Source organism: Spiroplasma endosymbiont of Andrena trimmerana, from assembly GCF_964019575.1.
Classification (GTDB): Bacteria; Bacillota_I; Bacilli_A; order Mycoplasmatales; family VBWQ01; genus Spiroplasma_E.
The window spans coordinates 1,384,115-1,441,785 of record NZ_OZ026455.1 but is presented as its reverse complement, the minus strand read 5'-3'; the positions used below and the strand labels follow the sequence as shown (position 1 = coordinate 1,441,785).

The following is a 57,671-nucleotide window of genomic DNA, read 5'->3' as shown; positions in this document are numbered from 1 at the left end:
CTGACATTTTTATTAATAACTTTAGTAGTTCTGTTTTTAACTAATATTGCTAAAGTAAATCGTGATACTCTTTCAACTAAAGTTATTAAACATGATTTGCTTTTACCTCGTGATGATACTATAGTATCTCCTTCTCAATGACCAAGTGTTATACGATCATTAACATTTATATCTCGTTCTTTAATTGATTTACCATTAAACTTGCCACGATTTTCTTTAGATTTTCGTTTTTTACCTTTTCTTCTTAAATTTTTACTAGTAACTTTATCAAGCATTCCAAAATAAATTCAAGTATAAATTGTTTTAAAACTAATAACTCATTCTTTATGAAAATTTTTAATTCTGCCATAAATTTGTTCAGGTGATCAACCTAATAGTAATTTTTGTTGTACATATTTTACTAAATTCTTATTTTTAAACTTATGAAAACTAATATGTGATTGTTTTCGATTTTCAGCTTTATTTTGTGCAATTAATGAAAAATAATGATTATTATCTTTATTTCTATTAATTTCTCGAATAATAGTACTAATACTTCGATTAAGATTTTTAGCTATTTCACTAATTTTAAATTTAAATTTCAATTGATTCTCAATATAAATTCTTTCATCTATGCCAAGATGTTTATAACTCATATAAAAACTCCTTACTTTTTTCTAAACTAAATTTAGCATTATGAAATTTTTATATGAGAATTTTTTGCAATTTTATTTACTTGCACTTACAAGTATAACTCAGCATATTAATTCATTAAGACTAATTTTTTCATTATTAGCACGAGATGATTTTGCTCAAAATTTTAATTTTTTTAAATTAAACATTCAATTAGTAATTCCTTTCAAAAAATAAATTATTTTTAATTATAACTTAAAAAAAATATTTTTATTTTTTAATTATCAAAATTTTATGATATTAGAACAAAAGTAGTTTTAAAGTGATTAGCAAATTGAACAATAAAATATAACAAATTATAATAATATAATTTGTTATATAAATAATTACTAATTATTTTAGTTTTAATTTTCCCTAAATAATGAGTAAAAAAACTTAATTTCTTTTTATTTAAATTTTGATATTTTTTATAATAATTATCAAAAAAACATTAAACTTTACGAACTGGACTTTTTACTCAATAAGTTCAATTACCAGTAAAAACATTTGAAAAATCACCTTCATTTAAATATTTTAATCCGTGATTATTTGTTCCTCAAACTTCATCTATCTTACCATTACTATCACGATTTAGTGATCATATTCTAATGTTTGCTAATTTATTTGTTTGTGCTCAATTATATAAATCTTTAGCATCTTCTAAAATAAAATAGTTATTATTTACATCATTAATACCAATCATTGGTGTAATACCTAGTTTTTGATAAACATCAGTAAGTAATAAATTAGACTTTGGAAAATATTGTTTTATTAATTCAAAATATTGGTTAGCAGTACTTTTAATTGCTTGTTTAGCAATATCAAAAAAAGTTAAACCTTTATCAATTACTTCTTGTCCAACAATTTCACCATAATCCATAGCCATAATGTTAATTGTAAATAAATCTTCAACTTTTAAATCTGCTTTTTGATATATTTCTAAAGCTATTTTAATAACATTCTCAATATCTCTACCAACTAGCCCCGTTGGCATTACTGGTAATGTAACACTAAAGTTTCAATTTTGATTATTTCTTTTCATTTTTGTTAATGTAGTAAATAAAACCTTCATTCCATTAATATGATCACTATCAAAGTTTATACCTTCAATATCTAAGTCTAAATTTAACGGCATATCTTTAGTTTCAAAACCTGCAAATTTAGTAATTCGTTCTTGATACTCAATCAAAGCTGGTTGTAACATTGCTACTGCTTTATTAATATCTTTATTAGATAGCCCATATGCAACATCTCATGGATTATATCCAACCGCTGAAGCAGCTCCACCATATGCAACAACAATATTATTAAAGCCATCATTCTTTACTAAAGGTTTAAGCACTTCTGGTTTTAATTTATTTTCTACTCAATAATCATATCCAGCGCCCAAAGACTGTCCAGCAATAGTTAATTCTAACTTATCTTTAATTGCAATTGCTTGCTGAACAAAAGACAAAGTAATAGATTTTAAATCTTTTATTTTATTAAAAACTTTTTTACCATCATGTAATATAATTTCTTTACCATTAATTAAGTCTCTAGGAGTTGTTCCTATTCATAATCCTCCATCATAATAAGGTTGGAATAAATAGTTAGCATGTTGTTTAACTTTATTAGTAACTGATTGACCATCACGATTGGGGTTAACTTCAATTTAATTACGAATTAAACCTTTTCACGCTTCTAAATTTATTTTTATCATAATTACTTTTTTCCTTTCATTAAAATAATAAGATTTATTAAAATAATAAGATTTATTAAAATATTAATTTTTCTAAAGTTATTTCAAAATAAAAAATAATTGGCAATTTAGCACCAATTTTAAAATGTTATTAGGAAAATTAAATTAAAATAAATCTTAATTCTAATTTTATACTTAAAAATGTCCAAAAAATAGACATTTTTAATAAAAATAAATTTATACAAATTTTTTAATAGCAATATGATTAGAACTAATAATTCTAATACCACCATGATTTTTATGAAAAGCAACTTGAATTTTATCACCAATTAATTTAGTAATAATACCTTTTCCAAAAATTTCATGAATAATTATATCTCCAACATTTCAATTATTAGTTATTTCAACCTTATCTTTATTATCAGCTTTATAGTAATTAAATTTAGAATGATTACGATTTTGATAAGTTGCTGCCATTTCTTGGTGTTCGTTATTAATGATTTTTAAATATTTAAGATCTAAATCTTTTAAGAAACGAGATGGTTGTTTCATACGATCCAAGATATATGAATATCCACTGGCACTAGATAAAAATAATCATTTTTTTGCCCTAGTAATTGAAACATAAAAAAGTCGTCGTTCTTCTTCAATTTTATCTAAGTTTTCTATACTAAATTTACCTATTCCAGGTAAAATACCTTCATTAATGCCAACTATAAAAACAACATCAAATTCTAGACCTTTAGCACTGTGAATTGTCATTAAGTTAACGGCTTTATTAGTACTATTTTCATCTAAATCAGTATATAAACTTACTTCTTGTAAAAATGACGTTAATAATTCTTCGCCTTGTAATTCATTATTACTACTATCATATTCAAGCAATTGTTCTAATAATTGTTGAACATTTTCAATTCTTTCTTTTTCAAGATTATCTTCTAGTTTTTTTAAATAATTAGTTTTATTTAATAAATTTTCAACCATGTTATGTAAAGAGGTAACATCTTTGATATTAGTTTGCATCTCATTAATTAAATTAATTAAAGGTTGTAAATGTTGACGATAATTTTTTGGTAATCCATACTGAAATTTAAATAAGTATTCATTTAAAGTTAGTAATTGTTCATTAGCAAGTAATAATAAGTTATCAATAGTTTTTGGTCCAATTTTAGGTGTTGCATTTAAAATTCTAATCATTGATATATTATCATTTCAAACAATAATTTTTAAATATGCCAAAATGTCTTTAATCTCTTTACGTTCAAAAAATTTATAACCACCAAAAATTTTATAATTTATATTATTATTAATCAAAGCTTGTTCTAAATCTTTTGATAAATAATTATTACGATAAAGAATAGCAATTTTATTCAAATCTAAATGATATTTTAAATGAATTTTTTTAACAGTTGTTGCAACTCAATGTGCTTCTTGATCACTACTACTAGCATGATACATAACAATATCATTACCAAGATCATTTTTAGTAAACAGTTCTTTTTCAATACGTTGAACATTATTTTTAATTAAACTATTAGCTGTATTTAAAATCTTAGTTGTTGAACGATAATTTTGATTTAAAATAAATGTTTGTGTATTAGGAAATTGTTTAGTAAAATTCAATATTAAATTAATATTTGCTCCTCTTCAACTATAAATAGTTTGATCAGGATCACCAACTACAGTAATATTTTTATGATTTTTAGCAAGTGATAATAAAATATTATATTGAATATCATTAGTGTCTTGAAATTCATCAACTAAAATAAAATCAAATTTCTTTTCTCATTTTGTTAAAATATGTGGAAATTCTTTAAATAGACGTTCAACTAATAATAATAAATCATCAAAATCTAAACATGAATTAATAAATTGATATTTTTTATACGATTCAAAAACTTTGATACGTAAAATTCACTCATCTTGATTTTGATAATCAGCTAATAATTGATCTTGAGAAAGATAATTATTTTTTCAGTTAGAAATATTAGAACTTAATAATCTTAACTCCTGCAATTCAGCTTTATGTGAAAATTCTTTTTGAAAAATATCTTTTAATATTTTTCGTTGATCTTCTTGATCAATAATATTAAAATTATTATTAATATTTAAATGATGAATATCTCTTCTTAATATTTTGGCACATAATGCATGATAAGTAACAATATTAACATTAATGTTAGTATCATTTAAAAGTTGCATTATTCGTTCTTTCATTTCACGTGCTGCTTTATTAGTAAAAGTTAATGCCAATATTTTTTCACTAGCAATTTTAATTACATTAATTAAGTAAGCAATCTTATATGTTATAACCCGCGTCTTTCCAACTCCAGCCCCCGCAATAATACGACATGGGCCATCAACATTAATAATTGCTTGTAGTTGTTGTTCATTTAGATTTTCTAAAAGTTTTGTTTTATCCATGTTATTTATCCTTAAGTTAGTAAGAGTATATACTATTAAAGACTATTTATATTTTCTAATTCGTCATCATTAATATTTCCTGGTTGAGAATAAACTAAATGAATATGTGGATCATTAACGTTAGTTGATATCTTCCTTTTATTAGTTGCAAGTGGTTTCTTGTTAATGACAAAAGTTTTATGATAACGATCAAAGAATAGCTGATGATATTTATCAATTTTAGTGACGATCATAATCCCACAATACCAAGCAAAATCAAAACTAACTACAGAACGAATAAGAATATTTAATCAAGAATTTAAAGTACTATTACTATTAATAGTAGCAATGTTTTCATTAAAAGTCAATTTCATAAAAAGAATTATTGAAGTGGTTAATAATAGAGGAATAAAAACTAAAAATAGTTCACGATAAAAAAAATGTTTTAACTTTAAATCTTGATTTTTTTCATTTACTAATCTTATTTGAAAAATTAATTTTCCCAAAGTTTGACCCTTACATTTTCATGGGATAATAACAAAATATATAATGACAACAATTATATTAATAATAAAAATAATTATTAATTGTCATGATTCTTGATTACCTTTATTATCTAAATAATGGATTGCTAATCCAATTATTAATGGGATTAAACTAACAAAAATCACGTCAAAAATACGTGCAATAATACGTTTTCATGTTTTAGCTATTATATATGTTTCGGTTGTATCTAATTTTTTAATATTCATTTTTTTACTCTCAATATTTTGAATCATCTCTAATATTATTATCTTTAAAATATTTCTTAAAATAAGTACTTAGATCAGGAGCATAAGTGGTAAATTTATCATTTGGATTAATAGTATTAAAATAAGAATTTTTTTTAAAATTTTTAAATTTAAATTCAATAATTTCTTTGACACGATTATATGTTTTTTCAATTAATGCAGGTTTTTTAGAAATACTAATAAATCTTAAAAGAGTATATAGATAGTATCTAACAAAAGCATATTCCAACTCTTCATATAAAACTTTTTTAATTTTATAATTATTATAATAGTTTAAAATATGTATTCATTGATGCATTAGTTCAAAAATATTATCATTTTCCAATGTGTTATTTTTAGACGTTAATAATGTTTCATTAATTGCATAATATGTTTTACAATGTGCTAAAAATGAGTATAAAAATAAACTATCAAATTGGATTTCTTTACGAAATTGTAAATTATATTCATTAATAATACTAACTTTCATGATTTTTGTTGTTAAAACTGGTGTTGTTAAAGCAAAGACTATTTTTCCTTGTGTTGTATTTAAATTATATATTTTATTAACTTCAGTTCTAATTGTTGAATGAAAAACATTATTTATATCAAATTCATAACGAACACAATATTCAATACAATCTAAATCCTTATTATTATCTAAAATTTTATTAACTGTTTCAACAAAATTAACGCTAAGAATTTCAGTTGGATTTAAAATAACTACATATTGTCCGGAAATATATTTAAGGCCAAGATTACGACTAATGGCAATACCTGATACTTGATAATTAGTAATCATTTTTAAATTTTGTGGATATAATTTAAAATATTTACTAAATATCTCCAAATTTTCATTGTTAATGCCATCATCAACAACAACAACTTCAAAATTAGTTTTTTTATTTACAAAAATCTTTGCTAAAAAAGAATCTAAGTGCTCGGATTCAAATGAAGTTGTATATAAAATAAAACTTAGTAGCATAATAAATATTTCCTCTCTTTTATAAATAATTATAACACTTCTTTAACAATTTTAAGTGAAGGTTTATCAACATTTATTTTTTATTTTTTTGATTACTATTTTTAAGTTTATTTTTAGATACTAAAGTAGATTTTTCTATATTATCTGTTTCTTTAATAACTTTAACAGTCATATTTTTATGATCAAAAATAGTTTTTAAATTACCTTCAATAATAACAGTTTCAGTATTATTAGGTTTAATAACGTTTCGTTTTGCGGGCTTGCTAACTTTTTTCTTTTTTTGTCCTTTTAATATTTCTGCTCTTAATAAAGCACGTGTTTTTCTAATTTCAAATTTTTCAAATTTAAAAAGAAATGATTTAATAAACTTTTTATACGAATTAACAAAATATCGAAGTCTTTTCTTGCTTCGAGCATGATTATCATATTTTAATAAAATACAAACATAGTTTAATTCATTTCTTGCTTCTGATTCAATTAATGAATTAAAAAAACTGTGATAATTATGACTTAAGTTATATGGTTGACCAGATATTGGGCTTTTATAAGGAGTAAAACCTAGATTACCAGTAGTTTTATAATACTTAAAATCAGCAACTCGTGTTGTCATTTGTCCCTTAGGATGCTCTGGTGATTTAATTTCTGATATTTTAAAAATATTATTTGTATCAAATTCTAAAAAATAGCAATATACCTTATGAACAAAGTTACCTGCAGTTTTAAAAGCAATATATAAATCTACTTTTGCTTCATAATTTAAATTATCAAAAATACTAACGTATGGTTGATAAAAATCATATTTTTTATCAATAATTTCTCATCCTTGTTTTTTAATAGTAAGTTCAATCTCATCAGCACAAATATTTGGATTTAAAATAATTTTCTTCATTTTCTACTCCTAACTCTAATATTTTCTAAGTCTATTTTATCAAATTATATATAAAGTGTGGTCTAAGAAAATTTTTCACTTTGATTAATAATTAAAGTACTTTTATTTTTACTATTAAACAACTAACAATACATCATAAAATTATCTTTAAACTATATGAATATATCATATATTTCTACACATATTAAAGTTATTCTTTTTTAAAAACTTTTAGCAAAAATTATATTAAACTTTATTTATTACTTTTTCTAAAATAATATAGAAATGATGAATATATTATTAATAAATAAAATACTAGAAAACTATATATTAATTAAAAAAGAATACTAATATTAATGTTAGTATTCTTTTTTAATTAATAATTTTTGGCAGTTGTCAAAAATCCGGAATAAATTAAATCGTTGTAGTCTTATTATAAATTTAGACAAGAAATAATTTGGATTTTTATGAAATTGTAATTTTATCTTACTACTAATTTAAAAATATTACAATTAAAATACTCAATTTTATAAATTATAAAAACATTTTAATAATTTAATTAACATAAATATATAACAAAAATTCTTATTAACTTTTAATTTAATAAGTTTTTTTAATTTTTTATTTTAAAATAAGTAAAATTATGTTTTTAAATTTATTTGATTACATTTAAAAATAACCATTTTTATATAAATAAAAATACTATATGTTCTATTAACAATCATTTCTTTTAAAACATGTCAAATATTTGTTTCAGTAAAACAACCAATATTTCATTTTGCACCTTGATTAACAATACCTTTTTTATTATTTTTAAAATATTGTTTTTTTAACTTTTTATGATTATCTAATTCTTTATATAAATAATCAATTAATTGTTCATATTGACCATTATTAATGAAATCTTTACAATTATTATATTCACTTCAATATTTTCCTTTATTTCCCGCCATTATACCAAGATATAATGTTCTAATTAAATGGAATTTATCTAAAACAAACTCAGCACCAAGATAATCTGCTACATCTTTAATTCATCCAGCACTATCTCCACAAATAATTATTTTTGCTTGTTCAACATTTTCATAAAATTTTTGACAATGTTCTTTAACAAATTCAGCAGTTTTTTTAACTCCAATTGCTGTTCTTGTTGGTCTAATAATTGCTTTTACTCTTTTATTTTGTACTTTATGATTAATATTATCTGTATATGTTGTTATTAATCTCATAGAGTGTTTTATACCTTTACGTTTAAAATCTCAAAACTTTCGATGTCCATCATCAATTGCTACAAAAATAGGTTGATTTTTTTCTAATTTTACTTTTACTGGATTTGCTTCAATTACTTCTAAATTTTTAAAAACTCTATGAACAGTACTAACACTAATACCTGCTTTTTTACAAATAGCACAAATATCATGATATCTTTTTCCATCAGCAAAATATTCAATAATAGTTTGTTCAACATCTTCACCAATTCTTTTATATTTAGGTAATTCTAGTCATTCATCAACTAAACAAACACGAACTCATTTTTGTAATTTTTCATCAAAATATTCATAAATTCTTCTTTTATAAGTTACTAATCCATACATTATTTTTCTTGTTCGATATTGATAATCAACAATTTTATATTTCTTTTTATCTCTTGTATTTTTTATTCTTCAATCTCATTTTTCTCATTTTTTTGTTATATGTTCTAAAACTAATTTATCAATTTTTGCACTTTGTTCTCTAAAATTTCATTTATAATTAAAATTCATATTTACTTCTCCTAACTATTTTAAAAAAATCTAAATTTATTGTAAATATATTTAAAAAATTAATTTACTTAATTATTATATAAATATATAAGTGTAATTTTAAATAAAATAAAAATTATTTAAAAAACCACTTTCATATTTAAAATATAACAAACAATTTCAATATAATTAATAGTATAGGTATCATAAAATAAACGCCTTTAATTTAAGCGTTATTTTGCGTTTAAAAGCATACTTGTAAAAATAATCAAAAATAGTACAATTTAAAAGTAAAATCAAGGAAAAAAGGAGAATTAAAATGCAAGATAGCAAAGAAATAATAAAAAACGTAGAAAATAAAAATGAACCAAAAAGAAAAGAAATAAATAATTTAAAAAAATGAATTAAAACAAATTATAAAAAAATAATATTATGAACTGCTGTTATAACTGCATTATTATTAAGTATAATGTCGTACTATAAAACTTATAATTATAAATCATATTTAGGACATGACTATACAGTCTACTGGGGGGGTGGAACAACAATATGGTCAGAAAAAACAAATGACCAACATAAAATAAATTTATATTTTGGAATTAAGCCAATAGATAGTACTGATATAAAATGGGACGGTATTTATCCTAATGGATATTTTGATAATTAAATTTCTAGATTTATATAAGAAATATTTTCATTATATTTATCAAATAAATTAATATTATTTAATTCTATTTCTTGTTTATTAGTAATTAAAATTAAATCATAATTACCAGCACCAAATATTCCACTGATTTCAATCCGATTTAAATTATTAATCGGATTTTCAGTCTGTAATTCAAATTCATTAATATTATCAATTTGCGAAATTTCTTTATAAAATTCAAATTTAGAAAATAATTGTGATTTATTAGAACCATATAAATTTAAAGCATTTTCAATTTTACTTTTATCCATAATTGCTCTTGTAAAATACTTACCATATTCACCATTACCTAATGTTCAATCTGCTGGAATTAATGAAGGAATATTATTACTTTCTAATTCATTAGTTATAGATAATCAATTAAATTGATTATCATCTAATTTAAATAATTCATTTTGACTAATATCATTATTTTTTAACTTAATGTTATTAACATCAGTAAAATCAAAATATTCAGATTTTAATATAACTTTTGCATCTTTATATTCCCAAATTTTATTTTCATTAGGATGTATTGGACTTGATTTTAGTTCGAAATAATAAGGTAACAATATTTTATTATCATCATTTAAACCTTTATTAATTGATAACATTGAATAAATATATTCTGATAACATGATAAATATTTGTTTGAAAATTTTTACTTGTTTTAAATTAATATAGTTTGGGTAATCTAATTTTCATTGTTTAAATAAATTAGTAATAACATCTTCGGGCTTTTGTCCCTCAAATTTTACACGTAATTTTGCAATATCATTTTTTGGTTTACCATTTTTATCTTCATATGTAGCACCTTCAAAATTTATATTGTAGTTATATATATAACTTAACATATCTAATAATAGTTTCTGTAAACTATCATTAGTTGGTGCATCTTTTATTTCAATTTCAATATCATCAAATCTATTATTAGTTGCAACATATTGATAAAATTGACTTTCACCTACAAAATCTCAAACTTCTTTATCTTTTAATTCTTTTTGACTTTTTAGTGGTCATTTACCACCTAAAACATTACTAAATTCATATCCTAATCAAGCGTGTGTAACTCTTGCATTTTTAATTATTTCTTTTCTTGTTTCTTTACCACCACCAATAGCAATTAAATCTAAAACCGATTTTTCTTCTCCTATAAATTGTTTTGCTAAGTTTCAAGGTAATATTTGTTCACTAAATCATTGTTGTAATATTCTAACTTTTGGTTGAGTTTCAATAGGCATTGATAACAGCGGAAATGCTATCTTATCCTTGATAAATAACTTTGGGTATACTTCCATATTGTCAACTTCACCAAGTACCTTTATATTGCCGAAAATCATGCTTCTAGGTGCTTTAATTTTTAAACCAATAACTTTTGTATCTTTATCTAATGGTTTTTGTAATTTAATAATAATTGGATAACCATCTCTTGTTTTAAAATCTTTAATTTTAATAATAGTAATACTTTTAGTACTTCTTGTTTTTGGATTTTGATAAGGTTGTGAATAATTATTAATGATATATAAATTATCAATATTATTTTCAATTAATGGTTCATTTATACTAACTGCATATAATTTAAATTGATTTAATAAATTTATTTCTTGAAAAATTAAATTTTTAATATCAGTCATACTATATTCAATTGTATTATCATTAATATTTGTGCTAGCTCTTTGATTTAATTGCATAGTAAAGTCTGATGTTTCAACAGCAATAGTTTTTAATACTTTATCAATATCAATAAAACCAATTTTAATAGTATTTGCTGAAAATCTTAAACTATTATTTTCATTATTTTTAAATAAACGTTCAATTTCATAAATATAAATTGTTCTTTTTTTAAATTCATCGTATGCTCTATTAATATCTGGGTCACTAGTAGCACCCATCATATTAGTAAAATCATAAGGAATATTATCAATTAAATAATCATTTTCTACTTCTGCTTGATTAAGTTTAGTTTGCTTCTGTTTCTGTGGAAACTTTGTTTGTGGTTTGTTGTTGTCTTCCATTGTTATCTCCTATTAATTGGTTATTTTCTGGATTAAATAATTTTAATTTAACTGTTAAATTATTAATTTCTTGTTCATCATTAATATTAAATGTTTTACTATTTAATAAATCTTTATCTATACTTACTAATATTTGAATAAATTTAAGAATATCAATATTAAATTGTCATAATTTTTGTTCAATATAATTAATAGTTGAAATATTTACTGCTGTACTTTCAGGTACTGATTGTTGTGCAGATTTCTTTTGACTTGGTATATGAATACCACAACGTTTAAATATTTCATTAACATTTCAATCATATATATCAGTTAAATTTTTACCTGCTGAGTTATACTTGTAAGTGCAAGTAAATAAAATTGCAAAAAATTCTCATATAAAAATTTCATAATGCTAAATTTAGTTTAGAAAAAAGTAAGGAGTTTTTATATGAGTTATAAACATCTTGGCATAGATGAAAGAATTTATATTGAGAATCAATTGAAATTTAAATTTAAAATTAGTGAAATAGCTAAAAATCTTAATCGAAGTATTAGTACTATTATTCGAGAAATTAATAGAAATAAAGATAATAATCATTATTTTTCATTAATTGCACAAAATAAAGCTGAAAATCGAAAACAATCACATATTAGTTTTCATAAGTTTAAAAATAAGAATTTAGTAAAATATGTACAACAAAAATTACTATTAGGTTGATCACCTGAACAAATTTATGGCAGAATTAAAAATTTTCATAAAGAATGAGTTATTAGTTTTAAAACAATTTATACTTGAATTTATTTTGGAATGCTTGATAAAGTTACTAGTAAAAATTTAAGAAGAAAAGGTAAAAAACGAAAATCTAAAGAAAATCGTGGCAAGTTTAATGGTAAATCAATTAAAGAACGAGATATAAATGTTAATGATCGTATAACACTTGGTCATTGAGAAGGAGATACTATAGTATCATCACGAGGTAAAAGCAAATCATGTTTAATAACTTTAGTTGAAAGAGTATCACGATTTACTTTAGCAATATTAGTTAAAAACAGAACTACTAAAGTTATTAATAAAAATGTCAGTTATTATTTATCAATTCTTCCTAAAAACATTGTTAAAACTATTACTTTTGATCGTGGCAAAGAATTTTCAAATTGACAACAACTTGAAAAAAATTTAGATGTAAAAATTTATTTTGCCAATCCATATTCACCTTGACAAAGAGGTACTAATGAAAATACTAATGGTTTAATTAGAGAAAAATTTCCTAAAAAATTTATTTTTTCAAAAACTAATAAAAATGAAGTTCATAAATTTATATTGTCTTTAAATCAAAAACCGAGAAAAATACTAAATTATCTTTCACCAATCGAATATTTGGATAGAAAAATAATTTAGTTGCACTTACCTTTACAATTTAGCTTTTATTATTTAAAAATTTTACTTTTTCATTTTGATTATCACTAATATTACTTTTATCTTTTCTAAAAAATTTACCTAACATAATATTCACCACCTTTCTTAAAATATTTGATTAATTTTTAATATGATTTTTACAATGATAAATATAATTAAACCTGCTGTTGCTGATGATAAAATTACTCCTATTAAACCTAAAATAATTTTTATAATTTTAAAAAACATAATATTATTCCTGTAATTCTTCTAATTTTCATACATTACCTTTTAAATTACCTTTTCCAGTATAAATAGTAATCCATTTTGCATGTTGAACTGATAAAATTACTATATTAGTACTATCATTAAAGGTTTGTATTTGTACACCAGCAATTTTTTTATCAGTTATAATAAATTCTTGAATAGTATAAACTGGATTATATATACTTCAAGAATAATAAACTCTATAATGTTTATTTTCTTGAAAATCATAAGTAATTTGTCAATTATCTCATTTATTTTTCTCTCTTGTTCCTACATCTTTTCAATTTGAACTACTTGGACTTGGTGTTGGAGGAATATCTTTTAATTCAATATCTCAATTATTTTCTTCTATTTCATTAGTTTCTAAACTTTTTGAATTAATTTTTATAGGTTTATTTATATTAATTACACTTGGTGAAGTAATATCTAATGTATTACTTTTAATTCTATAAATTTTATTATTTGTCTTAGGCTTATATATTTTAGTTCCTAGTTTATTTCCATCTAGATTAGTTACTATTCAAGAATTACCATCAAAATATGATAGTATTAATTCATCATTTTCGGGTTGGACACTTAAATGAGCTTTAATTTCATTAGTAGAATTTGAATAATAACCTGCTGAATCAATAGCTACATTATGGGCTGTTGGTACTGCACCATAAAAGAAAAATACTCCTTTATGTCCTTGACTGTTTGACATATTAGGTGACCAAAAAATTTGATAATATGTATTTCTTGTTAAAATCATTGATTTTTGTTCTTCTCATTGTGGATTATTTAAAAAATCTTGTGGTGTTACTAAATAAGAACTTACAGATATTACATTATCTTCTGTAATATTAATGCCATGACCAGTACTTAATTTATTTTGTTTAGTATTAGTTAAAGCTGTAATATTTTTTTGTTGTTTAGCAGAAAAATCACAAGTTGGAGCATGTGTATAATCACCAATTTGTGGATTATTTTGTAATGCTTCTGGTGGTAATGTTCCAATTTCATCAGGTCAATCTAAAATCATTGTTTCAGTTTCTTTATCGTAATCTGTTGTAACATAACCTTTATTAATAAATTTACTAACAGGACCTCTATATATTTCATTTTCATTATCATCAACTAAATCATCATATAATTTAATTTGTTTTAATAATGTAAATTCTTTTTGTTGTTCAATTAATTCATCAACTTGATTTCTAGTATAAAATGCTTTTAAGTCAATTTTTTCAACATCTATTTCATCATCATTATAACTTGAAAATATTTGTTTTAATTCAGTTAATCTTGCTCATATTTTCATTCTACTAGGTGCTAAATCTCAAACATTAATCGTAGGAGTACTATTTGCACTAAATTGACTACCATTATTAAATTGAATAGTAGCATCAACATTAAATTCAATTGGTGTACGATTAAATACTCAATGTTCAACCATAACATAAACCATATCTCTTAATGTTTCTTTAATTAATTCATCTTTAAAACTATCAAAGGGAAATTTAGATAAAATAAAATCAAGATAAGCATTAATATCATTTTGAGCACGAATAGCAAAAGTTTTAAATCAATCATTAACATTAGGTCATGTTTGTATGTATTGCTGTGGAGTTTCTGTAATTTTTCCAGTTAATGGATATCAGTTATTATAATTTTCAAGACTGACACCAGTTCAAAGTTTATTAATCATAATTTATCATTCCTTAAAAAATGCTTGTTTATAATGATGAGTATGTTTTTTTGTTTTTCTATGTGTTATATGTTCAATTTCTTTTTGTATTTTATTTTTGTTTTTTCTTAATTTTTTCTTACTTTTTGCTATAACTTGACTATATGCAAATTTTTCTAAATGATGTAATAATCCTGTACCAAATAAAGTATTAACTGAAAATTTTAAACCAACACTTTTAAATGATTTATTTACATTTTCAATAGGATTATTAATAACATTTACTACTTTATGATAAGTTCTTACTATTCTAAATATTTCTCTATATACTTTAAAACTATCTCTAATTACTTGTTGAACCACTGGTGGAGCAAATGCTATTGCTTTTAATCATTTATTATGATTAACACCATAACCAATGTATCAACCACTATATCAACGATATCAATGGAATGGATGTATTTGAGTAACAAAAGTTTCTGCTTTAAGAATACTATCAACAACTGTAATTGGTTTATATTTAGTATTGCGATGATAAATAGTAATTGCACATTTATCTAATGACAAAGGTTGAATTTTACAACCCATAAATACTGGTGAATTTAATGGAATTAATTGTGCATGTTTAATTGCTCTTTTTTCTGCACTAGTAAATAAATCAGTTGCTTTTTCTTTTAATTTATTAATTTTTTCAAATGCTTGTTTTTCTAACTTTTCAAATTTTTCTTGTAATTTATATATACTTTCTCTTATTTTTTCAAAATATGGTGTATCTTTTCAAAATTTATTTAAACCTTTTTTTAAATAAAATCTAATATCAAAATATTTAAAACTTTGATTTGCTTTTAAAACAAGTTGATGAATAACATTATTTTTAAAATTAAATTTAATAGAATTAGCACGAATTTTTTGTAAATCTAAAATTAAAGTTTTTCCATATCTATTTTCTGAATGTATTGTATGAACTAAATTTAATCAATCATGTTGGTTCATAGATAGTACTTTTTTTAAATCAGTATTATATTTTTTTAAAAAGTTATTTGTTTTTTCAATATCTTTGATTTTAAATTTTAGAGTTAATTGTGGACTTAATTTTATTAATGTATTTTGTAATAATAAATAATCTTTTAATTCTTGTGCTTCTAATTTTTGAAAATTATTTTTATATTGTCTTTCAGCAACATAACCTAAATCTCGTAATACTGTTTCACGATTAGGAGTAAAACTATAATTCATTAAATAACGTTTATTACCAATAATTTTATCTGTTAAAATTTCTTTTCCACTTACTTGACTAATAACTTCTTGTAAATTTTTGGATTCTTTAATACCAACTTGTTCTAATGTTTTAGTTTTTTGTGCTAACTTAATAAATTTATTTGTACGATAACCACGACTAATTTTATTCAGTCCAGCAAATGCAGGTAATATATTAAAAAAAGTATTTAATTTTGTTACATTTCCTTTTAAATAATCATAAACTTGATTAATAGTAAAATCAGTTAAAAATTCTACACCAACAGCACTAATACTAGCAACTAAATCACTTGCACCTAATCCAAGGGCTACACTTTCACTTAATCCACCAGTAAAAGGAGCAAGTGCTACTGCTATAACTTGTACACCAATCATTTCTAAAATTTCTCATCAAAAACTTTTATTTTCTTGTTGGTTACTTGTTCTAGTATGTTTTGGTTTATTTATGTTTAAAAGTATTGCTGTACTAGTTGTACCAATTGGCATGATATTAATTTCCTTTATTTAAGAGTTATTTTAATTGGATTTGTTGAACCTTTATAATTTAAATCATTAACATTTGAAGAAATAACTATGTATAAGTCACCCGCTTTTTGTTTTTGATTACTTACATTAGTTTTTCCTTGTGCATCACTAAAATATTTAATAGTTGGATTTGTTAAATTTGGATTTAATGATTTAAGTTCATTAGTACTTTTTATTTGTGTATTTAATTCACTATTATTGTTATTAACATTTGCAGTAATATCAATTGTTAAACTTGTAATTTTAGTTTTTAAATCAGTTTTTTCTGTTTTAATAACTCCACATAACATTCATCTTGATGTTGTTTCATTATTAGAAATATATGGTATTGCTTCTCCAACAACTTCACCAGCAACTTTATATGCTCTTCCTGCTTTATCATCTTTAATAAAATCTACATAAATAACTGTATTTTCTATCATGTATCTTTTCATTGCTCTTGGTGTTGCTAAAATAAAGGTCATTAATTGTTGTTCATTTTTATCATTAGTAAAAATCATATAGTCATCAAGAACGATTTCACATAATACACCTTTTACATATAAATTATTTCCATTTAAACGTAATTGTTGTGCCAACTGATTATCGGTAATTAAACCTTTATTATCTGCTAAATAAACTAAACTATCATAAAGACCATTAGTAATAAAAAATTTACTATTTGCAATATTTCTAAATTGAAACAAAGTATTTCAAGCAGATAACATTGATTTTAAATAGCCTACTGGTGTTGTATCTTCAATATCAATTTTAGTAGCAAATTTTGCAATTGCTTGTGTATCATCAATTGCCAATTTATCTGCTAAATCATTTGCAACTTCATATTGCATACTATCTAATAAATTTTGTCCATTATTTGCTTTTAAATCTACATCTGCAATAATTTCTCCTGCAAGATATTTTTTAGTTATTTTTTTACTAATTTTATCTGTATCAACATATGGTAATTCATATCTTTTACTTTTATCATCCCAAGCAATAATTTTTACTTCCGGTTTTTTTGGTTTTTTAACAATAAACTCAATATTTACTGAGTCAACAATTTCAGTAGGAAAAAAGTTTGCCCATGGACTATTTGAAATTTTAAAAAACTCTATAAATTCTGGTGCTTCTACTAATCTCTCTGTATTGTCTAAATTTTGATTAAATGGTACTGACATTTTATTTTTTCCTTTCGTTTATAAATAATTTTTCTTTTTATAATTAATTAAAAAATTTTCTTTATCATTTGTTTTATTATTAATAATTATTTGTTTATTACCACCTGTATTAATTGTTTGTTTAAATACTGGTTGCTCTTTAATCATTTTTTTAATAGTTTCTTCAATTTTTGAATTTTCTAAATTATTAGTTTTAAATTTTAAATAATCATAAAATTCATTTTTAACTTGATATTTTTTAAATATATTAATTATTTCTTTTTCTTTAATTTCTTGATTAAGTTTATTTAATTTATTTTTTGCTTCATTAACTTTATTTTCTATTTCTTGTGAAGAAGCATTATTTTCAGTTAAAGGTTCAGTTGTTTGTTGAACATTATTTTCATTTTCTAACATTTAACATTCTCCTAATCTTATCCTAATAATCAATCTTTAACTAATTGTGGCATTTCGCTTATTAATTTTTTATAATCATTAACTGCATTTTCTAATGTATCAATATCAGAAAATTTAAAACAATTATCAATATGTAAATCAAAATCTCTATCAATACTGATATCTTGTTTTCTATATTTTTCATTAAATTCAATTTTTGTCATATTATTTTTCTCCTTTATTAATCTTTTCATTTAACTTTGCTAATTTTTTTTGATGTTTAATAATTTTGTTATTTGCTCTAACATGTTTTGGAGTTGTGATAAATCTTTTTAATAAAACAATAATTTCTCTACAAATTAATGTTCCAACACTTGTTCCAATAATTATTAATTCATGTAAAAATTCTTTCATTTGAATATTTTCCTTTCAACTATTTATTTTGCTGAGTTATACTTGTAAGTGCAAGTAAATAAAATTGCAAAAAATTCTCATATAAAAATTTCATAATGCTAAATTTAGTTTAGAAAAAAGTAAGGAGTTTTTATATGAGTTATAAACATCTTGGCATAGATGAAAGAATTTATATTGAGAATCAATTGAAATTTAAATTTAAAATTAGTGAAATAGCTAAAAATCTTAATCGAAGTATTAGTACTATTATTCGAGAAATTAATAGAAATAAAGATAATAATCATTATTTTTCATTAATTGCACAAAATAAAGCTGAAAATCGAAAACAATCACATATTAGTTTTCATAAGTTTAAAAATAAGAATTTAGTAAAATATGTACAACAAAAATTACTATTAGGTTGATCACCTGAACAAATTTATGGCAGAATTAAAAATTTTCATAAAGAATGAGTTATTAGTTTTAAAACAATTTATACTTGAATTTATTTTGGAATGCTTGATAAAGTTACTAGTAAAAATTTAAGAAAAAAAGGTAAAAAACGAAAATCTAAAGAAAATCGTGGCAAGTTTAATGGTAAATCAATTAAAGAACGAGATATAAATGTTAATGATCGTATAACACTTGGTCATTGAGAAGGAGATACTATAGTATCATCACGAGGTAAAAGCAAATCATGTTTAATAACTTTAGTTGAAAGAGTATCACGATTTACTTTAGCAATATTAGTTAAAAACAGAACTACTAAAGTTATTAATAAAAATGTCAGTTATTATTTATCAATTCTTCCTAAAAACATTGTTAAAACTATTACTTTTGATCGTGGCAAAGAATTTTCAAATTGACAACAACTTGAAAAAAATTTAGATGTAAAAATTTATTTTGCTAATCCATATTCACCTTGACAAAGAGGTACTAATGAAAATACTAATGGTTTAATTAGAGAAAAATTTCCTAAAAAATTTATTTTTTCAAAAACTAATAAAAATGAAGTTCATAAATTTATATTGTCTTTAAATCAAAAACCGAGAAAAATACTAAATTATCTTTCACCAATCGAATATTTGGATAGAAAAATAATTTAGTTGCACTTACCTTTACAATTTAGCTTTTTAATTTTTAATTATTCATCAAATTGACCACCATTAATTCTTTCAATCATCGATTTTGAATTACTTATAATGCTTACTAATAAGGCCATTTCTTTATTTAACTGTTCCATTCTCTCTTTATATGTCTGAATTTCATTATTATAATATTCAATTAATTTTTCTTTATTCATAAATTATTCACCTCCTTTATAAACTCATGTGATTATAATCTCAATTTAATGAAGCATTATCATGATTTAATGGCACTTCGCTCATATTATCACTACCATAATATTGACTTGCAGTTTCACTATTAATAGTAAATCTATTATCATTAATTAATCTTGTAGCTTCATTTGTAAATGGTGTTTCTTGCATTTCTTGATTATGATGTATAGTTTCAATAGGTAATAAATTATGGATTATTTCACTTGCACCAGCAACTATGGTAGGTACTGCATAAGCATTCATAAAATCATTATTTATACCCATAGCAACACCACTTGAAATTAAACAACCACCAGTAGCCATATTACAAATTTTTCTTATTGTTTCAAATTTATTAGGTATTAACTCAGTTAATCCACTAATAAGATTTGATATACCATAAGCATTTAAACTAATATATGTATCTCAATCCATTAATGACTGATTTTCTTGCTTGTTTAATAGTAATCATGGTGGACCTTCTGTTGTAGTTGTAGTAGTTATTGGAATTGGTGTTGTTGGAATAATAGGATTAATATTGTTTTCAGTTCATTTACTATAATTTGCTAATCCAATTGTTCCTAAACCTAAAATAATTTTTTTAGAACTATTAATTAATTTAGTTTTAGTATTTGGTCTTTGATTTAAATTTCATATATCTAAACCTAATTTTTTACCAAATAATAAACTATTAATTGAACCTAATACTGGATTTGCAATTACTTGACCATAATAAGCACTTGTACCAATCATTGCACAAATTGGACTTAATCCAGTTCTAATTAATTTAGTTAAAGTATAATTTGATTGATTTTCTATACTTGGCATTTTATTCTCCTTTAATTTGTTTTAAATCATTTAATAGTTCTATAAATTTTTTCATCTCTTTTGAATGATAATCAATGCTTCAATAATCATCATTTCAATTAAAAATTATATGTGTATCTGAATGTAAAAATTCAACATTATCAATAAAAAATAATTTTTCATCTACATTTCATTTAATTAAAAATTCGCGTTTAGTCATATTTAATCTCCTTTAATTTTCTAATTTTTTAATTGTTACTTTAATTCAACCTTGATAAAAATCATTATCACCAACTATTAATGCAACATTACTTTCTGGGTCAGAAACAATTATGTGTTTGGATTTAACATTTGGGTATTGTCTTAAAATAATTGCTCTAATATCATTACTTGTATGAATTGCTTTTGGAAATGGTGATAATATTTCAATTTCATCTTTATTTTCAAACAAAGTAGGTAATATTATCATTAGTCAAATTCACCTCTTTCAAGTCTTATAATTCAGTTTTCTAACTCATAAAGTTTGGATGAATATTCTATTAATGAATTATTTAATAAATCTATTCTTTCTTTCATAGAAATAATTAATTTTTCTTTATTCATAATTTAACTTTTCTTTTCTAACTCTTTTATTTTGTTTTTGTTTACAAAAGTTATTACATTTATGTGCATAAAATCTACCATAACCACATTTATTATTCTTTATTACTTTTAATAAAATTAGGAATTTTTAATTCATTTTTATTATTACTCATTATCAAATTCTCCATTTCTTATTAATTCAAGTAATTTCATAATTCTTTCTGGTTTATCATTTTCATAAGAATAATCACAACAATCACAATGATGTACATTAATATTTCATTCCTCTTCAATATAATCAATTAATTTTTGTTTAATCATTATTTTTTCTCCTTATTTTTAATTTTATTAGCAATTTCACTTAATATTTTTAATACTTTATATTCATTTTTTAATTCTTTAATAATAAATATTAAAATTATTATTAGTGTTATAGATGTTATTAATATTGGTATTATCAATAAAATTTTTCATAATATCATTTTTTACTCTTTTCATTTTTTAAATCATTTAACATTGATTGAACAAAATGCACGATTTTTAGGAATGTTTAAAGTGTTAAAGATTTGACCAGTTACTAAAATTTCATCATTTTTGTTTAATAAAATACAGCGTCTATAAAGTTTTGGGTTATTAAAAATTAAAGTAACATAATTTAATCCATTTCATTGACCACGAACACTATAATATAATTCCTTATTACCTTTTTCGTAATATTTTGCTTCAATAGTGTTACTCAGTTTTACTTTTAATTTGACATAATTTTCTTTATCTTTCATTTTTAGAATTCCTTAAATAATTATCAAAAATCAATATTTTCTTATGATTTTTTAAATAATATTGAAGATGCTTATAAGCATCTTGTTCATGTTTTGTTAATTTTATATTTCCTTTATAATCTGTTATTTTATTTTTATTTTTTGGGTGATTTTCGAAATAATCTCAGTTAAAAACATCTTGAACTAATACCATTAATGCACCAATAATTTTAGGTGTTGATAATGGATTAGTTAATAATTGTTTTGAACTTAAAAAGAAATTTTCTACAATAACTAATATTTTTTTATCAATAAATTTTTCTTTAATTAATTGCAATTTTTCTTTATACATATTTTTAGTTCATAAAACAGTTAATGTATTAAATGTTTCATTAAAAACAATATTATTAGTTTCACTTGAATATATAACCATTCCATTATTACCAATTCCAGCAGGGTCAATTCCAATAATTAAGTCATATTGCATTAATTAAGTTAACCTCTAATAACCGTTTTAATAATTTTTAAATCACAATTACATCAACAATATTTACATTCTTCAATAAATTCTTTATGACCACAAACTAAATTATCTTTTTTTAAATCATCAATCAGTTTAATTAGCCCTATTTTAAATTCAATATCATCACTGTCTGGTATGCAAATCGTTTCTCTTTTAGTTAAATATTCTTTATCCATATTTATACCTCCTAATTAACTTAATATTTAAAATACAGTCATAACAAATTGCTTTACTATTTTTATCTCTTAAAAAATATTTTCTTGTTTTTATATCATTAGTATTAAAGAATAAATAATCTAATTTATTTTGTTTACATGTTCAACAAAAATACTTTTTCATTATGATTTGAAATTTCCTTATAAGAAGTAACTATATAATTAATTGCTAAATCATTATGCTTATATGGATTATTTATTTTAAAACCTTTTCTGTTTTCTTCTCACGTAATGTTATATTTAAAACAAGGATTAGTAATTTTAGTTTTGTTATCAGTTATTTCACCCATAAATCAACTATTATGCTGTTCATAAAATGTTAATGGTTCAAGTTTTATATCATTAAGATAATATTCTTTTGGAGTAATTGGTTTATTAACAGTTATTTTTTGGTCTTTAATATATGGTTCTAATAATTTTATTAATTCATTACCACTTAATTCTCTTTTAATATTTTCTAAATTAAAAACTCAATATGTGTAACTGTTATCAACAATAAAAGAATTATTTTTAATCATTCATTTTGGAAGTGATAATTTATATTCAACATAATCAATAAGAATAGATTGTGGTTTATCTTTAACAATTTGTTCTTTTTTAAATTCTATTTGCATAATAATCCTTTCCTAATATGTTCTGTTGCTTCTAGCATAAAGAACATATATTTTGATGTTTAGATTATTAATACTACTACTATTCGTTTTATTCATTCCATGAAAACTGGGCTCAAAAATAAATTGTGAAATTTTAAAAAACATTGAGGCATTCGATTCAATATTTATTTAATTTGTGTTAAACAAATTAATATTTTAATTGAACCGGCCCCGCTCAATTTTTTTTACAAGTTTGAAATTTATTTTCTCGCCCAAAAAAATTTTTCAAAAAAAATAAAAAATAAAACCAACACTTGCTCACTGGGGAGTGGCAAGGTTGGTTAAATAAAGAATAGAATTAATACAATGGGTCCCTACAACAGGTCTATATATACTAGTTTCCAATTCGCTCCCACCCCAAGAATTACCATTAATGGTTAGTATATTTTATTAGGTATCACTCCACTTTTTATTTATCCATGCAAGTCCACATGTTCTAGCTACTATTTTTAACAACTGTGTTGTAGTTCACTTTTTTAGTTCCCTAACACGTGTTGATAATAGTGCTAAAGATTGTTATTAAAAATTTTAAAATTTTACAATTACAAAAAAAGACAAGATTATTTCTTGTCTTTTTCCTTGTTGATAATTTTAATTTAACTTACAAAATGTATATTTTATTTTTTTTAAATACGTCGAATATAAAATATAAATTTAATGTTTTAAGAAAAGAGAGTAATTTTGTCTAATTTTCATTATTTTTCAAATAATTCATTTTTGGAAATAAGTTACTAATATGATAATAAATTATTTCGTAACTTTGACAACCGCCCATAATTTTCTTCATCTATAACTTATTTCTTTTATTTTTTTGCAAAAAAATAAAAGAAATAATAAAAATATCTAATTTACTTAATCTGAAAAATAAACACCATTACTACTTCCAATATATATTTTTTTAGTTGCACAATTGAATATTAATTTTTTAATACTAATATTAACTTTAAATTGAAGTTTATCAAAGGTTGATGATCCATAACTTTTTCAAAGATTACCAGTATTATCACCAACATATATACAGTTATCATTATTAATGACAATAGATGTTAAACAATTTGATAATGGATGTAATTGAAATCTAAAAAAAGAATTCTTATTATTATCTTTTTTTCAAACTTGCCCTGACATCTCAGTAGCATAAACATTACCTAAATTATCAAATGTTAAATCAGTAATTTTACTACCAGTAGTAAGAAGTTCCACAAATTTTTGATCACCACTAATAGTTTTATAAATTTGACCATCAGTAGTAGCAGCGTAAATACATTTATCATTGTTATTATCTTTAATTATTGCAGAAATTTTTCCTTTAGTTCCAGGAATAGTTTGCAATCATTCTTGTCCAAATGATTGATAATATGCTTTAACATCATTATCTGTACCCATATAAAGATATTCTTCACCATCATTAGAAGTATAGACTATCATTGATAATAAGTTAAAATCAAATTTTTCAAGTAGTTTAAAATTATTACTATCATTATTTTTTATATAAATTTTTGTTTCATTTTTTGTTTCTTTTATAGCTACATAAACATTACCATTATTAGAAGTTGCTATTGCTTGAATAATACCTTCACTTTTAAATATTGGTTTAATATCTTTATTATTTTCACTAATATAATAAATAATACCTTCATCATTAGCAGCATAAACATTGCCTTTTTGATCACTAGTTATTGATTGAATTACACCACTAGTTCCTTCCAATTTTGAAAATGTTTCATGGTTATTAACCAAACAATTTTTAATTAATTTGTTATTAGAAACATGAGTATTAATTGAAAGCATAGTCCCTGAACTAGCAAAAAATGTTATAGTAAACATTGTTAATAATTTTTTAAAATGCATAAGTTTTTTTCCTCTTTTACTTTTTTATTATTTTTTTTAAATATTTATGTTTTTTATTTTATAAATTAATATCTACAAAAGATATATCTTTTGTAGATATTAATTTAAGTTTATAATTGAAAAAAATAATATACAACATTCTTTTAAATACTCTATTTTTATTAGAAAGTATTAATAAAAAGGACACCTAAAAATATAATGTTTAGTTCTCATCAGTAGTAGTTTTATTTTTTAATGATGAAGAATCATTAACAACTAATTTATTTTTTTTATTTCCAACTTCATTTTTGCATCTTTATGATCATGTCATCAATTAAGTAACAACGATAATGGTACTAAAATAATAATAAATATTAATAAACAACCAATACTTCATAAAATAGTCATTGGATTAGGATTAATAAGAATTTCTCTTAATCCTTTTATTGCATAACTAAATGGTAAAAATTTATACATTACTTGAAAAAACTTGGGTTCTAATTCAACAGGAAAAGTACCACTTGATGAAGAAAGTTGTAGTATTAAAAGAATAACAATTAAAAATCTACCCAAATCATGATTACGAAACATGTGAGCAATTGATTGAACAACCAAATCAAAAATAATTGCTATTAATCACATGTATAAAAACATTTGTCAAAATCGTTGTCATAAATCAATATTATTAAATAATAGTAATAATGAAGTTACTAAAATTGTTGACTGAATTAAACCAAAAATAATCATTCATGCTGATTTAGCTAAATAGTTTGATCAAAATTTAGTTTTTGGAATATCTTTATTTCTAATAAAAGTAAAAGTTAATAATAAAGTACCTACTCACATTCCAATACACATGAAATATGGACCCAAACCAAATCCATAAGGAGATTTATCTTGACCTTCAATATTAATATTAAAATTAATAAAGTTAATAGGTGCCAATAAAGTATGATTCATTCAATAATCATGTTCTAAAACTTTAATATGTTTAATCTCTTCGTTTCTTGTTACACTATCAATATTATCATTAAATTGTTCAGCATGAGGACCTAAACCAGGAACAGCAATTGAAAGAATACCATAAATTTCTTTTAAAATTGGTTGTAAATGGTGATAACCTGAATCAGAAGCATCTTTATCTCAATAATCAAATACTTGATCACTAATAACAACAGGTAAAAACTTACTAAAAATATTATCTTTTAATGCATTTAAAGCAAAATCATTAATTTCACCTAAAATCGGACTAACTTTATATGAAGCTTGTAAACTAATTTTTGGTCTAATAGTAATTTGATTAATAAGATTCCAAATTCTTTCTGGAGTTTTAATATTATCAATAACTACTTTAAAAGCTTGTTTAAAAAAATCATTAAAATCCTTAGTAAAACAACTATCAATAATAATTTCAGTTAAAAAAGTTTTGTCATTTTGATGTTGATAATAACTTTTTCAATCATCATAATAATAAACAGTAAATGTTTTTTTCTCATTGTTAATTTGTAAATCATTAATTTTAAATTCATAAGCACCACTACTATTAGGATTTTCATTATCCAAATTTAAATTATGTCAATTAATAACACGATTAATTCCTACTGCAGAACTATCGTTATTAACTAAAGCAATTGGTAAACGATTAATATTTCCCAATGGATTAAAAAAAGCTCATAAAGCAATAAAAGCATATAAAAATGGAATAAAACATAGTGCAATACTTTTAATAATTGTTCTTTTATTTTTATAAATGTGTTTAGTCCCCACTGCTTTAAAAACCATTTTAAATTCTTGAATAGCAATTTTAAATAAATTTAAAATTTTTAACACTTTGTTACTCCTTAATAGATTATCTTTAATAAATTTAGTTATAATAATATTATAAATACATTTGATAAAAAGGGAGAAAAAAATATTATGTTGCAATTAACAATTAAAGGTAAACCCGTTCATATTAAAAATGAAATAATCAAAGTTGGAGATACTTTATCATTTTCTGCAGTTAATAAAACAATGGATAATATGAATTTAGAACAATTCACTAATAAATTTAAAATTATTTCTAGTGTACCAAGCATTGATACTAAAACTTGTGCTTTACAAACTATACACTTTAATAAAGAGGCTACTAAATTAAAAGATTTAGTTATCATTACTATTTCCAAAGATTTACCATTTGCTCAAAGTCGCTTTTGTGAAAAACTAAAAATGAATAATAATTTTCATATTTGAAGTGATTATCGTAATAATGAAAATAATTTTAGTAATACTACTAATTTATTAATTGATGAAATCCAATTATTAGCACGTACTATTATCATTGTTGATAAAAATAACAAAGTTATATATTTACAAATTGTTAAAGAAGTAACATTAGAACCAAACTATGATGAAGTTCTAAAATTTATTAAAACTTTAACATAAAAAAATTAGGTAATATTTTTAAAATAAGTATTACCTAACTTTTTTTTATTTATCAGTAGACTTTTAAAAAACTATTTATTTTGAAAATCAACTACGACTTTTTGAAGTCTTATTTTGTTTTTCAGATTTTTCTTTTTCTTCTTTATTCATAACTTTATCTCCTTTTTAGATTATAAAGATATTTGTCTCATCTTTCTACTTGGTGACTTTTCTCTAACATCTTCTTTCACAAGATTATCACTTTTTTTATTATTTTTCAAAATTTCTTCTATTTCATTGGTAAAAGCAACAACTTCTTTCTCAAAAATTCTTAAATCGTGTTCATCAGATTGAGGTTTTTGATTTTCTTTTTCAATTACACTTGCCACAAAAGTAATCATTTCTAATTTATTTTGTATTGCTCCATTTTGCTCTGCACTTAAATCTTTTTTTGCTGCTTCTACTTGTTCTTGTAATTCATCTTTTCTTTTATAAATATTTTCCAAATTTTGCTGTTTTAATTCTCTTTTATTTTCTTCAAATCTTTGACTTAATTCATTTTGCATATCCATAAAATTTTTATTTTTATTATTATTTCAAATTTGTTGAAAACTATTCAAAATTCTTTGTTGTTTTGCTTCTGGAGGTAAGCTTAAAAATAATTCTTCTTGTTGTTCTCTTTTTAATAAAAATCTTTGTTCTTGTAGTTTATTTTCTAGATTTATTTCACTTTTTGATTTTCAATTAGGCAAAAAGAATTTTTTTATTTTTTCTTTATACTTTTCTCATCCATCCTGTAACAACTCCACCAACAATAACTCCAGAAATTAAAGCACATATTGACGGTGCATAAAAAGTTGCTACAACAGGAGCTACTAATGGAGTAACCACTAAACTACTTAAAATACCAATACCAGCCCAAGCAACTACAAATATTGTTATTTTTAATACTTGTCATAAAACTTTTCTTACTTTTTTATTTTTTATATCTACTTGTTCTTCTTTTTGTTTCTCATTAAGGTTATTAATGAAATCAAAAAATGGTATTCTAATAATAGTTGTATCCTTATTTTCTTCTAATTTAATAAAACTTTCATCATTTTTTACTTCATTAGAAAATTGTTCATAACTTAAATGTCTAATTTGTTTAATTACTTGATCTGCTTCAAGATAAATTAGTTGTTGTCAAATTTCTTTTTTTTCATCATCATGAATTTCTAATAATAAAACTGGTTTATTATTAATTTCTATTATTTCATCATAAACAAAATACTCTTTACCTCCCTCTACTATAGAAGTTTCAAATTGAAGATATTTTAGTTCATTATCTTCACCTGATTGATTTTCAAACATAAACGTTTCACCATTATGTCAATTTTCATTATTTTTCTTGAATTTATTAGTGAACTCACTTTCTGCAGTTTTGAATTGTTCTGCAAGAATTGTTTTTATTGGTAAAGCCATTTTGGTATCTCCTTTTAATTAAAAAACCCATTTACTTTAAAATAAAGCAATGGGTAAAAAACTTATATGTTTAATATTTACATTTTATCAAATATTATATAATTTACAATATTTTATTTAAATTTGTCATTATTTAGTGATAATTTCCTATTAGTTATCGAGTGAAAATTTCCCAAAAGTAAAGTTAAATATACTTGGTGATAAATATGGAAAGAAGCATGACTATGAAAGAAAAATATAAGTTTAATATTATAAATGACATTATTATTAATAAATTATCTAAACATCAAGCTAAGAATAAACTTAACCTAACTATTAGAAGAATTAACCAATTAATTCAAATTTTCAATAGAGAAGGTAAAGTTGGTTTTATTCATAAATCCCGAAATAAAATTTCTAATAAAACAACAAATTTTGAAATCAAAATTAAGATTATAAATTTATATAAAACCAAATATTATAATTTTAATTTTCAACATTTCCATGAGAAATTAAACAATGAAGAAAAAATTAAAATTTCATATAGTACACTTTATACTATATTAATTAAAGAAAAAATTACTTCACCAAAAAGACATAAAAATAAGAAAAATAACTTGCATCCTACAAGAAACCGAAGAACAAATTTTGGTGAATTAATTCAAATGGATGCAAGTAATCATCATTGATTTGGTAAGGATAAACCAAAAGCTTTTTTACATGCTGCAATTGATGATGCTACAGGAAATATTGTCGGACTATGATTTGATCATCAAGAAACATTAGATGGTTATTATAATGTTTTTTATCAAATTTTAACTAAATATGGCATACCAAAAACATTTTATACTGATAATAGAACAGTTTTTGGATATAAAAAACAAATCGATGCTGGCAAAATAAACACGGAAAATGATACTTATACTCAATTCCAAAAGTCTTGTAATGATTTAGGTGTTGAAATTATTAGAACTTCCATTCCACAAGCTAAGGGTAGAATCGAACGCTTATTTGGAACACTTCAAAGTCGCTTAATTAGTGAACTTAGACTTAATAAAATTAAAAATTTAGAAGAAGCTAATCAATTTCTTAAAATATATATAAGTATTTTTAATAAGCAATTTGCCTTACCTATTGATAATAATAAATCTGCTATGATTAAAGCTCCAAACCAAGAAGAAATAAATATTTATCTTTCAAGATTTTCTAAAAGAAAAACGGATAGTGGTTCAACTATAACATATTATGGTAAAAAGTATTTTCCTTATAAAAATAGCAAAGTTCAATACATACAACCTAGAACTGATGTAATTGTACTTAAATCGTTTATTAATGAGTTATATCTTAGTTATAATCATCAAATATATGAATTAAAAGAAATAGCACCAAAACCAATTATCAAAGAAGAGTTGATAAAAACTAAAAAGGTTTATATACCAAATAAAAACCATCCTTGAAGATATGGATACTAATAATACCAAATTAAAATTAGATAAAATTCTTTTTATAAAAGATTATTTTTGTGAATACTTAACTATATAAAATTTTAAATCGTTTGTCGAGCAGCAAATTTGATGCCTTAAAATTGATTTTAAAGATATAAAAAATAAAATTATACACCACCAATAGCACAAGCACCAGAAGCCATTGTTGTAATACCACCAACAACATTACCAATTATGGGAATAGTATTTAAAGCACCATTAACAATAGTTAATGTGTTTTCACAATTTAAATTTGATTTATTTTCTAGATTTAGAAGTCTGTTGTCAAGTTCATTAACTTGTTTTTTTAAAGTTTCAAAATCTGCTTTGATTCCTTGAATATTTTTGTTTAATTCATGTTCAATTAAAGTTGAAATATAACTTCAATCTCTTATATAACCTTTTATTATTTCTTTTTCTTGTCTTTTTCAATTATATAATGCTTGAGGATTAAATGTTTTAGAATTATTGATTGCTTGTGGTAAAGTAGAATTTCATTCATTTATATGTGCAAATCATTGTTTAACTTTTGAATCATTTGCTATAATATTTGAAATTTCATTAAATTTATCTTGTGTTACATAGGTAAAAGTTGGTTTTGTCAAACCATAAGAATAGGGACTAAAAGTACCAACAATTATTTTTTTTCAAAATAGCCAATAAAGTGTGAGTAATTAGATTTATCCAATAAATAAACTTCTGATAATTTAAAATTATGATATTTTTTCTTTATGGCACTTTTAATTTCGTTATCAACGTTATGATTAATTTTTCCTAAATTAATTTTTATATCTTTATTTCAATCTGGAAAATCATTTTCTAAATTATCAAGACGATTATTTGGATAATATTTCTCATCTTCTGTTATTATTCTTACTGATTCAAAATCAAATCAATTAAATGGTTTTTCATAAAGTACAATTTCTATACGTTCTTTTCTAGAACTATCTGTATATACTTTTTCAATTTTTGAAAAATTATCTCAAATTGTTTTACCTACTTGTTGTATTTCTTTTCATGTTCATGGAAAAATTGCAGTAATTGAAATATCATTAGAATTATATCGTTGCATCATATCCTCTTTAAATTTTTCGCCAAGTTCTCATGCAGGATTATCTTTTCAATAATGATAATCAGCTATTATTCCTTCAAAAGTTTTTGGTGTAAATGAACAAGTTACTTTACCTCAACTACCCCTTATTTCGTTTTTACCATTTAATGTTCTTTTTAATCGATTTCTGTGTTTTTCATGACGATGTTTATTCATATTTATTTTGCTATTTGTTGTTGGGTTGTTAATAATAAAATCTGTTTGATTATTACTTGCAAAATTTAATTGTTGATTTACTAAATCTAAACTAGTCGTATTTTTTCTAACTCAATTTTTAATATTTGAATTATCAATTGACTTACCATTAATACCTTGTATTTTATTATTTAAAAGTGGAGCAGTTAATACTCACAATTTAAATCAATAACTTGGACTAAAATATTTCATAATTTTGTTCTCCTTTGAAAGTAAATATAAAAATATTTACTTTCAAAACAAAGCAACTTTTATTTGTTAAATTTTACTTCTTTTTTATTTTTTTTGATAAATATTTTTGGGAAATTTTCACTCGATATTGACATATTTTATTTAAATTAATATTTATTTAATTTATGAAAAATATCTATTGTCAGTAAGTATATTAACATAGTAACTAAGCTTTTAATTATTTTAATTTATGGATATTTTTTGAATTTATAAATGTTATTTAATTTTTCTGAATAACCTTTAATTTCAATATATTTATTTTTAAAATAAAAAAAATAATAAATTTAAAATTGTATTAAAACTATATAAAATTACAATTTTATTACATGAGTTTTTATCTAAAATTAAATAATGAAATTTAAATTTTCGGATTTCTTGATTTATGTTTGTTTATTTGTTTTTCTTCTTCAATTTTTTTTAATGTCTCTTCTTGTTTTTTAGCTTTTGCAAGTAATAAATCAAGTTTTCTACTTTCTTGTTCTACATCATGTAATAATTTTGCTGCTTTTTCTTTTTCATTCATAATATTTTTTCTCCCTTTCTTTTAAATATTTATTTTTAAAAATATCCAAAATACAGTATAAAATTTTTCATAAAAATTAAAAGATGCTGAGTTATACTTGTAAGTGCAAGTAAATAAAATTGCAAAAAATTCTCATATAAAAATTTCATAATGCTAAATTTAGTTTAGAAAAAAGTAAGGAGTTTTTATATGAGTTATAAACATCTTGGCATAGATGAAAGAATTTATATTGAGAATCAATTGAAATTTAAATTTAAAATTAGTGAAATAGCTAAAAATCTTAATCGAAGTATTAGTACTATTATTCGAGAAATTAATAGAAATAAAGATAATAATCATTATTTTTCATTAATTGCACAAAATAAAGCTGAAAATCGAAAACAATCACATATTAGTTTTCATAAGTTTAAAAATAAGAATTTAGTAAAATATGTACAACAAAAATTACTATTAGGTTGATCACCTGAACAAATTTATGGCAGAATTAAAAATTTTCATAAAGAATGAGTTATTAGTTTTAAAACAATTTATACTTGAATTTATTTTGGAATGCTTGATAAAGTTACTAGTAAAAATTTAAGAAGAAAAGGTAAAAAACGAAAATCTAAAGAAAATCGTGGCAAGTTTAATGGTAAATCAATTAAAGAACGAGATATAAATGTTAATGATCGTATAACACTTGGTCATTGAGAAGGAGATACTATAGTATCATCACGAGGTAAAAGCAAATCATGTTTAATAACTTTAGTTGAAAGAGTATCACGATTTACTTTAGCAATATTAGTTAAAAACAGAACTACTAAAGTTATTAATAAAAATGTCAGTTATTATTTATCAATTCTTCCTAAAAACATTGTTAAAACTATTACTTTTGATCGTGGCAAAGAATTTTCAAATTGACAACAACTTGAAAAAAATTTAGATGTAAAAATTTATTTTGCCAATCCATATTCACCTTGACAAAGAGGTACTAATGAAAATACTAATGGTTTAATTAGAGAAAAATTTCCTAAAAAATTTATTTTTTCAAAAACTAATAAAAATGAAGTTCATAAATTTATATTGTCTTTAAATCAAAAACCGAGAAAAATACTAAATTATCTTTCACCAATCGAATATTTGGATAGAAAAATAATTTAGTTGCACTTACCTTTACAATTTAGCAGATAAAATAAATATTTTTAAATAAAATTATGATTTATTAACTCAAAAGTAAGGATGTTATTTTTTTTAATTGTTGTGCTTAAAAATTGAAAATATGTTATACTAACATCATAATAAACTAAATTATTAAAGACCATTAGGTTCGAGTTATTCTTTTTTATTAGATAAGTGGAACCTAATTATTTTTAAATAAAAAAGGATGTGAAAATTATGTCAGCACAACAACAGCAACAACCAAGTAAAGAAATTTTTGATAAATTACAAGGTGAAAAAGATAAAAAAGAAAAAGCAACTTCTTCTGGTGGTGGTAGTAGAAATTGAATTGTAAAATTTGCAAAAGATGTCGCTTATATTTCTTTTTTTCCATACATATGATTAAAAAAACTTTTAGTTTCACTATTTAATAATCGAACTAAAAAGCCTAAACTAAATCAATCAGTTAATATTATTAAAAATAAAGATAATGTTAATCAAAAAAATAATGTTTCTACAAATAGTAATGGACAAGTTAGTTTTAAAGAAGTAGATGCACTAGATCCAGAAAATGAATCAGTAGCAGAAACAACAGCAGAAGCACTAAAATTAAATGGTAATACTACTAATCCATTCCAAAATGTTGCACATAGTTGTAATCGTGAAGAAATTCCAGTAGTTTCAACAACAACTTCTGGAAAAAAATTAACTACTTAAATTATTTAAAATATTTATTAGTTCGTTCTAAATCAATAATATTATCAACATCCCAATGACAATCAAATGATAAAACATAAGGTTTTAATTCAAAATTATGTTTAATACTATTACTAATTAAATATTTACCAACCATTGTTGTTTGCAATACAAGTTCTTGTTGTGGATTTATTAAATCTTCACCAAGAACTTTTGCTCATTTTTTAGTAATATAACTTCATTCTCCCGCCAAGAAACTATCCTTTTTTTTACTTTTAATAATATCAATAATATTACCATTCTTGTTTAATTTATAACTTCAATTTTCTTTGATATTATCATGATCACGCTTAATAGCGGCCATCATATTAGTTGAAAAATTATTTAAAAAAATATTTTTTGTACTAATCATATCACCAGAAATAATAAAAATATCATCTTGACCATTAAAATATGATGATACTAATGTCAAAGCATAACCACTATTATAATCAAGGAAATGTTGATTATTTATTAAGATTAATTTTGAATATTTATGAGTAAGAAAATTAAATTCATCTTTTAAATGACCAGTAATGACAATAATTTTTTTTAAATCATGTATTTCAATTAAATGATTAATTATATGTTCAATTAAAGTTAAACCTTTAAATTTAATTAACGATTTATGAACATTATTTGAGACAGGTTGTAATCTACTGCCAATTCCTGCTGCAAAAATAATAGCAACTTTCATTATTCCTCCTTTACTTAACAACAAAATTAACAATCTTATTTGGTATACAAATTGTCTTAATAATTGTTTTATCTTGCAATCAATGTTTTACTTTTTCTTCATTATTAACTGCTTTTAAAAGTTCTTGATTATTTAAATTTTCTTTTACTACTAAAGTTATTTTTGTTTTACCATTAATCTGAATAGCAATAGTAACTTCACTAGTAATCAAAAATTTTTCATCATAACTTGGAAACTGACTTTTATTAATACTTTCTTTATTACCAAATTGAAATCATAATTCTTCAGCAATATGTGGAGCAAATGGATTTAATAATTTTAAAAAATTAACTAAATATTGTTGATAAATAGTTGGTGCTTTATAACAAGCATTGATAAAAATCATAAGTTGTGCAATAGCAGTATTAAAATTTAAATCATTAATATCATTAGTTACTTTTTTTACAGTTTGATGATAAATTGTATCTAATGATTTATCATTCTTAGTAGTAATTTTTATTTTATACTCATCTTTATTAACAAGACGATAAATACGCATTAAAAACTTATAACAACCAACTAAACCACTATTTAATCACGGTAAAGATGCTGTTAATGGCCCCATAAACATTTCATATATTCGCAAAGTATCAGCACCATATTCATTAATAATATCATCTGGATTAACAACATTACCGCGTGATTTAGACATTTTTTCATTATTTTCACCAAGAATCATACCCTGATTTACCAATTTTAAAAATGGCTCTTTAACATTAACTAACTTTAAATCATATAGCACTAAATGTCAGAAACGAGCATACAATAAATGTAAAACAGCATGTTCTTGACCACCAATATATAAATCAACCGGTAATCAATAGTTAAAACGTTTTTGCGCAATAGCACTATTAAAATCACAATAAGTACCATCATCATTTTTTAAAATATATGCTAAATAATATCAACAACTACCTGCTCATTGTGGCATTGTATTAATTTCTCTTTTTCCTTTTACACCATCTTTTCTAGTTACATGTAATCAGGAATTTGGTGCATTAGTTAAAGGTGCATTCCCCGAATTAGATGGCTTAATATTGGTCATTTTTGGTAATAATACTGGTAATTGTTGTTCATCTACTGTTGAGATTGTACCATCTTCTCAATAAATTATCGGAAAAGGTTCACCTCAATAACGTTGACGAGAAAAAAGTCAATCTCGTAACTTATATGCAGTATGTACTTTTCCTTGTTTTAAAGTTAGTAATTTTTTAACAATTAAATTAGTAGCTGTTTCTAAATCCTTACCATTAATAAAATCAGAGTTAATATATTCACTAGTACCCAAAAATGGTTCATTTTTATTATTAGTTTTCATAATAAAATTGATTGGTAACTTTTTATTTTTAGCAAAAATAAAATCACGACTATCATGTGCAGGAACACCCATAATGGCTCCTGTCCCATAATGATTTAAAACATAATCACCAACTCAAATTGGTAATTTACTTTTAGTAAAAGGATGAATAGCATAACTTCCAGTAAAAACACCAGATTTTAAAGTATCATCTCCTTGACGCATTAAATCTGTTTTAGTTTTAGCAGCTAAACAGTATTGAGTAACTGCTTGCGAATATTCACTAGTTGTTAAATCATGAATTAATGGATGTTCAGGGGCAAGTACTAAAAATGAAACACCAAAAATAGTATCAACCCTTGAAGTAAAAATAGAAACCTTACATTTATTATTTTCAACTATAAAATCAACTAGTGTTCCAACACTTTTACCAATTCAATTACGTTGTAATTCCTTAACACTATTTGGTCAGTCTAAATCATCTAATCCTTTTAATAATTTTTCAGCATACTTAGTAATTTTTAAAACCCACTGACGCATTGGTTTTTTAATAACTGGGAAATTACCACGTTCAGAAACCATATGACCATTAATGTTAATTATTTCTTCATTAGCTAAAACAGTTCCTAACTGTTCACAAAAATTAACTTCAACATCTTTAATTTCAGCTAACCCTTGTTCATAAAGTTTAATGAAAATTCATTGTGTTCACTTATAATATTGAGGATCTGTAGTATTAACTTCTTTATTATAATCAAAACTTAGACCAATACTTTGTAATTGTTTACGAAAATTATTAATGTTTTGTTTAGTAAATGTCTCTGGATTATTACCTGTATTTAAGGCATATTGTTCAGCTGGTAAACCAAAAGCATCTCAACCAATTGGATGCAAAACATTAAAACCATTCATTATTTTAACTCGTGAAATAACATCAGTAGCACAATAACCTTTAGGATGGCCAACATGTAAACCTGATCCTGAAGGATAAGGGAACATATCAAGAATATATGATTTTGGTTTTTTATTATCATCAATGTTTGTTTTAAAAGTTTCATTTTTTAATCAATACTGCTGTCATTTTTTTTCTATTTGTTGGTGATTATAACTCATGTTTTTCTCCTTTAATATGTTCAGGTAAAGTAATCATAAAACCATAATATCATAATCATTTAACAAGTTGCAATGTTTACTTATTGATTAAATTATATTTTAAATATTTTGTTAATTATCAATCAATGTTATTAAACTATTTACTAATATTTATTTTCTACAAAAATGAAATAGTTTTTATTGTATTTCAAATAAAATATACTATATAATTATCGTTAATATTAAATAAATTCAAAGGAGGATTCTATGAACACACAAAAAGTTTTAAATAAGTCTTTAAAACAAAAAACAAAGCAGCAAAAAATAGGCTTAGGAGAACTGGTGTGACTTTGGATTTAATTATACTTGCACAATAGCTTTTCCTATGTCTTTTATAGGAATATATTATTGAAATAATGGTGGAGTTGGATTACATCTAATCTGAATTATGATTTTAGGAGCTATAATGGCTAGTATTAGTGCATGTGCTTTTTTAAAATGTAGTAAAGTTTATGCTGGTAATAATGGTTGGAGCATATATTTATGTTAGGGCAACTTTTGGTCGTTTTTGAGGATGAATAATCGGCTTTATGCAATATATCATTTTACCATCTACTGTTATTGGTGGTATTATTTCAATGTTTAGAATTAACTTAAACCAATTATCATTTTTTTCTTGATTACCTGATAGATGATCTAATTTATTTATTGATAGTTTAGGAATTATAGTTTATTGTTTGGTTACAAGTTGTATCTATTTTGGATTAAGAGGTTTTCGTTGATTTGTTAATATTTCAGGAATCATTAAATGACTGTCAACTTGTTTTTTGATTATTTGTGCCATTATTCTGGTAATCAAAAATGGCACTATAGTTTATCAACAAGCATTTGTTGGTACTAAACATCTTCATTTTACAATTAATATTTTTAATAATGCTTTTAGCAATTTTTTCTACTTTTTCCTTGGTTTTGAGACCTTTACTGTTATTGGAAAAAATGTTAAAAATCCTAATAAAAATTTAGGTAGGGGAACAATTATTGTCTTATTTTTGACAACTATTTTTTATTTAATTATTACAATTTTAATTATTGGTGCCATCAGTTCACAGGGACCTAATGGTAATAACGGATGAGCAAATGGTGATAATAATTATAATCCAAATAATGTTATTGTTGGGATTGCTGGTACAACAGGTATCATTTTACTAGTTATTTGTACTTTATCAATTAAATTGAATGGTGTAATACAAGTAGCGCTATATTCTGGAGCTATGCTACAACCATTAGCGAAAGAAGGATACATTAGTGAAAAAATAGCCAAATTAAATAAAGAAAATATTGCAATGTATGGTAATACTATTAATTTTATAATTACAATTATAGTTTGTATTATTATGCTAATAATTCCGGATTTAATTGGAATTAGTTTTAATTACAACCAAATGTTGGGATTTACAACTAATATAACAATCTTTGTTTATCTTTTTGTTATAACAGCAACTTGTGTTATGGGTTATTATAAAAAAATAAAAATAAAAGTTATCGAATGAATTATGTTTATTATCTGTTTATTATTTTTAATTAGTCAATTCATTATTTTTAATTATAATATGATTCATGATTTAGTAAGCAACAGAGGAATCATATTAATTGCAATTACAATTAAGTTTTTAATGTTTTGAGTATTTATTATAATTGCTACTATTATTTATTTTACTTATTATAAACCAAAACTAAAACAAAGATTAATAACAAATCCAGAATATCAAAATCAATTAGATAAAGAATTTATTTTTAATTCTCATCTAGTAGTTAATTAAATTATTTAAAAATTATATTATCTTATTATCGTCAAAAATAAACTAAATGAGTTGCTGGTTTTTTACAAAAACAAGTACCAGTAGTAGTTGTACTTTTTAATTTAGCATATGCTTGAAAATGTTCAGATCAACCAATATCAATTGTATGTTGAGCATGTTTTCCTAATTCAATTGCTGCTAATACAACCTTTTTCTCATTTAATGCTTTATTCATTAATTTAATATTACCATCCATAATAATAATATCTTCTTTGATTATTTCATCATTTTTCATTATAATCACCCTTTCTATCAATTAATATTATAACGCTATTTAAAAAAAAGAAATAGTAATTGGAATTACTATTCTAACGATATCTTTCTACATAGTGACTAACTAAACCACGATAAATAAAAGGTATTGTTAATTGCATAATTGGATAAGTAAACAAAAAAATATGAATAAAATTGTAAACTAATGAGTAAAAAAGAGGATTAAATCCTGATCAAATATTTTTACTTCCATCAGCATTAGTAATTTGTGATCAAATAAAATATCCTGCTATTGTTTGTCAAAAATAAATAATTAAACAAACTAAAAAACAATGTAAAAAATAATTAATATAAGTAAAAATTGATTTATCAGATTTTAAATTAAAACGTAATAATGAAATAATAGCGGGTGTTGTCATTGGCAAAAAATAATCTAATAAATAACTTCAAGCACTAATAACATAACCACCACTAATAAATAATAATGACATTAAAGCACTAATCATACCCGTTAATCATCCACCTGCAAAGCCAATAATATAACTAATAACCATTAAAGGTATATATTTAATAGCAATACCGCCGCCGTATGGCATTTTTGGTAATAAATTTTGTTCAATAAAAGCACAAGCAATAGTTACACCAGTAAATAAACCAATAATTGTATAATCAATAACTAATCATCGTTTAATACCAAATGCAAATTTAAAATTAGTTCATCATCTTGTTTTTAAAATGGCAAAAGTTTCTTCTTTTTGTCATTGATAATGTTTAATTAAATTAAAAATTAATGCAATGGGATTGATACTAAAAATTGATAGTAATGTAACAATAACAATATTTTTATGAATATCTTCTATTTTAACTGTTCATGTAATAACAGATAATAAAATTGATGAAATTAATAATAAACAAAGAATTAATATTAAATAAATTTTACTGCTATAAAATTGTCAACCAGTAATAGTAGTAACTTTAAAAAAGTGATTAATACTACTAGCAGGTAAAATACTAATAATAACTGTTAATGTTAGAAGAGTAATTAAACTAAAAATGGCTGATGCTTTAATTAACATTCCTACCTCCAGTTTGCTTTTAACTTTATTATAATTGATAGTTGTTAATTGTTGTTCTTTAAACATAATAAAATGATAACTCCTTTAATTTATCTTACATAACAAAAAAGGAGTTATCATTTTTTAAAATATAAAAAATAAAGTCTCCCTCCGCTAGTACTAACTAGATCAGGTTATAGGGTATTTCTCAGGCAATGCCACCCCTGCTTTATATAATATATGCAAATTAATCCATATTTACTACTATTATAACATTCAAAATATTTTTTTAAATATAAAATATATTTTTTTTATGATTTTTAGTTTAAATTAAAATTTGCTCTATTTTTATTTGAAATTTATTTGAAAAAAAATAAAATATATTCACTTCTTAAAAATAAGAAGTTATTGGGAAAAAATAAAAAGGAGTTTTTAAAATATGAAAAAGAAGACACTATAAAAAAAGAACAAGAACAGTTTAAAAAAGTATGAATAGAAAAACAAAAAGTTTAAATACCTTATTTATCAATAACACAAATAATAAAATTAAAACAAGTATTAAAAATGAAAATAATAATTGAAAAATAAATGAAATTAAGTCTTTAACAACTGATAGAAATAGAAATATTTATGCACTTGCTAATAATACTGTTTATAAATGTTTAGCAGAACAAACAGAGTTCAAACAAATGATAGTACCTAAAGAATTTGCTAATGGTAAATTTATAAAAACTGATAAAGATAAAAATACTTATGTCGCAACTAATAATAATATTTATAAATGTCTTGCAACACAAACATATTTTCAACAAATGATAATACCTAAAGAATTAGAAAATATTAGATTTTTAAAAATTAATGAGAGAGACGGAAATGTTTTTATAATAGCTAATAATAATATTTATAAATGTTTAGCGGGAGAATGAGAATTTAAAAAATGACATTACCAACTAATATTAATTTTCTGAGTCACATAAGTATTGATAAATATGGAAATATTTATATCACTGCTAATAATACTCTTCATGTTCCTTTTGCGAATAGTATTTATAAGTGTTTAGAAAATGACAACGAATTTAAACAATTAAATATAGATACAAATAAAGAAACACTACAAATTTCTCTTTTAACAACTGGTAAAGACGGACACATTTATGTAATTGCAAATAATAGTATTTATAAATGTCCAGCAGAACAAACAGAATTTATAATAATAAGTGAACATTGAGGACTACCTGTTAATGCTATTTTAGTAACAGATGAAAGAAAATAAATAATTCATCAATAGATGGAATAATCAAAAAAATAATAATAAATAATAAAAATATTTATATAATAACTAATAATAACTCTGTAATAAATAAAGTTTATAAATTTGATTTTTTACAATCAAATTTTATTGAAATGAAAGTAATTGATAATGATACATATGATGTTAGTAATATTACTTTTGATAGTAATAAAAATATTTATGTTTTAACTATTAATGGCATTTATAAATGTCCAGTAGAACAAACAGAATTTAAAAAAATGACAAAAATATGATGAAAAACAACAGAATTTCATTTTAATAACGGAAAACTAACTGATATAAGTTATTGAAAACAGACTAGAAATAATTCATTTATCCATACATTTGAATGAAATACAGAATATGGTTTACCAATTGATTATCGATATATTACTTTTTTTAATGAAAATGGTACAGAAGATTATGTAGATTCATCTTATAGTTGAGGTGATACAGGATATCCAACTATTAACATTAATCAAGTTGTTAAAAATCTAAATTTTCAAAAATATTTAATAAATGCAAAAGTAACAAAAAATGGACCTATTAACCCAGCAAATTTTTGTAATATTATCATATGTAATAATAAAGAAAATTTCCTACTTGCCAGTTTATTAATAACTATTAAATTAGGGTTAACTTTTTATGAAGAAAATGGAAAATGATTTTTTCAAATTATCATTGCTCATTATGGTGAAACATGAGGATCTGAAAGTGGAGGACAAATTAAAACAATTTTAGGAAACGATTTTCGATTATACTCATAATTTATTTTTTTAAATATTCATACTCCTTTAAAAATAAATTTAAAGGAGTATTTTTAATAAACCTATTGTTTCAAAATATTGTTAATATATAAAAAATCTAATTATTTATAAAAAATAATTAGATTATAAATTAATAAAAATAAGTAAGTTATTATATTAAAACATTTTCAATTTTTGATTTAAATTTGAAACATTTGCCAAATATTTATTTTCTAATTGATTTATTACTTTAGTATTTAACTTATCACTTTGTTTTAAATAGTTTTGTTGAGATGCAATTTCTGACAATAGTTCTAAATTTTCAAATTTATTTTGATTATCTAATCATGCTTTAACTTTATCAAAATAATTAATTGGTTGTTCATCAATAACATAATTTCTTATATTTTTAGGCATTGTATATTTTCACTCCTTTGTTATTTTATAATTCATTACATACTTTTATAAAAATTAATCAAATCATTTAAATAGTTTTTAAGTTAAATAATAAATGCCACAACTAATAAGATTTAAAGCAATAAATATACCTACTAAAATACCAACAACAGCACCAACACCAATACTTGAAACTAATCCTTCACCAATAAGACTAGCTAAAAAGTAAGTTAAAATAATTAATGGTGCAACAATTAATAAACTAGTAAATAAACTAACAATTGCTTGTCCAGTACGACTTTTAATAATAACTGACATTAGCAAAGCAATACTAGTAATAGTAATAGAAAAAAATAATGTAAATAAAATAATAATTAATAATTGTCAATTAAAAATGGAACTAATCATTCCAGATAAAGGAACAACATAACCAATAATAATAACACCAACAAGTATATAGGGGCTTTGCCCCTCGTTGCTTCGCAACTCACCCCAGTGGCGTAAACGCCACAGCCAACCAGAACCTTGGTTGGTTGGCTTCGACCAATAATATAGGTTTACTCTATTTTAACATCTTTCTTATTTTTCTTAGAATATTTATTTCTATAATAACAAGTACGGCATACAGTATTTTGAGTTTCTTTCTTTTCAGTTTGTAATATATTATCCAACTTATCTAATCCTACTGCTCTAATATCATCAACAGTAAAATCTAATGCTTGTGATTGTTCATAGTCTTTAACAGTACTTAATTCACTCTTTAAAGAATGAATATAATTTAAAGCACGACTATTATATCTTTGTAAATAAGACCTAGGAAATCATAAACTAAAAGTCATAGTTTCACCACTATAACTAGGTGGTAATCCACCACGTTTAATTATTCGCTTTGTTTGTCTTTTAGATAATACAACTTTATTATAATCATCAACATTAGTATAAATATTTAGTTTAAACTTAACTAAAAATAACAAAATACGCATTCTTTTAACTTGCACAATATATTCCACTTTTTCACGTGCTTGTTTTGGTATTCTATCGGGGTGTTGTTCAATCATATACATAATTCCATTAAAATTATGACCTATTAATTTACAAAACATTCCTAAACTTTCTTGTGTTTCTTTAAATTCGGGCGACAAATCATTACTATTAATTTTCAAACCTAACTCATCTAAAACAACCATATCACACTCTTTAAAAGCATAATTACTATTTAATTGATTAAATTTAAAAACATCATCATAAGAACAGCGATAACTATATTCATTACGAACTTTAATAGGAATAGGACTTACTACCCTACCCTTATGTTTTTGTGCTAAACAACAAGCAAGAGCAGATTTACCAGTACGTGGTGGTGCTGAAATAATATAACTACCTACACGTTGTAATATCTTTATATTTTTTCTAGTTATTAAAAATGGATAAAGTATTATTAATAATATAACTCCTAAAAGTAAATAACCATATCAAGGCATTATTTAACCACCTTACTTTTATTTTTAAACTTATTTTTAATTCAAAAACAAAAATCTACAAAATATGAACTTAAAATAAAAGGAAAAATAAAATTTTTGAACCAAAACTAGCATTTTCAAAAAATAACTTTAATTTATCTACATCAAAATCAAAAAATAACGCAGTAAACGATGATATTAAAAAACAAAAAATAACTCCACTACAAATTTCAAATAAATCTTTCTTTTTCATAATAAACTCCTAACCAACTAAAAATCCAACTGCTTTTAAAAATACTCATAAAGTTAAAACTTGTTCTAAACCACTAGTAAAATCAACATTTAAAACAGAACTAATAGTATCATCAAAAATACGCCTCAATAATCCATCAAGTTTAGTAAAAAATTCTCTTAATGGTTCAACTGGTAAAACTTTACCAACAACACCATAAAGTACTCATCTAAAAGCATTACGCAAATGACCAAAAACATCATATCAACTAACACGCTCATACTCAGGGTTAAAAGGACTATTTGGCGGAACTGGTGTTACTTTCTCACTTGAAAAAATATTAATTTGACCAAATGAAACCTCTGGTGGAATAGTTAAATTTGTAGTTCCATGAATATCAAAAAATACAGTTAAATGTCTTAAATTTGGAACACGAACCGGCATAGTAACAAAATTATACAAATCTTGCATATAAACATCATTACCAATCTTTCCTTTAAAAACATATTTTGTATCACCAACATAATCTAAAAAACTAAAAGAAAAATCACCAGTAAATGTAGAAAAAGCCTCATAATTAAAATAAAACATAAAACCTTGAATATAAAAACTTAAAGGTTTATCAATTTCAAAATTTAATTCAAAACGTAAATTTAAAGGTTTAACTCAATGATTTACATTATGAATAAGAAGTCGATTTTTTTTACCATATTGAATAAAATTATGATTGAACATAATACGGGAAATATCATCTAACTGATATCTCCTAAAAGAATAAACACCAGTTCCAGTATTAAGTGTTGTCTTTTTAACACCTACAACATCACTTTGATATTCAAAATCCAAATCATTATCTACACCACCTATAATTTCACCACTAACTAATTTTAAATCCGGTTGGTCAATGTCAAAATAAGCAGAATTTCATGGAATAGTTGCTCAATCATTAAAATCATTATACTTAACGTGTTTAATCATTTCTTTTTTAATATCATAATTAACAACATTAGGGTCATTTGAAACAATTAAAGAAGTTGGTGCTTGAACAGAAGTATTTACAACAAAAAACAATTTAGCAAATTTAAATCACATAATTATTTACCAAACAAACATTTTAAAATTCACCATGAACCATAAAACAAAACAAATCCAATAAAAAACTGTGTTCCATAAACTACTAAATTTCATAAAATAGTAGTAAAATCATCAACTGGATTACCTATAAACATAGTTCAATAATCAACTATACATTGATGTATTTTATTGTAAATTTCTAAAACACTCATACTTAACACCTACCCAAACAATGACCTAAAAACAAATTTAATAACACGATAAATAAAATTAAAAATACACCTAATACCAATCAAAAAGTCAAATTAAACAAAATATAAACTTCATCAGTAATATTAGTTTGATTTAAAAATATACCAATATCATTACTAGAAAATATAAAAATAAAATGCAATATACTAATAACAAAATTAGACATAATTAATCACCAATACCAAAGTCACGAGTTGAACTACCAGTAAACTTATTACCGCCAGCACCACCTTTAAACTTACCTTGTTGTTTATTTCTTGTTTTTACTTTTTCAACGCGTCTTTGATAACTCTTAGCAATTTGTTGACCAGTACCAACACCCAAAGAAACAGAACTTTTACCAATGAACTTAACAGCATATCCTAAACCTAATGTTGGTAACATTAATTCGGGTAAAATAACCCTAAATGCAAATCTAAGCAAAATCAAAAATATCATTAACGTACCTAAATTAAAACCTAAATCACCAAGTGGAAAACTAAAAAACTTCATAAAAATTGAAGCAAATAATTGCATAACAGTTGTAATAAAAGGTATAAACATAATTTCACATCCTAATGTCTTGTAAATCTAAATAATCCTAAAATTAAATAAAATACAAAACTAACATTTATTAAAGCAAGAATAGGCAAAGGTAAAGTGTATAAACTATCATAAAAAAACGACTTAATAAAAAGTGTCACAGTATGTAATCCAGCAAAAGAACTTAAATACTGCATATAAATAGTTTGTACCAAAGTATTAACAACTGGTAAAAGTCTACCCAATAATGGTAAAACAAAAACCAAACTAAAAAATAACTTTACCATTTGCTTACTCCTTTCTAATTACTAATGAGTTCCATGGATAATATGACCAACAAACTGCTTAATAAATACAAGAACCATAAATACAATTGAAATTAACACTGGTCAATTTGTAAGTGTTCCACCATCACCAGTAGTAAATACTCAACCAAAAATATAAGTAAAAGCATTTAATAATTGTTGTCCTACACCACCTATCATGGTTAATAATGCTGATAGTCCAGCGGGCATATTAATCACCCCCTTTCTCTAATTCTTTTTGTTGTTTTTCCATTTCTAATTTACGTTTCTTCTTTTCAAAATCTTTACGACAAAAAATACAATCAGGCTCACTATCATTCTCCTTTACATGTTTTCTATGTTTATATTTTTCTATACCTTCACGTATTCAATTTCTACAAAATCAAAGAATTAAACAAAAACCACCAATATATAACACATATTTTATAATTTCTTTCATATCCATTATTTATCACTTCCTTTTTTTCTTTTTTTTTAAAAATCAATTAAACTAAATAACTCATAAAAAATTACTAAAACAAAAAGTAAAATATTAATGCCTAAATCTAAACCAATAAAAAAATCAAAATTACCATTTATAATATTATGTATTTCAGCAACAGTTCAAACCATAGAAAAAAACCAACAATAAAACAAAAAAACATGAAATTTAGGAGTGTCATACCACTTTTTTTTAATTTCTTTATTTTCCATTATTAAACACCACCTAATGTATAAGCATAAGAATAATCCCAATTTAAACTTGCTCTATCTAAATTAATCTCCGACATATTATCATCATTTAAATCAACATCAACCATACTGTCATTTGTACTTTGATAATCACTAACACTAGCATTAATTAATTTTGCTCTTTCATCTGTAAATATTTCTTGTAATTCACTGTTATTATGTGTACTTCCCAATGGCAATAATAAAGTATTAATAATCTCACTTGCACCGGCAATAATCGTAGGAATAGCAAAATAATTATTAAAATTATTATTAATACCCATAGCAACACCACTACTAATCAAACATCCACCAGTACCCATATTTGCTATCTTTCTTATATTTTGAAATCTATTAGGGATTAACTCAGTTAAACCACTAATAACATTTGCTATACCAAAACTATTTAAAGATATATAAGTATCTCAATCTACAAAAGGAACATCAATTATCGGTTTAACAGTTGTAAATGGTGGATACGTTGTTTTAGGTGGTTCAGTAGGACATGGTGGTCAAAAACAAGGTTCATCTCTTAATAAAGAAACTAACTTATCTACATACTGAACAAACTTAGCATAATTTATTAAACCAATTGTTCCTAAACCTAAAAATATCTTTTTATAACTATTAATAACTTTATTTCTAGTAGTTAGTCTTTGATTAATATTCCATATATCAATTCCTAACTTTTTACTAAATAACAAAGAATTAATAGAACCTAATACTGGGTCTTTTAAATATTGACCATAATAAGCACTAACTCCAACCATAGCACTTAATGGACTTAATCCAATTCTTAAAATTTTAGTTAAAGTATAATTACTAGTTTGTTCTAACTCATTAGGCATAAATAAAACTCCTTACTTTATTAATAAGGAGCTTATATATGAATTATAATCTAATCCATTAGGGGCTTAAAATGAAAAATATATAATCCATATATAAGCCCCTTATTTAATTTTTATTTTATACATTATTTTCATTCAGTAATATCTACAATAGTACCGGATAAATCCAAAACTAAATTATAATAATTACCAACTTTTAAATTTAATTTATGTAAATATTTTGAAAAATCATTAACAACTGTTGGATTATACCATTTGTCTCTTACTTTACCAGTAGGTATATTTGTTTGTTTATTAATTTCCAAAAAAGTTAAAACATCAAAATTTAAAAACTTACCTTGATTATTTTTATCGGGTATCATTTTATCTTTTTCAATATTAACTAATTGAGTTTTAAACATAAAAATTGCCAATCCTTTCTATAAATTTTAATAAAAAAAATAATAGATTGAATTGGCAAACAATTAAGTAATTAAATTAAAAATATTATAAATACAAAATTAATTTAATAAATAAAAAGTTTTTAATATTAATATTTAACTATTCCTCGCATGGAACTGTTACCAATTCAAATAAGTAAAATATTATTTAAAAACTAATCTAAAACAATATAAACTTATAAATTAATAATATCAAATATTATAAAAAAATCAATAAATATAAAAATGAAAAAGTAAGTAATATTTTATTCCATGCGAGTAAAATAAACATTACTTACTATAATAAAAGTATAACAAAAACAAAATAAAATACAAATATAGTATATATATTACTTGAAAAAATTTAAAATTAATGTAGAATACGATTTTTTAAAAATATTTTTTCAATTTTAGTTTTATCAAAAACTTTATAAAGAAAATCTAAAACTTCATTTTTATTAAATTTATTTTTTAATCAATACCTAAATCTTAAACTATCTAAACTTATATAATAGTTAAAATCTTTAAAATAATCACTAGTAACAACATAATCATAACTTCCGCCAATTAATTGAGTATTACCTTGTTCATTTGGTTTAGTTTTAAATAAATAAAATTCTTTTGCTTTTTCACATGCTTGTACTAATTTTTGTAAACTTAACATTTTAGTACCACGAACTACAAGCGGATTTTTACAATTTCTACTAAAAGAATATGCTTGAATACCAACATCTTTTTGATTTAAAGATTTAATATTTTCTTGTACTTTTGTTACATATTTACTCAAATATTTAACCACAAATTCATTTGTACCTTTATGTACAACTTTTAAATCAATACCTTTATTATTACCAACATGTGGTCATCATTTAGTTATCATACTATAAGGTATTTTACGATTAAATAATATATGAAAATGTACGGCTCCTCGTTTTTGATATTCATAAACATAAAAATATCTTAATTCACCTAAATGTTTAGAACGTTTAGGGTCATTTCATCAACGTTTTAAACGTTTAAAAAATAATTGTAAATCATGTTTTGCTTTTCTAATATCAGTTTCATTTTTATGATAAGTTAAAGTTAAAAAACTTAAAATTCTTGCATTATAAAAATTATGTAATGCTTTTTGAACTAATTTACATTTAGTACGAACGTTATTATTTCTTAACTTAGTAATATTACCAATATTCTTTATACCTAATTTATTTCTTTCATTTTTTAACATATCAATAGGTAAAACAACATTTTTAACATAACAAGCATAAAAAATTTTTTTAACATAAAAATTATATGAAATATTCATTTATAAACATTCCTCGCATGAAATTTTTATAAAAATAAAATTGAATGATTTATAAATAAATATAAATCTTTATATATCTTATCATAGAAAATAAAAAAAGTATCAAACTTTACACTTGCGGTGAAAAATGATACTTAACCAAGTATATAGGGGCTTTGCCCCTCGTTGCTTCGCAACTCACCCCAGTGGCGTAAACGCCACAGCCAACCAGAACCTTGGTTGGTTGGCTTCGACCAATAATATAGGTTTACTCTATTTTAACATCTTTCTTATTTTTCTTAGAATATTTATTTCTATAATAACAAGTACGGCATACAGTATTTTGAGTTTCTTTCTTTTCAGTTTGTAATATATTATCCAACTTATCTAATCCTACTGCTCTAATATCATCAACAGTAAAATCTAATGCTTGTGATTGTTCATAGTCTTTAACAGTACTTAATTCACTCTTTAAAGAATGAATATAATTTAAAGCACGACTATTATATCTTTGTAAATAAGACCTAGGAAATCATAAACTAAAAGTCATAGTTTCACCACTATAACTAGGTGGTAATCCACCACGTTTAATTATTCGCTTTGTTTGTCTTTTAGATAATACAACTTTATTATAATCATCAACATTAGTATAAATATTTAGTTTAAACTTAACTAAAAATAACAAAATACGCATTCTTTTAACTTGCACAATATATTCCACTTTTTCACGTGCTTGTTTTGGTATTCTATCGGGGTGTTGTTCAATCATATACATAATTCCATTAAAATTATGACCTATTAATTTACAAAACATTCCTAAACTTTCTTGTGTTTCTTTAAATTCGGGCGACAAATCATTACTATTAATTTTCAAACCTAACTCATCTAAAACAACCATATCACACTCTTTAAAAGCATAATTACTATTTAATTGATTAAATTTAAAAACATCATCATAAGAACAGCGATAACTATATTCATTACGAACTTTAATAGGAATAGGACTTACTACCCTACCCTTATGTTTTTGTGCTAAACAACAAGCAAGAGCAGATTTACCAGTACGTGGTGGTGCTGAAATAATATAACTACCTACACGTTGTAATATCTTTATATTTTTTCTAGTTATTAAAAATGGATAAAGTATTATTAATAATATAACTCCTAAAAGTAAATAACCATATCAAGGCATTATTTAACCACCTTACTTTTATTTTTAAACTTATTTTTAATTCAAAAACAAAAATCTACAAAATATGAACTTAAAATAAAAGGAAAAATAAAATTTTTGAACCAAAACTAGCATTTTCAAAAAATAACTTTAATTTATCTACATCAAAATCAAAAAATAACGCAGTAAACGATGATATTAAAAAACAAAAAATAACTCCACTACAAATTTCAAATAAATCTTTCTTTTTCATAATAAACTCCTAACCAACTAAAAATCCAACTGCTTTTAAAAATACTCATAAAGTTAAAACTTGTTCTAAACCACTAGTAAAATCAACATTTAAAACAGAACTAATAGTATCATCAAAAATACGCCTCAATAATCCATCAAGTTTAGTAAAAAATTCTCTTAATGGTTCAACTGGTAAAACTTTACCAACAACACCATAAAGTACTCATCTAAAAGCATTACGCAAATGACCAAAAACATCATATCAACTAACACGCTCATACTCAGGGTTAAAAGGACTATTTGGCGGAACTGGTGTTACTTTCTCACTTGAAAAAATATTAATTTGACCAAATGAAACCTCTGGTGGAATAGTTAAATTTGTAGTTCCATGAATATCAAAAAATACAGTTAAATGTCTTAAATTTGGAACACGAACCGGCATAGTAACAAAATTATACAAATCTTGCATATAAACATCATTACCAATCTTTCCTTTAAAAACATATTTTGTATCACCAACATAATCTAAAAAACTAAAAGAAAAATCACCAGTAAATGTAGAAAAAGCCTCATAATTAAAATAAAACATAAAACCTTGAATATAAAAACTTAAAGGTTTATCAATTTCAAAATTTAATTCAAAACGTAAATTTAAAGGTTTAACTCAATGATTTACATTATGAATAAGAAGTCGATTTTTTTTACCATATTGAATAAAATTATGATTGAACATAATACGGGAAATATCATCTAACTGATATCTCCTAAAAGAATAAACACCAGTTCCAGTATTAAGTGTTGTCTTTTTAACACCTACAACATCACTTTGATATTCAAAATCCAAATCATTATCTACACCACCTATAATTTCACCACTAACTAATTTTAAATCCGGTTGGTCAATGTCAAAATAAGCAGAATTTCATGGAATAGTTGCTCAATCATTAAAATCATTATACTTAACGTGTTTAATCATTTCTTTTTTAATATCATAATTAACAACATTAGGGTCATTTGAAACAATTAAAGAAGTTGGTGCTTGAACAGAAGTATTTACAACAAAAAACAATTTAGCAAATTTAAATCACATAATTATTTACCAAACAAACATTTTAAAATTCACCATGAACCATAAAACAAAACAAATCCAATAAAAAACTGTGTTCCATAAACTACTAAATTTCATAAAATAGTAGTAAAATCATCAACTGGATTACCTATAAACATAGTTCAATAATCAACTATACATTGATGTATTTTATTGTAAATTTCTAAAACACTCATACTTAACACCTACCCAAACAATGACCTAAAAACAAATTTAATAACACGATAAATAAAATTAAAAATACACCTAATACCAATCAAAAAGTCAAATTAAACAAAATATAAACTTCATCAGTAATATTAGTTTGATTTAAAAATATACCAATATCATTACTAGAAAATATAAAAATAAAATGCAATATACTAATAACAAAATTAGACATAATTAATCACCAATACCAAAGTCACGAGTTGAACTACCAGTAAACTTATTACCGCCAGCACCACCTTTAAACTTACCTTGTTGTTTATTTCTTGTTTTTACTTTTTCAACGCGTCTTTGATAACTCTTAGCAATTTGTTGACCAGTACCAACACCCAAAGAAACAGAACTTTTACCAATGAACTTAACAGCATATCCTAAACCTAATGTTGGTAACATTAATTCGGGTAAAATAACCCTAAATGCAAATCTAAGCAAAATCAAAAATATCATTAACGTACCTAAATTAAAACCTAAATCACCAAGTGGAAAACTAAAAAACTTCATAAAAATTGAAGCAAATAATTGCATAACAGTTGTAATAAAAGGTATAAACATAATTTCACATCCTAATGTCTTGTAAATCTAAATAATCCTAAAATTAAATAAAATACAAAACTAACATTTATTAAAGCAAGAATAGGCAAAGGTAAAGTGTATAAACTATCATAAAAAAACGACTTAATAAAAAGTGTCACAGTATGTAATCCAGCAAAAGAACTTAAATACTGCATATAAATAGTTTGTACCAAAGTATTAACAACTGGTAAAAGTCTACCCAATAATGGTAAAACAAAAACCAAACTAAAAAATAACTTTACCATTTGCTTACTCCTTTCTAATTACTAATGAGTTCCATGGATAATATGACCAACAAACTGCTTAATAAATACAAGAACCATAAATACAATTGAAATTAACACTGGTCAATTTGTAAGTGTTCCACCATCACCAGTAGTAAATACTCAACCAAAAATATAAGTAAAAGCATTTAATAATTGTTGTCCTACACCACCTATCATGGTTAATAATGCTGATAGTCCAGCGGGCATATTAATCACCCCCTTTCTCTAATTCTTTTTGTTGTTTTTCCATTTCTAATTTACGTTTCTTCTTTTCAAAATCTTTACGACAAAAAATACAATCAGGCTCACTATCATTCTCCTTTACATGTTTTCTATGTTTATATTTTTCTATACCTTCACGTATTCAATTTCTACAAAATCAAAGAATTAAACAAAAACCACCAATATATAACACATATTTTATAATTTCTTTCATATCCATTATTTATCACTTCCTTTTTTTCTTTTTTTTTAAAAATCAATTAAACTAAATAACTCATAAAAAATTACTAAAACAAAAAGTAAAATATTAATGCCTAAATCTAAACCAATAAAAAAATCAAAATTACCATTTATAATATTATGTATTTCAGCAACAGTTCAAACCATAGAAAAAAACCAACAATAAAACAAAAAAACATGAAATTTAGGAGTGTCATACCACTTTTTTTTAATTTCTTTATTTTCCATTATTAAACACCACCTAATGTATAAGCATAAGAATAATCCCAATTTAAACTTGCTCTATCTAAATTAATCTCCGACATATTATCATCATTTAAATCAACATCAACCATACTGTCATTTGTACTTTGATAATCACTAACACTAGCATTAATTAATTTTGCTCTTTCATCTGTAAATATTTCTTGTAATTCACTGTTATTATGTGTACTTCCCAATGGCAATAATAAAGTATTAATAATCTCACTTGCACCGGCAATAATCGTAGGAATAGCAAAATAATTATTAAAATTATTATTAATACCCATAGCAACACCACTACTAATCAAACATCCACCAGTACCCATATTTGCTATCTTTCTTATATTTTGAAATCTATTAGGGATTAACTCAGTTAAACCACTAATAACATTTGCTATACCAAAACTATTTAAAGATATATAAGTATCTCAATCTACAAAAGGAACATCAATTATCGGTTTAACAGTTGTAAATGGTGGATACGTTGTTTTAGGTGGTTCAGTAGGACATGGTGGTCAAAAACAAGGTTCATCTCTTAATAAAGAAACTAACTTATCTACATACTGAACAAACTTAGCATAATTTATTAAACCAATTGTTCCTAAACCTAAAAATATCTTTTTATAACTATTAATAACTTTATTTCTAGTAGTTAGTCTTTGATTAATATTCCATATATCAATTCCTAACTTTTTACTAAATAACAAAGAATTAATAGAACCTAATACTGGGTCTTTTAAATATTGACCATAATAAGCACTAACTCCAACCATAGCACTTAATGGACTTAATCCAATTCTTAAAATTTTAGTTAAAGTATAATTACTAGTTTGTTCTAACTCATTAGGCATAAATAAAACTCCTTACTTTATTAATAAGGAGCTTATATATGAATTATAATCTAATCCATTAGGGGCTTAAAATGAAAAATATATAATCCATATATAAGCCCCTTATTTAATTTTTATTTTATACATTATTTTCATTCAGTAATATCTACAATAGTACCGGATAAATCCAAAACTAAATTATAATAATTACCAACTTTTAAATTTAATTTATGTAAATATTTTGAAAAATCATTAACAACTGTTGGATTATACCATTTGTCTCTTACTTTACCAGTAGGTATATTTGTTTGTTTATTAATTTCCAAAAAAGTTAAAACATCAAAATTTAAAAACTTACCTTGATTATTTTTATCGGGTATCATTTTATCTTTTTCAATATTAACTAATTGAGTTTTAAACATAAAAATTGCCAATCCTTTCTATAAATTTTAATAAAAAAAATAATAGATTGAATTGGCAAACAATTAAGTAATTAAATTAAAAATATTATAAATACAAAATTAATTTAATAAATAAAAAGTTTTTAATATTAATATTTAACTATTCCTCGCATGGAACTGTTACCAATTCAAATAAGTAAAATATTATTTAAAAACTAATCTAAAACAATATAAACTTATAAATTAATAATATCAAATATTATAAAAAAATCAATAAATATAAAAATGAAAAAGTAAGTAATATTTTATTCCATGCGAGTAAAATAAACATTACTTACTATAATAAAAGTATAACAAAAACAAAATAAAATACAAATATAGTATATATATTACTTGAAAAAATTTAAAATTAATGTAGAATACGATTTTTTAAAAATATTTTTTCAATTTTAGTTTTATCAAAAACTTTATAAAGAAAATCTAAAACTTCATTTTTATTAAATTTATTTTTTAATCAATACCTAAATCTTAAACTATCTAAACTTATATAATAGTTAAAATCTTTAAAATAATCACTAGTAACAACATAATCATAACTTCCGCCAATTAATTGAGTATTACCTTGTTCATTTGGTTTAGTTTTAAATAAATAAAATTCTTTTGCTTTTTCACATGCTTGTACTAATTTTTGTAAACTTAACATTTTAGTACCACGAACTACAAGCGGATTTTTACAATTTCTACTAAAAGAATATGCTTGAATACCAACATCTTTTTGATTTAAAGATTTAATATTTTCTTGTACTTTTGTTACATATTTACTCAAATATTTAACCACAAATTCATTTGTACCTTTATGTACAACTTTTAAATCAATACCTTTATTATTACCAACATGTGGTCATCATTTAGTTATCATACTATAAGGTATTTTACGATTAAATAATATATGAAAATGTACGGCTCCTCGTTTTTGATATTCATAAACATAAAAATATCTTAATTCACCTAAATGTTTAGAACGTTTAGGGTCATTTCATCAACGTTTTAAACGTTTAAAAAATAATTGTAAATCATGTTTTGCTTTTCTAATATCAGTTTCATTTTTATGATAAGTTAAAGTTAAAAAACTTAAAATTCTTGCATTATAAAAATTATGTAATGCTTTTTGAACTAATTTACATTTAGTACGAACGTTATTATTTCTTAACTTAGTAATATTACCAATATTCTTTATACCTAATTTATTTCTTTCATTTTTTAACATATCAATAGGTAAAACAACATTTTTAACATAACAAGCATAAAAAATTTTTTTAACATAAAAATTATATGAAATATTCATTTATAAACATTCCTCGCATGAAATTTTTATAAAAATAAAATTGAATGATTTATAAATAAATATAAATCTTTATATATCTTATCATAGAAAATAAAAAAAGTATCAAACTTTACACTTGCGGTGAAAAATGATACTTAACTAAAAATAATAATATCAGAAATTAAAACTAAAGCTAAATTAAATATTGATGTTATAATAATAAAGTTGGTTTTGCTAATTCTTGTCAAACCAATGCGTCAATAAACTACGCTTTGTTTTAAATCTAATAAAA

The 57,671-nt window shown here is 23.0% G+C and carries 80 protein-coding genes and 1 riboswitch (2 of these 81 running past the window's edge); of the genes, 11 read left to right on the top strand and 69 right to left on the bottom strand.

Features of this window, described 5'->3' with window-relative positions; genetic code table 4:
• The 7 genes from AACL03_RS08555 to AACL03_RS08525 form a co-directional block, all read right to left on the bottom strand.
• Window positions 1-635 carry the 5' portion of an IS30 family transposase gene (locus tag AACL03_RS08555; protein WP_339038665.1) on the bottom strand. Its footprint begins 316 nt before the window's first position, so the window shows 635 of its 951 coding nt (coding positions 1-635); its start codon is at window positions 633-635; its stop codon lies off the left edge, out of view.
• 467 nt (window positions 636-1,102) lie between these two features.
• Complete coding sequence (locus tag AACL03_RS08550) at window positions 1,103-2,107, bottom strand: hypothetical protein (RefSeq protein WP_339040063.1); 1,005 nt, start codon at window positions 2,105-2,107, stop codon at window positions 1,103-1,105.
• 462 nt (window positions 2,108-2,569) lie between these two features.
• The gene (locus AACL03_RS08545; RefSeq protein ID WP_339040062.1) at window positions 2,570-4,756 is read right to left on the bottom strand and encodes an ATP-dependent helicase; all 2,187 of its coding nucleotides are present in this window, start codon (window positions 4,754-4,756) and stop codon (window positions 2,570-2,572) included.
• 35 nt (window positions 4,757-4,791) lie between these two features.
• Window positions 4,792-5,487, bottom strand: coding sequence for an RDD family protein (locus AACL03_RS08540; protein WP_252320210.1), 696 nt, complete (start codon window positions 5,485-5,487; stop codon window positions 4,792-4,794).
• Window positions 5,488-5,491: 4 nt separating this feature from the next.
• Window positions 5,492-6,490 (bottom strand): glycosyltransferase family 2 protein, encoded by a 999-nt coding sequence (locus AACL03_RS08535; RefSeq protein WP_338956955.1) that lies wholly within the window; start codon window positions 6,488-6,490, stop codon window positions 5,492-5,494.
• A 73-nt stretch (window positions 6,491-6,563) separates the two neighbouring features.
• Window positions 6,564-7,379 (bottom strand): hypothetical protein, encoded by an 816-nt coding sequence (locus AACL03_RS08530; protein ID WP_252320214.1) that lies wholly within the window; start codon window positions 7,377-7,379, stop codon window positions 6,564-6,566.
• 620 nt (window positions 7,380-7,999) lie between these two features.
• Complete coding sequence (locus tag AACL03_RS08525) at window positions 8,000-9,121, bottom strand: Mbov_0401 family ICE element transposase-like protein (RefSeq protein ID WP_338956840.1); 1,122 nt, start codon at window positions 9,119-9,121, stop codon at window positions 8,000-8,002.
• Between the two features lie 298 nt (window positions 9,122-9,419).
• On the opposite strand from AACL03_RS08525, the gene AACL03_RS08520 reads away from it, so the two are divergent.
• Window positions 9,420-9,767 (top strand): hypothetical protein, encoded by a 348-nt coding sequence (locus AACL03_RS08520; RefSeq protein WP_339040061.1) that lies wholly within the window; start codon window positions 9,420-9,422, stop codon window positions 9,765-9,767.
• Here AACL03_RS08520 and AACL03_RS08515 read toward each other — a convergent pair.
• Window positions 9,764-11,800 carry a hypothetical protein gene (locus tag AACL03_RS08515; RefSeq protein WP_339040060.1) on the bottom strand — a complete coding sequence of 679 codons (2,037 nt, stop codon included), beginning with the start codon at window positions 11,798-11,800 and terminating at the stop codon, window positions 9,764-9,766. The genes AACL03_RS08520 and AACL03_RS08515 overlap by 4 nt on opposite strands.
• A gap of 430 nt (window positions 11,801-12,230) precedes the next feature.
• Here AACL03_RS08515 and AACL03_RS08510 point away from each other — a divergent pair, with 430 nt between their 5' ends.
• Window positions 12,231-13,181: an IS30 family transposase gene (locus AACL03_RS08510; RefSeq protein WP_339038665.1), complete on the top strand. Its 951-nt coding sequence runs from the start codon at window positions 12,231-12,233 to the stop codon at window positions 13,179-13,181.
• A gap of 123 nt (window positions 13,182-13,304) precedes the next feature.
• On the opposite strand, the gene AACL03_RS08505 is transcribed toward AACL03_RS08510, so the two are convergent.
• The 7 genes from AACL03_RS08505 to AACL03_RS08475 are packed head-to-tail and all read right to left on the bottom strand — an operon-like array spanning window position 13,305 to window position 18,839.
• Window positions 13,305-13,427: a hypothetical protein gene (locus AACL03_RS08505; protein ID WP_255495924.1), complete on the bottom strand. Its 123-nt coding sequence runs from the start codon at window positions 13,425-13,427 to the stop codon at window positions 13,305-13,307.
• A gap of 4 nt (window positions 13,428-13,431) precedes the next feature.
• Window positions 13,432-15,129 (bottom strand): hypothetical protein, encoded by a 1,698-nt coding sequence (locus tag AACL03_RS08500; protein WP_339040059.1) that lies wholly within the window; start codon window positions 15,127-15,129, stop codon window positions 13,432-13,434.
• A 3-nt stretch (window positions 15,130-15,132) separates the two neighbouring features.
• Window positions 15,133-16,851, bottom strand: a complete 1,719-nt coding sequence (locus AACL03_RS08495; RefSeq protein WP_339040058.1) for a hypothetical protein — start codon at window positions 16,849-16,851, stop codon at window positions 15,133-15,135.
• Window positions 16,852-16,865: 14 nt separating this feature from the next.
• A complete protein-coding gene (locus AACL03_RS08490) occupies window positions 16,866-18,050 on the bottom strand; it encodes a hypothetical protein (protein ID WP_338957325.1) in 1,185 nt (394 codons plus the stop codon).
• Window positions 18,051-18,068: 18 nt separating this feature from the next.
• Complete coding sequence (locus tag AACL03_RS08485; protein ID WP_339040057.1) at window positions 18,069-18,446, bottom strand: hypothetical protein; 378 nt, start codon at window positions 18,444-18,446, stop codon at window positions 18,069-18,071.
• A 17-nt stretch (window positions 18,447-18,463) separates the two neighbouring features.
• Window positions 18,464-18,649 (bottom strand): hypothetical protein, encoded by a 186-nt coding sequence (locus AACL03_RS08480; RefSeq protein ID WP_281748210.1) that lies wholly within the window; start codon window positions 18,647-18,649, stop codon window positions 18,464-18,466.
• Between the two features lies 1 nt (window position 18,650).
• The gene (locus AACL03_RS08475; protein WP_174481134.1) at window positions 18,651-18,839 is read right to left on the bottom strand and encodes a hypothetical protein; all 189 of its coding nucleotides are present in this window, start codon (window positions 18,837-18,839) and stop codon (window positions 18,651-18,653) included.
• Window positions 18,840-18,973: 134 nt separating this feature from the next.
• Between AACL03_RS08475 and AACL03_RS08470 the strand changes: the two genes are divergently transcribed.
• The gene (locus AACL03_RS08470; protein WP_339039091.1) at window positions 18,974-19,924 is read left to right on the top strand and encodes an IS30 family transposase; all 951 of its coding nucleotides are present in this window, start codon (window positions 18,974-18,976) and stop codon (window positions 19,922-19,924) included.
• 38 nt (window positions 19,925-19,962) lie between these two features.
• Here AACL03_RS08470 and AACL03_RS08465 read toward each other — a convergent pair whose 3' ends face one another.
• The 14 genes from AACL03_RS08465 to AACL03_RS08400 all read right to left on the bottom strand — a co-directional run bounded on the left by AACL03_RS08465 (window position 19,963) and on the right by AACL03_RS08400 (window position 27,335).
• Window positions 19,963-20,121, bottom strand: a complete 159-nt coding sequence (locus tag AACL03_RS08465; RefSeq protein WP_174481559.1) for a hypothetical protein — start codon at window positions 20,119-20,121, stop codon at window positions 19,963-19,965.
• A 16-nt stretch (window positions 20,122-20,137) separates the two neighbouring features.
• A complete protein-coding gene (locus tag AACL03_RS08460) occupies window positions 20,138-20,965 on the bottom strand; it encodes a hypothetical protein (RefSeq protein ID WP_339040056.1) in 828 nt (275 codons plus the stop codon).
• Window position 20,966: 1 nt separating this feature from the next.
• The gene (locus tag AACL03_RS08455) at window positions 20,967-21,164 is read right to left on the bottom strand and encodes a hypothetical protein (protein ID WP_338979823.1); all 198 of its coding nucleotides are present in this window, start codon (window positions 21,162-21,164) and stop codon (window positions 20,967-20,969) included.
• A gap of 12 nt (window positions 21,165-21,176) precedes the next feature.
• The gene (locus tag AACL03_RS08450; RefSeq protein WP_338958883.1) at window positions 21,177-21,413 is read right to left on the bottom strand and encodes a hypothetical protein; all 237 of its coding nucleotides are present in this window, start codon (window positions 21,411-21,413) and stop codon (window positions 21,177-21,179) included.
• Window positions 21,413-21,547 carry a hypothetical protein gene (locus tag AACL03_RS08445; RefSeq protein WP_338956809.1) on the bottom strand — a complete coding sequence of 45 codons (135 nt, stop codon included), beginning with the start codon at window positions 21,545-21,547 and terminating at the stop codon, window positions 21,413-21,415. Before AACL03_RS08445 ends, AACL03_RS08450 begins: the two co-directional genes overlap by 1 nt.
• A 144-nt stretch (window positions 21,548-21,691) precedes the next feature.
• A complete protein-coding gene (locus tag AACL03_RS08440) occupies window positions 21,692-21,847 on the bottom strand; it encodes a hypothetical protein (protein ID WP_338956806.1) in 156 nt (51 codons plus the stop codon).
• Window positions 21,847-22,008 (bottom strand): hypothetical protein, encoded by a 162-nt coding sequence (locus tag AACL03_RS08435; RefSeq protein WP_339040055.1) that lies wholly within the window; start codon window positions 22,006-22,008, stop codon window positions 21,847-21,849. Before AACL03_RS08435 ends, AACL03_RS08440 begins: the two co-directional genes overlap by 1 nt.
• A 3-nt stretch (window positions 22,009-22,011) precedes the next feature.
• Entirely contained in the window at window positions 22,012-22,305 is a 294-nt protein-coding gene (locus AACL03_RS08430; RefSeq protein WP_338956800.1) for a hypothetical protein, read from the bottom strand.
• Window positions 22,295-22,771, bottom strand: a complete 477-nt coding sequence (locus tag AACL03_RS08425) for a hypothetical protein (RefSeq protein ID WP_339040054.1) — start codon at window positions 22,769-22,771, stop codon at window positions 22,295-22,297. Before AACL03_RS08425 ends, AACL03_RS08430 begins: the two co-directional genes overlap by 11 nt.
• A gap of 8 nt (window positions 22,772-22,779) precedes the next feature.
• Window positions 22,780-22,983: a hypothetical protein gene (locus AACL03_RS08420; RefSeq protein ID WP_339040053.1), complete on the bottom strand. Its 204-nt coding sequence runs from the start codon at window positions 22,981-22,983 to the stop codon at window positions 22,780-22,782.
• 134 nt (window positions 22,984-23,117) lie between these two features.
• Window positions 23,118-23,636 (bottom strand): hypothetical protein, encoded by a 519-nt coding sequence (locus tag AACL03_RS08415; RefSeq protein ID WP_338956794.1) that lies wholly within the window; start codon window positions 23,634-23,636, stop codon window positions 23,118-23,120.
• A 12-nt stretch (window positions 23,637-23,648) separates the two neighbouring features.
• Window positions 23,649-23,780 carry a hypothetical protein gene (locus tag AACL03_RS08410; RefSeq protein ID WP_338956793.1) on the bottom strand — a complete coding sequence of 44 codons (132 nt, stop codon included), beginning with the start codon at window positions 23,778-23,780 and terminating at the stop codon, window positions 23,649-23,651.
• A 747-nt stretch (window positions 23,781-24,527) separates the two neighbouring features.
• Window positions 24,528-25,526, bottom strand: coding sequence for a WD40 repeat domain-containing protein (locus AACL03_RS08405; protein WP_339040052.1), 999 nt, complete (start codon window positions 25,524-25,526; stop codon window positions 24,528-24,530).
• Window positions 25,527-25,781: 255 nt separating this feature from the next.
• A complete protein-coding gene (locus AACL03_RS08400; protein WP_339040051.1) occupies window positions 25,782-27,335 on the bottom strand; it encodes a YhgE/Pip family protein in 1,554 nt (517 codons plus the stop codon).
• An 87-nt stretch (window positions 27,336-27,422) separates the two neighbouring features.
• Between AACL03_RS08400 and tpx the strand changes: the two genes are divergently transcribed.
• A complete protein-coding gene (gene tpx / locus AACL03_RS08395; protein ID WP_252320221.1) occupies window positions 27,423-27,929 on the top strand; it encodes a thiol peroxidase in 507 nt (168 codons plus the stop codon).
• 170 nt (window positions 27,930-28,099) lie between these two features.
• On the opposite strand, the gene AACL03_RS08390 is transcribed toward tpx, so the two are convergent.
• On the bottom strand, window positions 28,100-28,660 hold the full coding sequence (locus AACL03_RS08390) for a hypothetical protein (RefSeq protein WP_339040050.1): 561 nt from the start codon (window positions 28,658-28,660) through the stop codon (window positions 28,100-28,102).
• A gap of 22 nt (window positions 28,661-28,682) precedes the next feature.
• The gene (locus AACL03_RS08385) at window positions 28,683-29,372 is read right to left on the bottom strand and encodes a DUF1360 domain-containing protein (protein WP_339040049.1); all 690 of its coding nucleotides are present in this window, start codon (window positions 29,370-29,372) and stop codon (window positions 28,683-28,685) included.
• A 206-nt stretch (window positions 29,373-29,578) separates the two neighbouring features.
• Between AACL03_RS08385 and AACL03_RS08380 the strand changes: the two genes are divergently transcribed.
• Entirely contained in the window at window positions 29,579-30,823 is a 1,245-nt protein-coding gene (locus AACL03_RS08380) for an ISNCY family transposase (protein WP_339038837.1), read from the top strand.
• Window positions 30,824-30,963: 140 nt separating this feature from the next.
• Here the strand turns inward: AACL03_RS08380 and AACL03_RS08375 are convergent, their stop codons facing one another.
• From AACL03_RS08375 to AACL03_RS08365, 3 genes are all read right to left on the bottom strand, one after another.
• Window positions 30,964-31,440, bottom strand: coding sequence for a hypothetical protein (locus AACL03_RS08375; RefSeq protein WP_339038835.1), 477 nt, complete (start codon window positions 31,438-31,440; stop codon window positions 30,964-30,966).
• Window positions 31,441-31,472: 32 nt separating this feature from the next.
• Window positions 31,473-32,333: a hypothetical protein gene (locus AACL03_RS08370; RefSeq protein WP_339038780.1), complete on the bottom strand. Its 861-nt coding sequence runs from the start codon at window positions 32,331-32,333 to the stop codon at window positions 31,473-31,475.
• 397 nt (window positions 32,334-32,730) lie between these two features.
• Complete coding sequence (locus AACL03_RS08365; RefSeq protein WP_174481083.1) at window positions 32,731-32,895, bottom strand: hypothetical protein; 165 nt, start codon at window positions 32,893-32,895, stop codon at window positions 32,731-32,733.
• Window positions 32,896-33,084: 189 nt separating this feature from the next.
• Between AACL03_RS08365 and AACL03_RS08360 the strand changes: the two genes are divergently transcribed.
• Both AACL03_RS08360 and AACL03_RS08355 read left to right on the top strand, forming a co-directional pair.
• Window positions 33,085-34,035, top strand: coding sequence for an IS30 family transposase (locus AACL03_RS08360; protein WP_339038665.1), 951 nt, complete (start codon window positions 33,085-33,087; stop codon window positions 34,033-34,035).
• Window positions 34,036-34,269: 234 nt separating this feature from the next.
• Window positions 34,270-34,749, top strand: a complete 480-nt coding sequence (locus AACL03_RS08355; RefSeq protein WP_339040048.1) for a hypothetical protein — start codon at window positions 34,270-34,272, stop codon at window positions 34,747-34,749.
• 1 nt (window position 34,750) lies between these two features.
• Here AACL03_RS08355 and AACL03_RS08350 read toward each other — a convergent pair whose 3' ends face one another.
• Window positions 34,751-35,464, bottom strand: a complete 714-nt coding sequence (locus tag AACL03_RS08350; RefSeq protein WP_339040047.1) for a sugar phosphate nucleotidyltransferase — start codon at window positions 35,462-35,464, stop codon at window positions 34,751-34,753.
• Window positions 35,465-35,474: 10 nt separating this feature from the next.
• Complete coding sequence (leuS, locus tag AACL03_RS08345) at window positions 35,475-37,913, bottom strand: leucine--tRNA ligase (protein ID WP_339040046.1); 2,439 nt, start codon at window positions 37,911-37,913, stop codon at window positions 35,475-35,477.
• Window positions 37,914-38,482: 569 nt separating this feature from the next.
• Between leuS and AACL03_RS08340 the strand changes: the two genes are divergently transcribed.
• A complete protein-coding gene (locus AACL03_RS08340; protein ID WP_339040045.1) occupies window positions 38,483-39,712 on the top strand; it encodes an amino acid permease in 1,230 nt (409 codons plus the stop codon).
• A gap of 25 nt (window positions 39,713-39,737) precedes the next feature.
• On the opposite strand, the gene AACL03_RS08335 is transcribed toward AACL03_RS08340, so the two are convergent.
• Together AACL03_RS08335 and AACL03_RS08330 are read right to left on the bottom strand one after the other, a co-directional pair.
• Complete coding sequence (locus AACL03_RS08335) at window positions 39,738-39,986, bottom strand: hypothetical protein (RefSeq protein WP_338957041.1); 249 nt, start codon at window positions 39,984-39,986, stop codon at window positions 39,738-39,740.
• Window positions 39,987-40,059: 73 nt separating this feature from the next.
• On the bottom strand, window positions 40,060-41,106 hold the full coding sequence (locus AACL03_RS08330) for an energy-coupled thiamine transporter ThiT (RefSeq protein ID WP_339040044.1): 1,047 nt from the start codon (window positions 41,104-41,106) through the stop codon (window positions 40,060-40,062).
• Between the two features lie 61 nt (window positions 41,107-41,167).
• Window positions 41,168-41,255, bottom strand: a riboswitch (TPP riboswitch).
• Window positions 41,256-41,507: 252 nt separating this feature from the next.
• Between AACL03_RS08330 and AACL03_RS08325 the strand changes: the two genes are divergently transcribed.
• The 3 genes from AACL03_RS08325 (at window position 41,508) to AACL03_RS08315 (ending at window position 43,077) form a co-directional block, all read left to right on the top strand.
• Window positions 41,508-41,996 (top strand): hypothetical protein, encoded by a 489-nt coding sequence (locus AACL03_RS08325; protein WP_339040043.1) that lies wholly within the window; start codon window positions 41,508-41,510, stop codon window positions 41,994-41,996.
• Entirely contained in the window at window positions 41,957-42,292 is a 336-nt protein-coding gene (locus AACL03_RS08320; RefSeq protein ID WP_339040042.1) for a hypothetical protein, read from the top strand. The genes AACL03_RS08325 and AACL03_RS08320 overlap by 40 nt, the downstream gene beginning before the upstream one ends.
• Window positions 42,293-42,423: 131 nt before the next feature.
• Window positions 42,424-43,077 carry a hypothetical protein gene (locus AACL03_RS08315; RefSeq protein WP_339040041.1) on the top strand — a complete coding sequence of 218 codons (654 nt, stop codon included), beginning with the start codon at window positions 42,424-42,426 and terminating at the stop codon, window positions 43,075-43,077.
• 156 nt (window positions 43,078-43,233) lie between these two features.
• Here the strand turns inward: AACL03_RS08315 and AACL03_RS08310 are convergent, their stop codons facing one another.
• From AACL03_RS08310 to AACL03_RS08160, 31 genes are all read right to left on the bottom strand, one after another.
• Complete coding sequence (locus AACL03_RS08310) at window positions 43,234-43,473, bottom strand: hypothetical protein (RefSeq protein WP_339040040.1); 240 nt, start codon at window positions 43,471-43,473, stop codon at window positions 43,234-43,236.
• A 78-nt stretch (window positions 43,474-43,551) separates the two neighbouring features.
• Entirely contained in the window at window positions 43,552-43,860 is a 309-nt protein-coding gene (locus tag AACL03_RS08305) for a hypothetical protein (RefSeq protein WP_339040039.1), read from the bottom strand.
• On the bottom strand, window positions 43,853-43,999 hold the full coding sequence (locus AACL03_RS08300) for a hypothetical protein (RefSeq protein ID WP_339040038.1): 147 nt from the start codon (window positions 43,997-43,999) through the stop codon (window positions 43,853-43,855). The genes AACL03_RS08305 and AACL03_RS08300 overlap by 8 nt, the downstream gene beginning before the upstream one ends.
• 10 nt (window positions 44,000-44,009) lie before the next feature.
• Window positions 44,010-44,933: a hypothetical protein gene (locus AACL03_RS08295; protein ID WP_339038682.1), complete on the bottom strand. Its 924-nt coding sequence runs from the start codon at window positions 44,931-44,933 to the stop codon at window positions 44,010-44,012.
• Between the two features lie 70 nt (window positions 44,934-45,003).
• Window positions 45,004-45,165: a hypothetical protein gene (locus AACL03_RS08290; RefSeq protein ID WP_339038684.1), complete on the bottom strand. Its 162-nt coding sequence runs from the start codon at window positions 45,163-45,165 to the stop codon at window positions 45,004-45,006.
• 9 nt (window positions 45,166-45,174) lie between these two features.
• Entirely contained in the window at window positions 45,175-46,236 is a 1,062-nt protein-coding gene (locus AACL03_RS08285; RefSeq protein ID WP_339038686.1) for a hypothetical protein, read from the bottom strand.
• Window positions 46,237-46,238: 2 nt separating this feature from the next.
• Window positions 46,239-46,430 (bottom strand): hypothetical protein, encoded by a 192-nt coding sequence (locus AACL03_RS08280; RefSeq protein ID WP_174479934.1) that lies wholly within the window; start codon window positions 46,428-46,430, stop codon window positions 46,239-46,241.
• Window positions 46,431-46,432: 2 nt separating this feature from the next.
• Entirely contained in the window at window positions 46,433-46,636 is a 204-nt protein-coding gene (locus AACL03_RS08275) for a hypothetical protein (protein ID WP_339038688.1), read from the bottom strand.
• 2 nt (window positions 46,637-46,638) lie between these two features.
• On the bottom strand, window positions 46,639-47,013 hold the full coding sequence (locus AACL03_RS08270; RefSeq protein WP_338960394.1) for a hypothetical protein: 375 nt from the start codon (window positions 47,011-47,013) through the stop codon (window positions 46,639-46,641).
• Between the two features lie 11 nt (window positions 47,014-47,024).
• On the bottom strand, window positions 47,025-47,279 hold the full coding sequence (locus AACL03_RS08265) for a hypothetical protein (RefSeq protein WP_174480864.1): 255 nt from the start codon (window positions 47,277-47,279) through the stop codon (window positions 47,025-47,027).
• Window positions 47,280-47,300: 21 nt separating this feature from the next.
• Complete coding sequence (locus tag AACL03_RS08260; RefSeq protein WP_174480862.1) at window positions 47,301-47,507, bottom strand: hypothetical protein; 207 nt, start codon at window positions 47,505-47,507, stop codon at window positions 47,301-47,303.
• A 1-nt stretch (window position 47,508) separates the two neighbouring features.
• Window positions 47,509-47,742, bottom strand: coding sequence for a hypothetical protein (locus tag AACL03_RS08255; protein ID WP_338960396.1), 234 nt, complete (start codon window positions 47,740-47,742; stop codon window positions 47,509-47,511).
• A 29-nt stretch (window positions 47,743-47,771) separates the two neighbouring features.
• Window positions 47,772-47,990, bottom strand: a complete 219-nt coding sequence (locus tag AACL03_RS08250; RefSeq protein ID WP_339038691.1) for a hypothetical protein — start codon at window positions 47,988-47,990, stop codon at window positions 47,772-47,774.
• 2 nt (window positions 47,991-47,992) lie between these two features.
• Window positions 47,993-48,856, bottom strand: a complete 864-nt coding sequence (locus AACL03_RS08245) for a hypothetical protein (protein WP_339038693.1) — start codon at window positions 48,854-48,856, stop codon at window positions 47,993-47,995.
• A gap of 125 nt (window positions 48,857-48,981) precedes the next feature.
• Window positions 48,982-49,257, bottom strand: coding sequence for a hypothetical protein (locus AACL03_RS08240; protein WP_338974505.1), 276 nt, complete (start codon window positions 49,255-49,257; stop codon window positions 48,982-48,984).
• A 388-nt stretch (window positions 49,258-49,645) separates the two neighbouring features.
• Window positions 49,646-50,581, bottom strand: coding sequence for a rolling circle replication-associated protein (locus tag AACL03_RS08235; RefSeq protein ID WP_339038695.1), 936 nt, complete (start codon window positions 50,579-50,581; stop codon window positions 49,646-49,648).
• A 78-nt stretch (window positions 50,582-50,659) separates the two neighbouring features.
• Window positions 50,660-50,818, bottom strand: a complete 159-nt coding sequence (locus AACL03_RS08230) for a hypothetical protein (protein ID WP_339040037.1) — start codon at window positions 50,816-50,818, stop codon at window positions 50,660-50,662.
• A gap of 10 nt (window positions 50,819-50,828) precedes the next feature.
• Entirely contained in the window at window positions 50,829-51,752 is a 924-nt protein-coding gene (locus tag AACL03_RS08225) for a hypothetical protein (protein WP_339038682.1), read from the bottom strand.
• Between the two features lie 70 nt (window positions 51,753-51,822).
• Window positions 51,823-51,984 (bottom strand): hypothetical protein, encoded by a 162-nt coding sequence (locus AACL03_RS08220; RefSeq protein ID WP_339038684.1) that lies wholly within the window; start codon window positions 51,982-51,984, stop codon window positions 51,823-51,825.
• 9 nt (window positions 51,985-51,993) lie between these two features.
• Window positions 51,994-53,055 carry a hypothetical protein gene (locus tag AACL03_RS08215; RefSeq protein WP_339038686.1) on the bottom strand — a complete coding sequence of 354 codons (1,062 nt, stop codon included), beginning with the start codon at window positions 53,053-53,055 and terminating at the stop codon, window positions 51,994-51,996.
• Window positions 53,056-53,057: 2 nt separating this feature from the next.
• Window positions 53,058-53,249 carry a hypothetical protein gene (locus AACL03_RS08210; RefSeq protein ID WP_174479934.1) on the bottom strand — a complete coding sequence of 64 codons (192 nt, stop codon included), beginning with the start codon at window positions 53,247-53,249 and terminating at the stop codon, window positions 53,058-53,060.
• A 2-nt stretch (window positions 53,250-53,251) separates the two neighbouring features.
• The gene (locus tag AACL03_RS08205) at window positions 53,252-53,455 is read right to left on the bottom strand and encodes a hypothetical protein (protein ID WP_339038688.1); all 204 of its coding nucleotides are present in this window, start codon (window positions 53,453-53,455) and stop codon (window positions 53,252-53,254) included.
• 2 nt (window positions 53,456-53,457) lie between these two features.
• The gene (locus AACL03_RS08200) at window positions 53,458-53,832 is read right to left on the bottom strand and encodes a hypothetical protein (RefSeq protein ID WP_338960394.1); all 375 of its coding nucleotides are present in this window, start codon (window positions 53,830-53,832) and stop codon (window positions 53,458-53,460) included.
• A gap of 11 nt (window positions 53,833-53,843) precedes the next feature.
• A complete protein-coding gene (locus AACL03_RS08195) occupies window positions 53,844-54,098 on the bottom strand; it encodes a hypothetical protein (protein ID WP_174480864.1) in 255 nt (84 codons plus the stop codon).
• A gap of 21 nt (window positions 54,099-54,119) precedes the next feature.
• Window positions 54,120-54,326, bottom strand: coding sequence for a hypothetical protein (locus tag AACL03_RS08190; RefSeq protein WP_174480862.1), 207 nt, complete (start codon window positions 54,324-54,326; stop codon window positions 54,120-54,122).
• Between the two features lies 1 nt (window position 54,327).
• The gene (locus AACL03_RS08185) at window positions 54,328-54,561 is read right to left on the bottom strand and encodes a hypothetical protein (protein WP_338960396.1); all 234 of its coding nucleotides are present in this window, start codon (window positions 54,559-54,561) and stop codon (window positions 54,328-54,330) included.
• Between the two features lie 29 nt (window positions 54,562-54,590).
• Window positions 54,591-54,809 (bottom strand): hypothetical protein, encoded by a 219-nt coding sequence (locus tag AACL03_RS08180; protein ID WP_339038691.1) that lies wholly within the window; start codon window positions 54,807-54,809, stop codon window positions 54,591-54,593.
• A 2-nt stretch (window positions 54,810-54,811) separates the two neighbouring features.
• Window positions 54,812-55,675 (bottom strand): hypothetical protein, encoded by an 864-nt coding sequence (locus AACL03_RS08175; RefSeq protein WP_339038693.1) that lies wholly within the window; start codon window positions 55,673-55,675, stop codon window positions 54,812-54,814.
• Window positions 55,676-55,800: 125 nt separating this feature from the next.
• The gene (locus tag AACL03_RS08170; RefSeq protein WP_338974505.1) at window positions 55,801-56,076 is read right to left on the bottom strand and encodes a hypothetical protein; all 276 of its coding nucleotides are present in this window, start codon (window positions 56,074-56,076) and stop codon (window positions 55,801-55,803) included.
• Between the two features lie 388 nt (window positions 56,077-56,464).
• Window positions 56,465-57,400, bottom strand: a complete 936-nt coding sequence (locus AACL03_RS08165) for a rolling circle replication-associated protein (RefSeq protein WP_339038695.1) — start codon at window positions 57,398-57,400, stop codon at window positions 56,465-56,467.
• Window positions 57,401-57,534: 134 nt separating this feature from the next.
• Window positions 57,535-57,671, bottom strand: partial view of an ATP-binding cassette domain-containing protein gene (locus AACL03_RS08160; protein WP_422397987.1) — the 3' end only. Its footprint extends 943 nt past the window's final position; only the last 137 of its 1,080 coding nucleotides appear in the window; its start codon lies off the right edge, out of view; its stop codon occupies window positions 57,535-57,537.